At 66.9% G+C, this 57045-nt stretch carries 52 protein-coding genes and 3 pseudogenes (2 of these 55 cut by a window edge); 34 read left to right on the top strand and 21 right to left on the bottom strand.

The window, feature by feature from the left end:
- Positions 1–1068, bottom strand: partial view of a catalase/peroxidase HPI gene (gene katG, locus ACP7A3_RS13050; protein WP_426255884.1) — the 5' portion only. Its footprint begins 1206 nt before the window's first position; the window shows 1068 of its 2274 coding nt (coding positions 1–1068); the start codon lies at positions 1066–1068; the stop codon falls past the left edge of the window.
- A 252-nt stretch (positions 1069–1320) separates the two neighbouring features.
- Here katG and ACP7A3_RS13045 point away from each other — a divergent pair, with 252 nt between their 5' ends.
- From ACP7A3_RS13045 to fghA, 6 genes are all read left to right on the top strand, one after another.
- Complete coding sequence (locus tag ACP7A3_RS13045; protein WP_426255883.1) at positions 1321–2031, top strand: VIT1/CCC1 transporter family protein; 711 nt, start codon at positions 1321–1323, stop codon at positions 2029–2031.
- An 87-nt stretch (positions 2032–2118) separates the two neighbouring features.
- On the top strand, positions 2119–3363 hold the full coding sequence (locus ACP7A3_RS13040; RefSeq protein ID WP_426255882.1) for a CaiB/BaiF CoA transferase family protein: 1245 nt from the start codon (positions 2119–2121) through the stop codon (positions 3361–3363).
- Between the two features lie 78 nt (positions 3364–3441).
- Positions 3442–4554 carry an S-(hydroxymethyl)glutathione dehydrogenase/class III alcohol dehydrogenase gene (locus ACP7A3_RS13035; RefSeq protein ID WP_426255881.1) on the top strand — a complete coding sequence of 371 codons (1113 nt, stop codon included), beginning with the start codon at positions 3442–3444 and terminating at the stop codon, positions 4552–4554.
- 188 nt (positions 4555–4742) lie between these two features.
- Entirely contained in the window at positions 4743–5126 is a 384-nt protein-coding gene (locus ACP7A3_RS13030) for a VOC family protein (RefSeq protein WP_017979281.1), read from the top strand.
- Positions 5123–5992 (top strand): formyltetrahydrofolate deformylase, encoded by an 870-nt coding sequence (gene purU, locus ACP7A3_RS13025; RefSeq protein ID WP_426255880.1) that lies wholly within the window; start codon positions 5123–5125, stop codon positions 5990–5992. The genes ACP7A3_RS13030 and purU overlap by 4 nt, the downstream gene beginning before the upstream one ends.
- The gene (gene fghA / locus ACP7A3_RS13020) at positions 5989–6822 is read left to right on the top strand and encodes an S-formylglutathione hydrolase (RefSeq protein WP_426255879.1); all 834 of its coding nucleotides are present in this window, start codon (positions 5989–5991) and stop codon (positions 6820–6822) included. Before purU ends, fghA begins: the two co-directional genes overlap by 4 nt.
- A 133-nt stretch (positions 6823–6955) precedes the next feature.
- On the opposite strand, the gene ACP7A3_RS13015 is transcribed toward fghA, so the two are convergent.
- Positions 6956–7270: a polyhydroxyalkanoic acid system family protein gene (locus ACP7A3_RS13015; RefSeq protein ID WP_241891192.1), complete on the bottom strand. Its 315-nt coding sequence runs from the start codon at positions 7268–7270 to the stop codon at positions 6956–6958.
- A 19-nt stretch (positions 7271–7289) separates the two neighbouring features.
- Entirely contained in the window at positions 7290–9773 is a 2484-nt protein-coding gene (locus ACP7A3_RS13010) for a TIM-barrel domain-containing protein (protein WP_426255878.1), read from the bottom strand.
- Between the two features lie 277 nt (positions 9774–10050).
- Between ACP7A3_RS13010 and purL the strand changes: the two genes are divergently transcribed.
- The 3 genes from purL to bfr all read left to right on the top strand — a co-directional run bounded on the left by purL (position 10051) and on the right by bfr (position 13310).
- A complete protein-coding gene (gene purL, locus ACP7A3_RS13005; protein WP_426255877.1) occupies positions 10051–12270 on the top strand; it encodes a phosphoribosylformylglycinamidine synthase subunit PurL in 2220 nt (739 codons plus the stop codon).
- Between the two features lie 244 nt (positions 12271–12514).
- The gene (locus ACP7A3_RS13000; RefSeq protein WP_081609139.1) at positions 12515–12685 is read left to right on the top strand and encodes a (2Fe-2S)-binding protein; all 171 of its coding nucleotides are present in this window, start codon (positions 12515–12517) and stop codon (positions 12683–12685) included.
- A 112-nt stretch (positions 12686–12797) separates the two neighbouring features.
- On the top strand, positions 12798–13310 hold the full coding sequence (gene bfr, locus ACP7A3_RS12995; RefSeq protein WP_024310291.1) for a bacterioferritin: 513 nt from the start codon (positions 12798–12800) through the stop codon (positions 13308–13310).
- 42 nt (positions 13311–13352) lie between these two features.
- Here bfr and ACP7A3_RS12990 read toward each other — a convergent pair whose 3' ends face one another.
- Both ACP7A3_RS12990 and ACP7A3_RS12985 read right to left on the bottom strand, forming a co-directional pair.
- Positions 13353–13727 (bottom strand): glycine zipper 2TM domain-containing protein, encoded by a 375-nt coding sequence (locus ACP7A3_RS12990; protein WP_426255876.1) that lies wholly within the window; start codon positions 13725–13727, stop codon positions 13353–13355.
- A 63-nt stretch (positions 13728–13790) separates the two neighbouring features.
- Positions 13791–14444 carry a peptidylprolyl isomerase gene (locus ACP7A3_RS12985; protein ID WP_426255875.1) on the bottom strand — a complete coding sequence of 218 codons (654 nt, stop codon included), beginning with the start codon at positions 14442–14444 and terminating at the stop codon, positions 13791–13793.
- Between ACP7A3_RS12985 and ACP7A3_RS12980 the strand changes: the two genes are divergently transcribed.
- From ACP7A3_RS12980 to ACP7A3_RS12940, 9 genes are all read left to right on the top strand, one after another.
- Entirely contained in the window at positions 14443–14631 is a 189-nt protein-coding gene (locus ACP7A3_RS12980) for a hypothetical protein (protein WP_426255874.1), read from the top strand. The genes ACP7A3_RS12985 and ACP7A3_RS12980 overlap by 2 nt on opposite strands.
- Positions 14632–14836: 205 nt before the next feature.
- Positions 14837–15535 (top strand): type 1 glutamine amidotransferase, encoded by a 699-nt coding sequence (locus ACP7A3_RS12975; RefSeq protein ID WP_426255873.1) that lies wholly within the window; start codon positions 14837–14839, stop codon positions 15533–15535.
- Positions 15496–16113: a GNAT family N-acetyltransferase gene (locus tag ACP7A3_RS12970; RefSeq protein WP_426255872.1), complete on the top strand. Its 618-nt coding sequence runs from the start codon at positions 15496–15498 to the stop codon at positions 16111–16113. The genes ACP7A3_RS12975 and ACP7A3_RS12970 overlap by 40 nt, the downstream gene beginning before the upstream one ends.
- Before the next feature lie 59 nt (positions 16114–16172).
- Positions 16173–16520: an ArsC family reductase gene (locus ACP7A3_RS12965; RefSeq protein ID WP_426255871.1), complete on the top strand. Its 348-nt coding sequence runs from the start codon at positions 16173–16175 to the stop codon at positions 16518–16520.
- Positions 16521–16573: 53 nt separating this feature from the next.
- Positions 16574–17011, top strand: coding sequence for a hypothetical protein (locus ACP7A3_RS12960; RefSeq protein WP_426255870.1), 438 nt, complete (start codon positions 16574–16576; stop codon positions 17009–17011).
- Between the two features lie 25 nt (positions 17012–17036).
- A complete protein-coding gene (gene panB, locus ACP7A3_RS12955; protein WP_426255869.1) occupies positions 17037–17897 on the top strand; it encodes a 3-methyl-2-oxobutanoate hydroxymethyltransferase in 861 nt (286 codons plus the stop codon).
- 106 nt (positions 17898–18003) lie between these two features.
- Positions 18004–18726 carry a tetratricopeptide repeat protein gene (locus ACP7A3_RS12950; protein ID WP_426255868.1) on the top strand — a complete coding sequence of 241 codons (723 nt, stop codon included), beginning with the start codon at positions 18004–18006 and terminating at the stop codon, positions 18724–18726.
- A gap of 31 nt (positions 18727–18757) precedes the next feature.
- Positions 18758–20083 carry a PQQ-binding-like beta-propeller repeat protein gene (locus ACP7A3_RS12945; RefSeq protein ID WP_426255867.1) on the top strand — a complete coding sequence of 442 codons (1326 nt, stop codon included), beginning with the start codon at positions 18758–18760 and terminating at the stop codon, positions 20081–20083.
- A gap of 234 nt (positions 20084–20317) precedes the next feature.
- The gene (locus tag ACP7A3_RS12940; RefSeq protein WP_426255866.1) at positions 20318–21505 is read left to right on the top strand and encodes a DUF2252 family protein; all 1188 of its coding nucleotides are present in this window, start codon (positions 20318–20320) and stop codon (positions 21503–21505) included.
- 10 nt (positions 21506–21515) lie between these two features.
- Here the strand turns inward: ACP7A3_RS12940 and ACP7A3_RS12935 are convergent, their stop codons facing one another.
- Positions 21516–23987: a TonB-dependent receptor gene (locus tag ACP7A3_RS12935; RefSeq protein ID WP_426255865.1), complete on the bottom strand. Its 2472-nt coding sequence runs from the start codon at positions 23985–23987 to the stop codon at positions 21516–21518.
- Positions 23988–24109: 122 nt separating this feature from the next.
- On the opposite strand from ACP7A3_RS12935, the gene ACP7A3_RS12930 reads away from it, so the two are divergent.
- Both ACP7A3_RS12930 and ACP7A3_RS12925 read left to right on the top strand, forming a co-directional pair.
- On the top strand, positions 24110–24829 hold the full coding sequence (locus tag ACP7A3_RS12930; protein WP_426255864.1) for a response regulator: 720 nt from the start codon (positions 24110–24112) through the stop codon (positions 24827–24829).
- Positions 24826–26199, top strand: coding sequence for a sensor histidine kinase (locus ACP7A3_RS12925; protein WP_426255863.1), 1374 nt, complete (start codon positions 24826–24828; stop codon positions 26197–26199). Before ACP7A3_RS12930 ends, ACP7A3_RS12925 begins: the two co-directional genes overlap by 4 nt.
- A gap of 124 nt (positions 26200–26323) precedes the next feature.
- Here the strand turns inward: ACP7A3_RS12925 and ACP7A3_RS12920 are convergent, their stop codons facing one another.
- The 6 genes from ACP7A3_RS12920 to ACP7A3_RS12895 all read right to left on the bottom strand — a co-directional run bounded on the left by ACP7A3_RS12920 (position 26324) and on the right by ACP7A3_RS12895 (position 32239).
- Complete coding sequence (locus ACP7A3_RS12920) at positions 26324–26878, bottom strand: DUF4189 domain-containing protein (RefSeq protein ID WP_426255862.1); 555 nt, start codon at positions 26876–26878, stop codon at positions 26324–26326.
- A 3-nt stretch (positions 26879–26881) separates the two neighbouring features.
- Positions 26882–27751, bottom strand: a complete 870-nt coding sequence (locus ACP7A3_RS12915) for a hypothetical protein (RefSeq protein WP_426255861.1) — start codon at positions 27749–27751, stop codon at positions 26882–26884.
- A 121-nt stretch (positions 27752–27872) separates the two neighbouring features.
- On the bottom strand, positions 27873–28439 hold the full coding sequence (locus ACP7A3_RS12910) for an outer membrane protein (RefSeq protein WP_426255860.1): 567 nt from the start codon (positions 28437–28439) through the stop codon (positions 27873–27875).
- A gap of 85 nt (positions 28440–28524) precedes the next feature.
- A complete protein-coding gene (locus tag ACP7A3_RS12905; protein ID WP_426256046.1) occupies positions 28525–30798 on the bottom strand; it encodes a TonB-dependent receptor in 2274 nt (757 codons plus the stop codon).
- Entirely contained in the window at positions 30764–31723 is a 960-nt protein-coding gene (locus ACP7A3_RS12900) for a FecR family protein (protein WP_426255859.1), read from the bottom strand. The genes ACP7A3_RS12905 and ACP7A3_RS12900 overlap by 35 nt, the downstream gene beginning before the upstream one ends.
- 3 nt (positions 31724–31726) lie before the next feature.
- Entirely contained in the window at positions 31727–32239 is a 513-nt protein-coding gene (locus ACP7A3_RS12895) for an RNA polymerase sigma factor (protein ID WP_294314404.1), read from the bottom strand.
- 282 nt (positions 32240–32521) lie between these two features.
- Between ACP7A3_RS12895 and ACP7A3_RS12890 the strand changes: the two genes are divergently transcribed.
- Both ACP7A3_RS12890 and ACP7A3_RS12885 read left to right on the top strand, forming a co-directional pair.
- Positions 32522–33790: an MFS transporter gene (locus ACP7A3_RS12890; protein WP_295563712.1), complete on the top strand. Its 1269-nt coding sequence runs from the start codon at positions 32522–32524 to the stop codon at positions 33788–33790.
- 16 nt (positions 33791–33806) lie between these two features.
- Positions 33807–34931, top strand: a complete 1125-nt coding sequence (locus ACP7A3_RS12885) for a metallophosphoesterase (RefSeq protein ID WP_426255858.1) — start codon at positions 33807–33809, stop codon at positions 34929–34931.
- Between the two features lie 650 nt (positions 34932–35581).
- On the opposite strand, the pseudogene ACP7A3_RS12880 reads toward ACP7A3_RS12885, so the two are convergent.
- The 4 genes and pseudogenes from ACP7A3_RS12880 to ACP7A3_RS12865 all read right to left on the bottom strand — a co-directional run bounded on the left by ACP7A3_RS12880 (position 35582) and on the right by ACP7A3_RS12865 (position 39823).
- Positions 35582–36603, bottom strand: a pseudogene (locus ACP7A3_RS12880) (IS110 family transposase).
- A 135-nt stretch (positions 36604–36738) separates the two neighbouring features.
- On the bottom strand, positions 36739–39141 hold the full coding sequence (locus ACP7A3_RS12875) for a TonB-dependent receptor (RefSeq protein WP_426255857.1): 2403 nt from the start codon (positions 39139–39141) through the stop codon (positions 36739–36741).
- A gap of 102 nt (positions 39142–39243) precedes the next feature.
- The gene (locus ACP7A3_RS12870; protein WP_017979311.1) at positions 39244–39615 is read right to left on the bottom strand and encodes a winged helix-turn-helix domain-containing protein; all 372 of its coding nucleotides are present in this window, start codon (positions 39613–39615) and stop codon (positions 39244–39246) included.
- A 1-nt stretch (position 39616) separates the two neighbouring features.
- A complete protein-coding gene (locus tag ACP7A3_RS12865; RefSeq protein ID WP_043060051.1) occupies positions 39617–39823 on the bottom strand; it encodes a TOBE domain-containing protein in 207 nt (68 codons plus the stop codon).
- A gap of 395 nt (positions 39824–40218) precedes the next feature.
- On the opposite strand from ACP7A3_RS12865, the gene ACP7A3_RS12860 reads away from it, so the two are divergent.
- The 4 genes from ACP7A3_RS12860 to ACP7A3_RS12845 are packed head-to-tail and all read left to right on the top strand — an operon-like array spanning position 40219 to position 45347.
- The gene (locus tag ACP7A3_RS12860) at positions 40219–41268 is read left to right on the top strand and encodes a potassium channel family protein (protein WP_426255856.1); all 1050 of its coding nucleotides are present in this window, start codon (positions 40219–40221) and stop codon (positions 41266–41268) included.
- Positions 41265–42824 (top strand): DUF389 domain-containing protein, encoded by a 1560-nt coding sequence (locus ACP7A3_RS12855; protein WP_426255855.1) that lies wholly within the window; start codon positions 41265–41267, stop codon positions 42822–42824. The genes ACP7A3_RS12860 and ACP7A3_RS12855 overlap by 4 nt, the downstream gene beginning before the upstream one ends.
- 25 nt (positions 42825–42849) lie before the next feature.
- Positions 42850–44049, top strand: coding sequence for a cation:proton antiporter (locus ACP7A3_RS12850; protein WP_426255854.1), 1200 nt, complete (start codon positions 42850–42852; stop codon positions 44047–44049).
- 56 nt (positions 44050–44105) lie between these two features.
- Positions 44106–45347, top strand: coding sequence for a DUF2254 domain-containing protein (locus ACP7A3_RS12845; RefSeq protein WP_426255853.1), 1242 nt, complete (start codon positions 44106–44108; stop codon positions 45345–45347).
- Positions 45348–45784: 437 nt separating this feature from the next.
- Here ACP7A3_RS12845 and ACP7A3_RS12840 read toward each other — a convergent pair whose 3' ends face one another.
- On the bottom strand, positions 45785–46906 hold the full coding sequence (locus ACP7A3_RS12840; protein ID WP_426255852.1) for an MFS transporter: 1122 nt from the start codon (positions 46904–46906) through the stop codon (positions 45785–45787).
- A 6-nt stretch (positions 46907–46912) separates the two neighbouring features.
- Positions 46913–49726, bottom strand: coding sequence for a DUF2339 domain-containing protein (locus ACP7A3_RS12835; RefSeq protein ID WP_426255851.1), 2814 nt, complete (start codon positions 49724–49726; stop codon positions 46913–46915).
- Positions 49727–49801: 75 nt separating this feature from the next.
- Here ACP7A3_RS12835 and ACP7A3_RS12830 point away from each other — a divergent pair, with 75 nt between their 5' ends.
- The 8 genes and pseudogenes from ACP7A3_RS12830 to ACP7A3_RS12795 all read left to right on the top strand — a co-directional run bounded on the left by ACP7A3_RS12830 (position 49802) and on the right by ACP7A3_RS12795 (position 55427).
- Positions 49802–50425, top strand: coding sequence for a TetR/AcrR family transcriptional regulator (locus ACP7A3_RS12830; protein WP_426255850.1), 624 nt, complete (start codon positions 49802–49804; stop codon positions 50423–50425).
- A 481-nt stretch (positions 50426–50906) separates the two neighbouring features.
- Positions 50907–51091 (top strand): annotated as a pseudogene (locus ACP7A3_RS12825) (integrase core domain-containing protein); the annotation flags it as partial.
- 336 nt (positions 51092–51427) lie between these two features.
- Entirely contained in the window at positions 51428–52045 is a 618-nt protein-coding gene (locus tag ACP7A3_RS12820; protein WP_426255849.1) for an OB-fold-containig protein, read from the top strand.
- 30 nt (positions 52046–52075) lie between these two features.
- The gene (locus ACP7A3_RS12815; protein WP_426255848.1) at positions 52076–53809 is read left to right on the top strand and encodes a flotillin family protein; all 1734 of its coding nucleotides are present in this window, start codon (positions 52076–52078) and stop codon (positions 53807–53809) included.
- A 206-nt stretch (positions 53810–54015) separates the two neighbouring features.
- A pseudogene (locus tag ACP7A3_RS12810) lies at positions 54016–54273 on the top strand (SapC family protein); the annotation flags it as partial.
- A 50-nt stretch (positions 54274–54323) separates the two neighbouring features.
- Complete coding sequence (locus tag ACP7A3_RS12805) at positions 54324–54614, top strand: hypothetical protein (protein WP_426255847.1); 291 nt, start codon at positions 54324–54326, stop codon at positions 54612–54614.
- A gap of 301 nt (positions 54615–54915) precedes the next feature.
- Positions 54916–55083 carry a hypothetical protein gene (locus ACP7A3_RS12800; RefSeq protein WP_426255846.1) on the top strand — a complete coding sequence of 56 codons (168 nt, stop codon included), beginning with the start codon at positions 54916–54918 and terminating at the stop codon, positions 55081–55083.
- Positions 55084–55169: 86 nt separating this feature from the next.
- A complete protein-coding gene (locus ACP7A3_RS12795; protein ID WP_426255845.1) occupies positions 55170–55427 on the top strand; it encodes a hypothetical protein in 258 nt (85 codons plus the stop codon).
- An 85-nt stretch (positions 55428–55512) separates the two neighbouring features.
- Here the strand turns inward: ACP7A3_RS12795 and ACP7A3_RS12790 are convergent, their stop codons facing one another.
- The 3 genes from ACP7A3_RS12790 to ACP7A3_RS12780 form a co-directional block, all read right to left on the bottom strand.
- Entirely contained in the window at positions 55513–55698 is a 186-nt protein-coding gene (locus ACP7A3_RS12790) for an HAD family hydrolase (protein WP_426256045.1), read from the bottom strand.
- 104 nt (positions 55699–55802) lie between these two features.
- Positions 55803–56369 carry a DUF2306 domain-containing protein gene (locus ACP7A3_RS12785; RefSeq protein ID WP_426255844.1) on the bottom strand — a complete coding sequence of 189 codons (567 nt, stop codon included), beginning with the start codon at positions 56367–56369 and terminating at the stop codon, positions 55803–55805.
- 50 nt (positions 56370–56419) lie between these two features.
- Positions 56420–57045, bottom strand: the 3' portion of a protein-coding gene (locus ACP7A3_RS12780; protein ID WP_426255843.1) for an aspartyl protease family protein. The gene runs 151 nt beyond the window's last position; only the last 626 of its 777 coding nucleotides appear in the window; its start codon lies beyond the right edge, outside the window — the gene reads right to left on this strand; it ends in the stop codon at positions 56420–56422.

Genomic DNA, 57045 nt, shown 5'->3' with positions numbered 1-57045 from the left:
GCGCGTCTGTTCCCATTCGAACTTGAACAGATTTTCGAGGTAGCTGTTGTCCCACTTGGTCGGGTCGGGCGTCCAGCTCCCCTCGATGCCGTTGGTCATCGTGAACTCGCCCGCGCCGGTGCCTTCTGGATTGTGCCAGCCGAGGCCCATCTGCTCGATTGGCGCCATTTCCGGCGGCGCGCCGATACGGTCGGCCTTCACCATGCCGTGGCTCTTGCCGAAGGCGTGGCCGCCCGCGATCAGCGCCACCGTCTCCTCGTCGTTCATCGCCATGCGGGTGAACGTGACGCGAATGTCGTGCGCGGACGCCATCGGATCGCCGCTGGCATAGGGGCCCTCAGGATTCACGTAGATCAGCGACTGGTGCGACGCGGCCAGCGGCTGCTCCAGGTCGTAATCCGCGTCGCCGTTCTTGCCGCGCCACCGCTTGTCGCGGTTCACCATTTCGTCGAACGACTTCACCGTCGTCATGTCGACATGTTCGGGGCCCCAATAGGTCGCGTCATCGGCCTCCCACGCGTCATGCCGGCCGCCGGCGAAGCCATAGGTGGGGAAGCCCATGATCTCGAGCGCGCAATTGCCGGTCAGCACCATCAGGTCCGCCCAAGACAGTGCGGCCCCGTACTTCTGCTTGATCGGCCAGATCAGCCGGCGCGACTTGTCGGTGTTGCCATTGTCCCACCAGCTGTCGATCGGGGCGAAGCGCTGCATCGCCTCGCCCGCGCCGCCGCGCCCGTCGGCGATGCGATAGGTGCCGGCCGAATGCCAGGCCATGCGGATCATCTGCGGCCCGTAATTGCCGTAATCGGACGGCCACCAGGCGACCGAGCTGGTCAGGAACGCCTTGATCTCCGCCTTCAGCGCCTGAAGGTCGATCGCCTCGAATGCCGCCTTATAGTCGAAATCCTCGCCCAGCGGATTGGCGCGCGGCCCGTTGCGATGCAGCTGCTCGACGCGAAGGCGATTGGGATACCAATCCTGCAGCGTCGGCTTGCTGGTCTGCGCTCCGCCAATCCGATCCCCACCGAACGGGCACTTCCCGGCCAGGACGTCCTTATAGTCTTCCATGCACACGCGCTCCAGCATCCGCCATTGGGTGAAACAGGAGCGCAGCCGGGCGATGCGAGGGACCCGGCATGCGACAGGGCGAGCCTGATCCACATCAAGCCGAAACGAGGAAGTCGCCGCGCCGTTGCCTGAAATTTAATTTAGATTTGTGCGCCCCCGCCTCTGCTATCGGCTGATGTCTCAACAGATTGGCTCGACGCTGCGACGGCGCGGTCCGTATAGCCGTCGTCGTTCAACACAGGTGCCTGCCCGATGACCGACATGCCGCACGCCCCCGGCGAACATCACCTGGTCCACCGCACCGGCTGGCTGCGCGCGGCGGTGCTGGGCGCCAATGACGGCATCATCTCGGTATCGAGCCTAGTCGTCGGCGTCGCCGCCGCGCCGGGCGCCAGCGCCGCGACCATCCTGCTCGCCGGCGCGGCGGCGCTGGTCGGCGGGGCGTTGTCGATGGCGGCAGGCGAATATGTCTCGGTCAGCTCGCAGGCCGATACCGAACACGCCGACCTGACGCGCGAGGCAGCCGAGCTGCACCGCAATCCCGAGGCCGAAACCCGGGAGCTTGCCGCCATCTACGTCGGCCGCGGCGTCGCGCCCGCGCTGGCACAGACGGTCGCCGAACAGATGATGGCGCATGACGCGCTGGGCGCGCATCGCCGTGACGAACTGGGCCTTGCCGACGACGGCGGATCGCGCCCCGTGCAGGCCGCGGTTTTCTCCGCCGCCGCCTTTACCTCTGGCGCGATCCTGCCGGTGGGGATCGCCGCGCTCGCGCCGCGCCACCTGGCGGTCATGGTCGTGCCGCTGGTGGCAATCGTGCTGCTCGCCATCCTGGGGGCGATCGGCGCCAAGGCCGGCGGCGCGCCGCAGGTTCGCGCGGTGGTGCGCGTCACCGCGCTCGGCGCGCTGGCGATGGCCGCGACGGCATTGCTGGGGCATCTGCTCCCCGTGGGTGCGCTGTAGCCCTTTGCAGCACGGCGCGCGGTCGCTAGCGCTTCCCCGATACACCGCCGGCATCGATCCGACGGACGGACGCGAGAGGACCGCCACATGGGTGCGCTGACGGGATTGAGGGTGCTCGACATGAGCCGCGTGCTGGCGGGGCCGTGGTGCGCGCAGACATTGGCGGATCTTGGCGCGGAGGTCATCAAGATCGAACATCCCCGGCGCGGGGACGACACGCGCGAATGGGGGCCGCCCTGGATGGCGGATGCCGATGGCGCGCCGACGCGCGAAGCCTCCTATTTCCAGTCGGCCAACCGCGGCAAACAATCGGTCGCGATCGACATTGCCTCCACAGAAGGACAGGCGCTGATCCGCGCGATGGTGCCGCAGTGCGATGTGCTGATCGAGAATTACAAGGCGGGGTCGCTGGCGAAATACGGCCTCGACTATGACAGCCTGCGCGCGCTGCACCCCGGCCTGATCTATTGTTCAGTCACCGGCTTTGGCCAGACCGGGCCGCGTGCCGCCGAGCCGGGCTATGACTTCATCATTCAGGCACTCGGCGGGCTGATGAGCATCACCGGCGAGCGCGACGATCTGCCCGGCGGCGGCCCACAGAAGGTGGGCGTCGCGGTATCGGACCTGATGACCGGCCTCTATTCGGTCATCGCGATCCAGGCCGCGCTGCTGCACCGCGCGACAACGGGCCTCGGCCAGCATATCGATATGGCGCTGCTCGACGTGCAGGTCGCGATGCTGTGCAACCAGAGCCAGAATTACCTGACCACCGGCAAGGCCCCCGGTCGATACGGCAACGCTCACGCCAATATCGTGCCCTATCAGGTGTTCCGCGCCGCGGACCGCGACTTCGTGATCGCCTGCGGCAATGATTCGCAATTCGTCGCGCTGTGCGAGGCCATCGGCCTACCCGATCTCCCCCGCGATCCGCGCTTCGCCCGCAACCCCGATCGAGTCGCGAATCGGGAAGCGGTGATCGAACGGCTGGCCGCCCATTTCCTGACCGATACGGCCGATGCGTGGATCGCGCGCATCCATCCTCGCGGCGTGCCGGTCGGCGCGATCAACAGCATCGCGCAGGCCCTCGACGAACCGCAGGTCGCGGCGCGCGCCATGCGCGTCACCATCCCGCACCCGCGCAACCCCGACTTCGAAACGATCGGCAGCCCGATCAAATTGTCCGACACGCCAGTGACCTACGATACGCCGCCACCGATGCTGGGCGAGCACACCGCCGCGGTTCTGGAGCGGCTGGCCGGCGTCGATGCCGAAACCCTGACCGCGCTGGCCGCCGCGGGCATCGTCGCGATGCCGGCGGACCCGATGGCCTGAGCCCTGCCCTTTCGCTTGCTCCCGCCGCCCGTCCCGCGATAACCCCGCCGCGATCATTCCCTCCGGAGCAATAGCCCCATGAAGACCCGCGCCGCCGTCGCCTTCGAAGCGAAGAAACCCCTCGAGATCGTCGAGCTCGACCTCGAAGGCCCAAAGGCGGGCGAAGTCCTGGTCGAGATCATGGCGACCGGCATCTGCCACACCGACGCCTATACGCTCGACGGCCTCGACAGCGAGGGGCTGTTTCCCAGCGTGCTGGGCCATGAAGGCGCCGGCATCGTCCGCGAACTGGGCGCGGGCGTGACCAGCGTCGAGGTCGGCGACCATGTCATCCCGCTCTACACGCCCGAATGCCGCCAGTGTAAGTCATGCCTCAGCCAGAAGACCAACCTGTGTACCGCGATCCGCGCGACGCAGGGCAAGGGGCTGATGCCCGACGGCACGACGCGCTTCAGCTACAAGGGGCAGCCGATCTTCCATTACATGGGCTGTTCCACCTTCTCGAACTTCACCGTGCTGCCCGAGATTGCCGTCGCCAAGATCCGTAAGGACGCCCCGTTCGACACCAGCTGCTACGTCGGCTGCGGCGTGACGACGGGTGTGGGTGCGGTGGTCAACACGGCCAAGGTGCAGGTCGGCGACAATGTCGTCGTCTTCGGCCTCGGCGGTATCGGCCTCAACGTCATCCAGGGCGCGAAGCTGGCCGGCGCCAAGATGATCGTCGGCGTCGACATCAACCCGGATCGCGAAGAGTGGGGCCGCCGGTTCGGCATGACCCACTTCCTCAACACCAAGGGCATGAACCGGGAGGCGATCGTCGCAAAGGTGGCCGAGCTGACCGACGGCGGCGCCGACTATAGCTTCGACGCGACCGGCAATACGGAAGTGATGCGCACCGCGCTGGAATGCTGCCACCGCGGCTGGGGCACCAGCATCGTCATCGGCGTCGCCGAGGCGGGCAAGGAAATCAGCACGCGCCCATTCCAGCTGGTCACGGGCCGCAACTGGCGCGGCACCGCCTTCGGCGGCGCGCGCGGCCGGACCGACACGCCCAAGATCGTCGACTGGTATATGGACGGGATAATCCAGATCGATCCGATGATCACCCACCGCCTGACCCTCGACGAGATCAACAAGGGGTTCGACCTGATGCACGCCGGCGAAAGCATCCGCAGCGTGGTGATTTATTGAGCGCCACTGCCGCCAACACTCCGTCACCCCGGACTTGTTCCGGGGTCCACTCATCCGCGGGGGGTAGGCAGGAGGCGCAGGCCGCCCCCCTCGCCGCGGAGTGGATCCCGGAACAAGTCCGGGATGACGGGGAGGATGAAGGCCGCGGCACCAACCCCCACCAATCAAAAAGAGAGAGGAACACCATCATGTTCAGCCACGTCATGCTCGGCGCCAACGATATCGACGCCTCGAAGGCCTTCTACGACGCGACGCTCGGCGCGCTCGGTATCGCGCCCGGCCGGGTCGATCCCAAGGGTCGCGTGCTCTACATGCACCCGGGCGGCATGTTCCTGCTGACCAAGCCGATCGACGGCCAGCCCGCCTGCCACGCCAATGGCGGCACGATCGGTTTTGCCGCGAGCAGCCCCGAACAGGCCGATGCGTGGCACGCCGCGGGCGTCGCCAATGGCGGCACCGCAATCGAGGACGCGCCGGGCGTACGCGAGGCGCCGTTCGGCAAGCTCTACCTCGCCTATCTGCGCGATCCCGCCGGCAACAAGGTGTGCGCGCTGCACCGCGTCGCGGCATGACGGAGCGCCGCGCGGTCCAGATCCTCACCTTGGTGTGTCAGGACCGCGTCGGCATCGTCGCGGCGGTGTCGGGGGCGCTCGCCGGGATCGACGGCTTCATCCTCGACAGCCAGCAATATGCCGATCTGGAAACGGGCCGGTTCTTCATGCGCGTCGCCTTCGTCCGCGGCGGCGACCGCTACCCGGCAGAGGCCGAGGCACTGCGGGCGGCGATTGCGCCCGTGGCGGAGACGTTCGGCTTCGACTGGAGCCTGGATGCCGCCGAGGCACGCCCACGTGTGCTGATCGCGGTGTCGAAGGGCTCGCATTGCCTGAACGACCTGCTGCATCGCTGGCGCACGAAGACGCTGCCGGTGGATATCGCAGGCGTCGTCTCGAACCACGACAGCTTGCGCCCGCTGGCCGAATGGCACGGCCTGCCGTGGCACCATTTGCCTGTCGACGACACGAACCGCGACGCGCAGGAGGCCGCGATCCTGGCGCTGATGGCGGAGGCACGGGCGGATTATCTGATCCTCGCCCGCTATATGCAGGTACTCGGCCCCCGCCTCGTCGAGGGACTGGCGGGACGCTGCATCAACATCCACCACAGCTTCCTGCCCGGCTTCAAGGGCGCGCAGCCCTATCACCGCGCGCATGCCCGCGGCGTCAAGCTGATCGGCGCGACCGCGCATTTCGTGACGGCCGATCTCGACGAAGGGCCGATCATCGAACAGGCGGTCGAGCGCGTCGATCATCGCGCCAGCGTCGACGACCTCATCCGCATCGGCCGCGATATCGAGGCACAGGTGCTCGCACGCGCGGTCGCCTCAGTGGGCGAGCGGCGCGTCTTCCTCAACGGCAACAGGACGGTGATCTTCCGATGACTTTACAGACGGTGTCGACCGCAAAGGCGTTCGGCGGCACGCAGGGCGTCTATACGCACACGTCCGCCACGACGGGCACGCCGATGACCTTTTCCGTGTACGTGCCCCCGCATGACGATGGCGCGATGCTGCCCGTCGTCTGGTATCTGTCGGGCCTGACCTGCACGCACGCGAACGTCACCGACAAGGGCGAGTATCGCCGCGCCTGCGCCGAACTGGGCCTGATCTTCGTGGCGCCTGACACCAGCCCTCGCGGCGACGATGTCGCGGACGACGAGGCCTATGATTTCGGCAAGGGCGCAGGCTTTTACGTCGATGCGACCGAAGCGCCCTGGGCCCCGCATTTCCGCATGTGGTCCTATGTCACCGAAGAACTGCCGGCGCTGATCGGCGCGCATTTTCCCGCCGACATGGCGCGCCAGTCGATCATGGGCCATTCAATGGGCGGCCATGGCGCGCTGACGATCGGGCTGACCTTTGCTGATCGCTTCAAGGCGGTATCGGCGTTCGCGCCAATCGTCGCGCCGTCGCAGGTGCCGTGGGGCGAGAAGGCGCTGGGCGGCTATCTGGGCGCGGACCGGTCGCGCTGGCGCGCGCATGACACGGTCGCGTTGATCGAGGATGGTGCGCGGGTGCCCGCGCTGCTGGTCGATCAGGGCGATGCGGACCAGTTTCTTGCCGAGCAGCTGAAGCCGGAGCTGCTGGCAGAGGCTTGCGCGAAGGCGGGGATCGACCTGACGCTGCGGATGCAGCCGGGGTACGACCACAGTTATTACTTCATCTCGACCTTCATGGCCGATCATCTCGCCTGGCACGCGGCGCGGCTGTAGGCCGGAGCTGCCTCAAAACACCCCGTCACCCCGGACTTGATCCGGGGTCCCGCTTTTTCAACGGCCCGCGAAAGAAGCGGGACCCCGGCTCAAGGCCGGGGTGACGGGGTTCTGGGGGAAATGGCCCGCGACGTTACGCCGCAGGCTTCGCCAGCATCTTCTCCGCGCTGGTCTTCACGAATTCCGCGATCGGGCCGGACATCATGCTGAGCATCATCGGCACCTTCACCGTGCCGGCGATCCGCGCGTCCTCGATATCCATCTTCGCCTCGACGCTCTGGCCCATGGCGATGATCGTGAGCGTCAGCGCGTCGGTGCCGGTCCAGTGATCGGATACGGTGCCGCCGCCCGGGATATGCTCCGCGAGCTTGGGCAGGCCCGCCTGGATGCGCGCGCGCGCCTCGTCGCGGCCGAGGCTGTGGGGTACGTCGAAGGGGATGGTGGCCATGGATAGTCTCTCGTGATCGTCAGCGGCGGGCGATCGTCACCTCGGCCGCCCGACGCTGATCGGGCAGGACGAAGCTGAGCGTACCCGCCGTCGCGTCCGACTGCGCTGCAACGGCCTTGCGCGCAAGCGAAACCGCGCCATCGCCCTGCCAGCCATGGACGACGACGCGCAACTGCTTCCACCAGGGCGCATAGCGACCCTGCCGCGCGCCGAAGCCGAGCGTCAGGCCATTGGGCGTCATGGTGCAGGTCATGCCCTGCCGCAGGAACACGCCGCGGGTGAAGGCCATCGAATGGCCGTCGTCGGCGTACAGGTCACCGCGGCAATCCTCGCCCGGATAGACGTCGAGCTGCAGCGGGCCGGACGGCGTTTCGGCGGTGCTTTGCACGAGGGGCTGGCGTGGCAGGATGGTGCCGGCGCGCACGAAGACGGGCAGCGTGTCGATCCGCGGCGTCACGCGCACCTTGTCGCCATGTTCGGTCGCCTGCCCCGTCGCCTGCGTCGCCGACTGGATCGGGCCGTTGTCCGCGGCTTCCGGCGTGCCCGCCCGCTGGCCCGTCCAATAATCGTACCAGCCGCCCGCGGGGAGGCAGACGTCATAGGCCTGCGGCTGGTCGGGGTGCGGCGCGGGCGCCACGAGCAGCGAGCGCCCCACGGTGAACGTCCACGACTGGTCGCACGACATGCGCATGGCGGACGGGTAATCGTAGAACACCGGGCGCAGGATGGGATCGCCCGCGCGCGCATTCTGTTCGGCGAGCGCGTACAGATAGGGCATCAGCCGATAGCGTTCCTCGACGAAGCGGCGCCGGATCGCGAGGTGATCGAGCCCGTCGACCCACGGCTCGGCACGCGGCGTGCCCTTGGCGCTGTGATCGCGGAACACGGGGTAGAAGGCGCCGATCTGGAACCAACGAGTCAGCAGCTCGGGGCTAGGGCCGCCCGCGAAGCCGCCGACGTCGGCCGCGCCGTAGGAAAAGCCCGACAGGCCTAGGTTGATGATCTGCTGGATCGACAGCTTGAGGTGGTCCCAGGTCGCGAGATTGTCGCCCGTCCATGTCACCGCATAGCGCTGCCCCCCGGCGTAGCTCGCCCGCGTCATCACGAAGGCGCGCTCGTCGGGCAGCAGCTTGCGCAGCCCATCATAGGTCGCGCGCGTGTTCTGCATGCCGTAGACGTTGTGGATCTCGGCATGCGTCGCGGTGCGGGGCATGAAGCCGTCGCTGTCGATGCGGTGCATGACGTCCGCTGGCATCGTCTTGGTCGGCGTGTTGAAGATCGCCGGTTCGTTCATGTCGTTCCACGCGCCCGCGACGCCCATCTTTACCTGGTCGGCGAACAGCGTGCCGTACCAGTCGCGCACCTTGGTCTCGGTGAAATCCGGGAACACCGACGGACCCGGCCACACCGGCCCGACATAGACCGAGCCGTCGGCACGGTGGACGAAGGCGTCGCGCTTGATGCCCTCGTCATAGGGGCGGTAGCCTTGGTCGGGCGCTTGAGCGACATGCAGGTCGGTGATCGTCACGACCTTGAACCCGTCGCGCTTCAGGTCGGACAGCAGGCCCTTCATGTCCGGGAACGCCTTGGTATCGACCGTGAAGGGTCGGTTGCGGTCCTGCCAATCGATGTCGAGCCATAGCACGTCGGTGGGCACGCGCTCCTGCCGCAGCCGGGCAGCGACGCCGCGCAATTCGTCCGCCGTCATGTAGCTGTAGCGCGACTGCTGATAGCCCAGCGCCCATTGCGGCACGAGCGGCGCCTTGCCGGTCAAGTCAGTGTAGCGGCGCACCACTTCTGCCATGGTCGGGCCGGCGATCAGATAATAGTCGATGGGACCATCCGGCGCGCCAAAGGCCAGTCGCGTGTCGTCGCGATGGCCGAAATCGAACCAGGCGCGCGTCGTATTGTCGAGGAACAGGCCATAGCTGCCCCCCACTCCGCCAACGCCGATGAAGAACGGGATCGACTTGTAGATGGGGTCGTCGCCGCTGCCGAAGCCGAACGCATCGGTATTCCAGTCGACGAAGCTCTTGCCGCGGCGATCGAGCCCGCCGGTCTTGTCGCCCATCCCGAAATAATGCTCGGCCTGCGGCATCGTCTTGGCGAGCGCGAAGCCCTTGCCGTCGAAGGCGACGGGTGCGGCGTCTTCGGAGATGAGGTTGCCGGCGAGATCCTCGACGCGCAGGCGGCCGTCGGCACGGAAACGGACGCGCAGCGCCTTGGTGGCGAAGCCGTCCGCGGCGGGGGTGACGGCGACATGCTGCGCGCGCGTCTTCGCATCGACGGCCCAGCTCGCATCCTCGGGCATTGCACCGCCGCGACCGATGCGGATGCGCAGGATCGAATCGGTCAGCGCGACGACGCGGATCGTCGCGCCGGCGGTGGCGATCTCGGCACCGTCTGAGCGCGCGTTTACGGCAGGCTCCGCCTGCGCGGAAGCGAGAGACGGCACCGTCGCGGTCGCAAGGGCGGTCAGGGCCAGCAGCATCGTGGCGCGCATCGTTCAGGTCTCTCCCGGTGTTATGCGACAGGCTGTGCGCAGTGGGTTGCCACAAGGTCAACCGCGCTGCCCAAGGCATACGTATGCAGCCAAACATCCTACGTCACGCCGGACTTGTTCCGGGGTCCACCGGGCCGCAAGGGCGAGGCAAGAGGCCCAGGCCAATCCCCTCGCCGCAGAGTGGACCCCGGAACAAGTCCGGGGTGACGTAGGGATTTGGAGGCTTCCCCGCCACAGGAGGTGACGAACCTCCCCCATCCCGCTAAGGGCGCGGGCCATGACCGAGATCACGCCCCAGATCGTCGCCGACCATGGCTTGTCCGAGGAAGAATATGCGCGCGTCCTGCATGCGCTGGGCCGCGAGCCCAACCTCGTCGAGCTCGGCATCTTTTCGGTCATGTGGTCCGAGCATTGCAGCTACAAATCGAGCCGCATCCACCTGAAGAAGCTGCCGACCGAAGGCCCGCAGGTGATATGCGGCCCCGGCGAGAATGCCGGCGTGATCGACATCGGCGACGGTCAGGCCGCCATCTTCAAGATGGAATCGCACAACCACCCGTCGTACATCGAGCCGTATCAGGGCGCGGCGACGGGCGTCGGCGGCATTCTGCGCGACGTGTTCACGATGGGCGCACGCCCCGTTGCCAATATGAACGCGCTGCGCTTCGGCCGGCCCGATCACCCCAAGATGCGCCACCTGATCAGCGGCGTCGTCCACGGCATCGGCGGCTACGGCAATTGCGTCGGCGTGCCCACGGTTGGCGGCGAGGTAAACTTCCACCCCGCCTATGACGGCAACATCCTGGTCAACGCGATGACCGTCGGCATCGCCGATCAGGACAAGATCTTTTATTCGGCCGCCAGCGGCGTCGGCAACCCGATCGTCTATGTCGGGTCGAAGACCGGCCGCGACGGCATCCATGGCGCGACCATGGCCAGCGCGGACTTCGGCGAGGATGCCGATGCCAAGCGCCCGACCGTGCAGGTCGGCGATCCCTTCACCGAAAAGCTGCTGATCGAGGCGTGCCTGGAACTGATGGCGACCGATGTGATCGTCGCGATCCAGGACATGGGCGCGGCCGGCCTCACCTCGTCGTCGGTCGAAATGGCGTCGAAGGGCGGCGTCGGCATCGAACTCGTAATGGACGACGTGCCGCAGCGCGAGACGGGGATGACCCCGTACGAGATGATGCTCTCCGAATCGCAGGAGCGCATGCTGATGGTGCTAAAGCCCGGCCGCGAGGCTGAGGCCGAGACGATCTTCCGCAAGTGGGAGCTGGACTTCGCGGTCATCGGTCACGTCACCGACACCGAGCGCATGGTGCTGAAATTCAAGGGCGAGACGGTCTGCGATATCCCGCTGGGTCCGCTCGCCGACGAAGCGCCGCTGTACGATCGCCCGCACGTACCGACGCCCAAGCCGGCTCCGCTTGCCGATGCCCCCGAAAGCGACGACATCGCGCGCGACCTGCTGACGCTGATGGCCTCGCCGGACATCGCTAGCCGCCGCTGGATCTGGGAACAGTACGACCACATGGTCGGCGCCGACACGGTGCAGGCGCCGGGCGGCGATTCGGCCGTCGTCCGCGTGCATGGCACCGACAAGGCGTTGGCGATCACCACCGATTGCACGCCGCGCTATTGCTTCGCCGACCCGGTCGAGGGCGGTAAGCAGGCGGTCGCCGAGGCGTGGCGCAACCTGACCGCGGTGGGCGCGACGCCGCTCGCAATCACCAACTGCCTGAACTTCGCCAACCCGCAGCGGCCCGAGATCATGGGCCAGATCGTCGGTTGCCTTCAGGGCATGGGCGACGCCTGTCGCGCGCTCGATTTCCCGATCGTGTCGGGCAACGTCTCGCTCTACAACGAATCGAAGGCGACCGGCGGCGGCTCGGCGATCCTGCCGACCCCGGCGATCGGCGGCGTCGGCCTGCTGAAGGACTGGACGAAGAACGCGACGATCGCCTTCAAGGGTATCGGCGACGTCATCCTCGTCATCGGCACGCGCGGCGGGCATCTCGGCCAGTCGGTGTGGCTGCGCGAATGCCATGGCCGCGAGGAGGGCCCGCCCCCGCCCGTCGATCTCGCCGCCGAGCGCAAGACCGGCGACCTGATCCGCGACGCCATCGCCAACGGCCAGCTGAGCGCCGTTCACGACGTGTCCGACGGCGGCATTGCCGTGACGCTTGCCGAAATGGCGCTGGCCGGCAACATCGGCGCGATGATCGACCGCAAGCAGCCGTTCGGCTGCGCGGCGTCCTTCTTCGCCGAAGATCAGGGCGTCTATGTCGTCACCGTCCACGACCATGCGCTGCTCGACTTCCTCGGCGCGGCGCACGCCGCCGGCGTCGAGGCGGAGCCGCTGGGCCGAACCGGCGGCAAGCGCCTGATCTTCGAACGCCCGGATCGCGACGACGTGGTGGCGATCGACGATCTGCGCCAAGCACATGAAGGGTTCTTCCCCAAGCTGATGGGCGTCGACGCCGCGCTGGCGTAACTCCTCTTCACACCGTCATTGCGAGCGCAGCGAAGCAATCCAGAGCCGGACAAGACGCCCTGGATTTCTTCGCTTCGCTCGCGTTGGCATCCAGGCGGGCGCCGACGATGATGCTCGCCACGTAGCGCACCCTCCCGTTCCGCAATTGCGACGAATGGAGGCCCGGCGACTGCGAATCACTCGCAGACTGACTTGCGACCGTTTCGCATTAGCCCTATCCAGGGGGTGAAGCGAAGGAGCGTCCATGGTCGTCTGCGTTTGCAATGCCATACGGGAATCCCAGGTCCGCGACGCGGCCCGCAATGGATGCCGTACCGCGTGCCAGGCCTATCGATCGCTCGGCTGCCAGGCGAAATGCGGACAATGCGTTATGGTAGCGCGAGCCATTATCGACACCGAACGCGCTGCTGCCTGACGTTCGCAGCGGTAAAAAACCGCAGATTTCCGCCATTTTTTGCCTTGCCGTAGCCGCCATACGGCGCCTACACCCCCGCCCACGACGTTAGCGGAAGGCGAAGGATATGGCAGTGAAGGGCGACCCCAAGGTCATCGAATTTCTGAACGAGGCGCTCAAGAACGAGCTGACCGCGATCAACCAATATTGGCTCCACTACCGGATGCTCGACCATTGGGGCGTCTATAAGCTCGCCCAGTACGAGCGGATGGAGTCGATCGATGAGATGAAGCACGCCGACTGGCTGTCGGAGCGCATCCTGTTCCTCGATGGGCTGCCGAACTTCCAGCTGCTGGGTCGGCTACGTATCGGCGAGACCGTGGAAGAGGTTCTGAAGTCCGACCTCGCCATGGAAATGGAAGCGGTCGAGCAGCTCAAAGGCGCGATCGCCTATTGCGAGCAGGTCAAGGATTACGTCAGCCGCGATCTCTTCACGCGTATTCTTGCCAGCGAAGAAGAGCATGTCGATACGCTGGAGCGGCAGTTCGACATGATCGAGCGGATGGGCATTCACAATTACGTGCAGCTGAATTCGATAAGCGAGCATGATTCGCCCAAATCGGGCGCGGCGCCGCACCTCGCCTGACCGCGTTCGGGGCGGGCATCGCGCCCGCCCCGTATCGTTACCTTAGCGGCACTTCACGTTGCCGCGGTCGATCGAGCGGCCGAGCACCGCGCCGCCACCGGCGCCGAGCAGCGTGCCGAGCGTACCGCCGCCGACCAGATTGCCGAGCACGCCGCCACCGACCGCGCCGACCACCAGACCGGTCGTGCCGTCGCTGCGCCGGCAATAGGCGCGACCGTCACGCCCGCGATAGATACGGTCGTTGCGGCCCAGCCGCCGCTCGCGATAGCGGCCTTCGCGATAATGATCGGCGGGCTCCCACCGGCCGTCACGATCGCCGTTCCAGCGATAGTCGCCGCGCTGCGCGATCGCCGCGCCCGTCGTGATCGGCGCCACCATCGTCACCGCGGCCAGTGCCGCAAGCCATGCCGTCTTCATCGTCAACCTCCTGCAAGACAAGGCGGACCAAGCGCTCGGGCGGACGGATGGTTGCGGGCCCGGCTATTTGCGGCGGGCGGGATCGGCCTGCGTCTTCACCAGCCACGGCTTCACGATACCGGTCGGATGCGGCGTGCCGGTCAGGCGCACCGCGCGGACCAGCTTGACCGGGCGCAGCAGCAACTGCCCGCCCATGCCGCCGCCGGTGGGCTGCGCCAGGATCCGCTTCAACACAGGCATGCCCGACACGACATGGCCGAAGGCGGCATAGCCCTGATAGCTGCCCTTGGCGTCCATGCTGGGCATCGCGCCGATCGTGATGAAGAAATTACCGCCCGCCGACCCGGCATCGGCACGCCGCGCCATTGAGATCGTGCCGTCGGTGTGCTTGATCCCCGTCATCGCGGTCGTTTCGAGCGGAAACGGCGGCAAGATGCGGCGCGCATCGGTGCGGATGCCGCCTTGGACGAAGCCATAGGTCGGCGCCTGCCGGTTTCGTGCCGACCGATAGAAGGTCATGCCGTCGAATCGCCCGTCGTCGACATAGCCCATGAAATTGGCGACCGTGCGGGGCGCGTGCCGGGCGTCGAGCGCCAGCACGACCGGGCCATAGGCCGTGTCCAGCCGGACGCGCACGATCGCCGGTTCGCGCGGCGGTGCAGCGGAGCCAGCCGGCGCGAACGCTGCGACTGCGAGAAGAGCATGGAAAAAGCGCATGATGAACCCTGGTTTGCAATGGTCGGCCGAGGCGGGATCAGACACCATCGCCTATGTGATACCGATAACGATTGCGCGACACAAAAGCGCGATTGCACGTTTTGCACTTGCGACAATCCGTGCTGCGATGCACAAAGACCGCGCCTTTCAGGCATCCTCTCCTAAAAACTTTCCGGCCGGTCTCTGACCGGCCTTTTTTTTGACCGCGATCCGGCGTACGGGTGCTGCGCCTCAACCGCGCCGTCAATGAGATATACGGAGCGGAGCCTGCCGGTAAAACCGGCACCGGTGTGGTCGGGGTGCGGGGGATCGAGTCCAACCGGCGTATCCGGACTCTCCCCCGCCCTTCCTTTTCCCAGCGAGCGATGCGCCCTGTTGCGGGAGCGCCTGTCATGCATATCGGCATCCTCGAAACCGGCGCACCGCCGGGCGATCTTGCTGAAAAGCATGGCACTTACGCCATGATGATGGCCGCGCTGCTGGGGCCGACCCACCGCTACACACGCTACGACGTTCGCATCGGCGAATTGCCCGACTCGCCGGACGCGTGCGATGCCTATGTCGTCACCGGATCGGCGGCGGGGGTGAATGACGGCCATGGCTGGTTCGAATCGCTTGCCCACTTCCTGCGCACGGCGCGCGGCACGGCACGGTTGATCGGTATCTGTTTCGGGCATCAGGCGATCGCGCATGCCTTCGGTGGTCGGGTGGTCAAGGCGCCGCAAGGCTGGGGCCTGGGCCTGACCCGCTATGACCTCCTAACCCCGATTGCGGACCTGGGAGACAGCGTGACCGCCATGGCCTCGCATCAGGATCAGGTCGTGACACCACCGGAGGGCGCCGAGGTTCTCGCCCGCACGCCGTTCACGCCGTGCGCCGCGCTATCCTATGCCGACGGCAATGCTCTGACGCTACAATTCCACCCCGAATTCGACGCCGCTTACGCCCGCGCGCTGATCGCCGCCCATACCGCGCCCGATATCGATGCGACCTTGCGCGATCGGGCGACACGCTCGCTGGACGGCCCCAGTGACAATGCTGCGATCGGCGCATGGCTGAACCGCTATCTGGCGAGCGGACGCGCCGCCTGACGGCTAGGCTGGCCGCACCGTTGAAAGGATCGTACGCCCCGACGATGGACGCACGCCCCCTTCCCGATCGGCCCCCGCTCGTCACTGAACGCCTGGTCCTGCGCCACCCGCAGCACTGCGACGCGGATGCGATCGTCGCGGCGATTGGCGATCGGGACGTCGCGCGACGACTGGCGCGCGTGCCGCATCCTTATGGGCCTGAGGATGCCGCCTTTTTCCTGGACCGGATCGTCCCGCACGAATGGGTGTGGGCGATCACGCGCAGGCACGATGACACGCTGATCGGCGCCATCGGCCTGACGCCGTCCCCGACGCCGGATGTCGCCGAACTGGGCTATTGGCTCGGCCGGCCGCATTGGGGATCGGGACTGGCGACCGAGGCCGCGCGGGCGGTGCTGGCGTTCGGGTTCGACACGCTGGCACTGCGGACGATCACATCGGGATATTTCCTGTCGAACCCCGCCTCCGGCCGCGTTCTGGATAAGCTGGGGTTCGTCGAGACGGGCCCGGCCATGCGCCCGTGCCTCGTTGAGGGCGGCGACGTGCCATCGATGGAGGTGCGGCTGTCATCCCGCTGACCGCTTTCGCTCCGCCCCTGACACTGGCAAAGGCCGGGCCGACCACGATGGAGACGACGGTGCCCCTTACCCTCTACGGCATCCCCAATTGCGACACGGTGAAGAAGGCGCGCGTCTGGCTGGATCAGACGGGCGTGTCGTATCGATTCCACAATTACAAAAGCGACGGAGTCGATGAGGGGCGACTGCGGCACTGGGTCGATACGCTCGGCTGGGAGGTCCTGCTGAATCGCGCGGGCACGACGTTCCGCAAGCTGCCCGACGCCGACCGCGCCGCCCTGGATGCGGACAAGGCGATCGCGCTGATGATCGCGCAACCCTCCATGATCAAACGCCCGGTGCTGGAGGGCGACGGCGTGCTGCTGGTCGGCTTCAAGCCCGATGCGTGGGCTGCCGCGCTGGGCTGACGTTGCGACGCGGGGCGTAGCGCGGCATCCTGTTTCCAAAAGAGGGGGAAGCGATGACGCGCGGCAGACGGGCGACACCTATGTGGTTCGCCATCGTTGTGATGGTTCTGGCCGTCTGGGGCGCAGTGGGCGTGTTCGCCTGCGTCCAGCAGATCCGCCTGGGCGCGGAGGCGATGGGGCCGGCGGACGCTTATTACCGACGGCTCTATGCGAGCTTCCCGATCTGGTACAATGGCGTCTATGCCCTCGCGACCGGCAGCGGCCTTGCTGCCGCACTCGCGCTGGTGCTGCGGTCGGCGCTGGCCCGGCCACTGTTCCTCGTGTCGCTAATCGCCGTGATCGCGCAGTTCGGCTGGTTGTTCGTCGCGACCGACATCATTGCGGTGCGCGGCGCGGCGCAGGTCGTCCCCTTCCCCGTTTTCATCGCCGCCGTGGCGCTGTTCGGCGTCTGGCTGTCGGGCCATGCGCGTCGGCGGGGATGGATCGGTTGAGACAAGGCGCGTAAGGCCTGCTGCCATGTCCACGACCTATACAATCGACACCGCGACCAGCCGTGCGAATCCGACGCCGGCGCTGCGCAAGCGCCTGACCGTCCCCGCGATCCGCCAGCGCAAGGGGGCTGAGCCGCTGGTGATGCTGACCGCCTATACGGTACGCACCGCGCAGTTGCTCGACGCGCATTGCGACATGCTGCTGGTCGGCGACAGCCTGGGCCAGGTGATCTACGGCTTGCCCTCCACCGTGCCCGTCACGCTGGAGATGATGGCGGCGCACGGCGCGGCGGTGGTGCGCGGCAGTGCGCATGCGGTGGTGGTCATCGACATGCCCTTCGGCAGCTACGAAGCCTCACCCGAAAAGGCATTCGAAAGCGCCGCGTGGCTGCTGAAGCAGACCGGCGCGGCGGCCGTGAAGCTGGAAGGCGGCGCGGCGATGGCGTCCACCGTCCGCTTCCTCTCCGAACGCGGCATTCCCGTCATGGGCCATGTCGGGCTGACGCCGCAGGCGGTGAACGTGCTGGGCGGTTATGGCGCGCGCGGGCGGACCGAGGCGGAGGCGGAGAAGATCGTCGGCGATGCCGTCGCCGTCGCCGAAGCGGGCGCCTTTGCCGTCGTGATCGAGGGCGTGATGGAGCCGATCGCGATTCGCATCACGCAAGACATCGCCTGTCCGACGATCGGCATCGGCGCATCGGCGCAGTGCGACGGGCAGGTGCTGGTCGCCGAGGACATGCTGGGCCTGTTCGAACGAACCGCGCGCTTCGTGAAGCGCTACGACGACATGGCCGGCCGCATTTCCGCCGCAGCCGAAGCCTATGCCGGCGAGGTACGGGCGCGCAGCTTCCCCGGCCCTGAGCAGATCTATCCCGCCAAGGGATGATCGACGCGCAGGCCGACAGCCTGCATGACCTTTTGTTTCCCGGCGGGCGTCGCTAAGAGTGCGCGCCAGTCTTTTATCGTCCGCCCTTTATCGTCCGGAGCCCTCCTTGGCCCTTACGCCGCAAAACAACGATGCGTTCCTTCGCGAAGTCGACGACGAACTGCGCCGCGATCAACTGCTGACCTTCTGGGAACGCTATGGCCGCTGGACCATCGTAGGAATCGTCGCCGCGCTCGCGGCGTTCGGCGGATTCCTGTATTGGCAACACCGTCAGACCGAAGCGGCGGGCGTGCAGGGCGAACAATTGCAGGCCGCCTACGACCAGCTCGGCAACGGCCAGCCCGATGCCGCCGCCAAGGCGCTGGCGCCGATCGCGCAGACCGGCCGCCCCGGCTATCGCGCGCTCGCCCAGATGACCGACGCGGACATCCTGTTGTCGAAGAAGCAGGACAAGGCCGCCGCCGCCAAATTCGCTGCCATCGCCGCCGACAGCAGCGTCGCGCAGCCGTTCCGCGATCTCGCGCTGATCCGCCAGACCGTCGCCGAATATGACACGCTGAAGCCGCAGGTGGTGATCGAGCGGCTGCGGCCGATCGCCGTCCCGGCCAACGCCTATTTCGGCAGCGCGGGCGAACTGGTCGCGATGGCCTATCTCGACAGTGGGCGCCGCGATCTTGCCGGCCAGATGTTCAGCCAGCTCGGCAGCACCGAGAGCGTGCCCGAGACGATCCGTCAACGCGCGGTTCAGATGGCCGGATCGATGGGGGTGGATACATCCGCCGCCAAGGTTCGCGTCGTTACCCCCGCCAGCGCCGCGACCGCGCAATAACCCGCCGCACGATAGAGAAGGCCTCGCGTAGATGAAGACCACCATTCGTGCCTCGGTTGGCATTGCGGCCCTGATGGCCTTGTCCGCCTGCGGCGTGTTCAAGGGCGCACCCAAGAAGACGCCGACCGTCGGCCAGCGCGTGCCGATCCTGACGTCGGAAAACGGCATCGAGGCCGATCCGTCGATCGCCGACATCCAGGTGACGCTGCCCGCCCCCGCCGCCAACGCGAGCTGGTCGCAGCCGGGCGGCAATGCGGCCAAGTCGATGGGCCAGCTCGCGCTTGCCGAAACCCCGTCGCGCCTCTGGGAAAGCCGGATCGACGGCGGCTCGGTGCGTGAACGGCTCGCCGCCGCGCCGGTGATCGTCGATAACAAGCTGTATATCGTCGACGTGCAGGCCCAGCTGCATGCCTTTGCCGCCGATACGGGTGCCAAGCTGTGGAGCGCCAGCGTCGCGAGCGGCGATGCCAACCGCCCCGCGCGCTTCGGCGGCGGTGCCAGCGTCGAGGGTGGCCGCGTCTTCGCGACCGACGGCCTGGGCGACGTGGTCGCGTTCAACGCTGCGGACGGCAAGGAAATCTGGCGCGCCAAGCCCGGCGGCCCGCTGCGCGGCGCGCCGACGCTGGCCAATGGTTCGGTCTATGTGCTGAGCCAGGACAATCAGATCTTCGCGATCGACCAGAACGACGGCAAGGTGCAGTGGGCGCAGTCCGGCACGCTGGAGACGCAGGGCGTGTTCGGCGTCGCGGCACCGGCCGCCAGCCAGGGCACGATCGTCGCCGGCTTCTCGAGCGGCGAGCTCAACGCCTATCGCTACGAAAACGGCCGCGTCCTGTGGGGCGATGCGCTGTCGCGCACCTCGATCACCACGTCGGTGTCGAGCCTGTCGGACATCGACGCCGATCCGGTGATCGACAACGGCCGTATCTTCGCGGTCGGCCAGGGCGGCCGTATGGTCAGCCTCGATCTCGCGACCGGCCAGCGGTTGTGGGAACAGAATTTCGCCGGCATCTCGACGCCGTGGATCGCAGGCGACTGGCTGTTCGTCGTCACCGACACCGGCCGCCTCGTCTGCCTCGCCCGCTCGAACGGCAAGGCGCGCTGGATCGCGCAATTGCAGCGGTTCAAGAACACCAAGAAGCAGAAGGGCCCGCAGGTCATCTGGTTCGGCCCGGTCCTGGCCGGCAACCGCCTGATCCTGACCAACTCGCTGGGCCAGATCGTCTTCACCTCGCCGACCGACGGCAGCATCGTGAACACGATCGACACGAAGGACAGCTTCGCGCTGCCGCCGGTGGTGGCGAACGGCACGCTCTACACGGTCGGCCAGTCGGGCAAGGTGACGGCGTTCAAATAAGCCGCGCCTCCCCGGCGACGGGAGCATGGAACGACAGGGACGCTGCGGCCGCCACAGGCCCGGCGTCCTTTGTGTGTCTAGCGAAACCAGATCGGATGCGCCGGAACGTCGCCATCAGCGCGGCATGCACCTCCGAACCTACTAAAAGTACCATATCGGGCGAGCAATCTTTCGTCACTTTCGGGCGCGCCCGGCGTTGTGATGGGGTCTTTCCTGTTGAGGTCCTGTCCGTCCATGCCGCATCCCTCTGATCGTCTTGCCGTTCTCGAATCCCGACGGACGTTGAAGATGGCGCGATCGGCCCATGCCTATGTGCGGGGCAATACGGCAAAATTCTACGAATGGCTGGCAGCGTCCGATGCGGCACGGCGTGTGCCGGTGGGGCCGGCGGTGTGGATTTGCGGCGACTGCCACCTCGGCAATCTGGGGCCGATCGCCAGCGGCAACGGAGCCGTCGCCATCCAGATCCGCGATCTCGACCAGGCGGTCATCGGCAACCCCGCGCACGACCTCATCCGGCTAGGCCTGTCGCTGGCCACGGCCGCCCGCGGCTCCGACCTGCCGGGTGTCGTCACGATGCGGATGATGGAAGCGATGGTCGATGGCTATGCCGCAGCGATCCACGATCCGACCAGCGGCGACCCCGGCGTCGAATCCGACACCGTCCGCAGCGTCGAACGCGAGGCGCTGGGCCGGCGCTGGCGGCATCTGGCCAAGGAACGGCTGGATGCAGTGGAGCCGCGCATCCCGCTCGGCAAGAAGTTCTGGGAGCTGGCGCCTGAGGAACGCGAGGCGCTGACCGCGCTGTTTGCGGACGAGCGCGTCGCGGCGATGATCCTGTCACTCAAGGGCAAGCCGAAGGATCGCGAGGTCCGGCTGGTCGATGCCGCCTATTGGATGAAGGGGTGCAGTTCGCTGGGCCTGCTGCGCTATGCGGCGATCGTCGCGCTCAGGACGCGCAAGGGCAATTGGTCCTATGCGCTGGTCGACCTGAAGGAAGCGACCGCCCCCGTCGCGCCGGCGGCTCGCGGTGCGGCCATGCCGCGCGACCCGGGCGAGCGGGTCGCCACAGCCGCCCGTCACCTGTCGCCCTATCTCGGCGCGCGGATGATGCCGGTCCGGATGCTCGACCGGTCGCTGTTCATCCGCGAACTGACTCCACACGACCTGAAGCTGGAGGTCGAGCAGTTCAGCCGCGGCGAGGCAATCCGCGCCGCCCGCCACCTCGCCTTCGTCGTCGGCACAGCGCACGCCCGCCAGATGGACGCCGCCGCGCGCGCGGACTGGATCGACCAGCTTGAATCGGGCCGGCACGGGCAGCTCGATGCGCCCTCATGGCTGTGGGAAAGCGTCGTCTCGCTCTCCGGTAGCCATGAGGCGGGCTATCTCGATCACTGCCGGCGGTACGCGCTGGCGGCGTAAGCGATCGTGGCTACACCGTCTTGCGCAGCGCGAAGCTGATCGTCCGCCCCAGCGGATCGAGATAGGCGGGCTGGTAGCTGAGCGGCGTCACGCCCAGCCGGTCGCGAACTTGTGGCCGGGTGTTGAACAGGTTCGTCACACCCAGCGAGGCGCGCGTCCCCTTCAACCACGCGGGCGCAGTCTTCCCACCGAACCGATCGGCGAGATTGGCGAACAGATTGACGTTCACCGTAGCGAAGCTCGGGAACCGCAGGTCTCCCGCGCTGCCCGCCCCCTGCAATGTCGTGCCGCTTTGCCACGTCGTCGTGACCCGCACGCCAAGCCCCCGCTTGAACACCCCCGCCTGTGCCTCGATCTCGTGGCGGCGGCGCCCGCCGCGCAGGTCGATCGCGCCACCATCCAGCAGGTCGAGCGTCGGCAGCCGGTCGTTCAGCACGATCGCGTCCTTCAAATACCAATTGTGATAGAGGCTGACGAACAGCCGGCTGCGGAGATTGTCCCCCGCGCGCGCCATGGCGCTGCCCGGATCCGCCCGCGCCATGATGGCGCCCGGGTTCGCCCGCATCGCCTCCGCCTCGCTGCTGTACACCCGCATCCGGGCCGCCTGGAATCCGGGGGGCACCGCGCCGAGCGGGCGTGTGAAATTGATCCCCCAGCGCAACTGCCGTTGGCGGGATTCGGCGAAATTGAGCGGCCGCCCGTCGATCCCGGTCAGCCGGCCACGATCGTCGCGGATGAACCGGCCGGGAAAGGCCGCCTCGATCTCGGGCGTCACGATCGGAAAGGCGGCGATGGGGCGATCGATCCGCGTCGCGACATAATCCACGCTGAGGGTCAGGTCCTTCTGCGCCAGCGGGCGGACGTTGACGCCCAGCCGAACGACATGGCGGTCGTCGCTAAGCAGGGCAGGATTGCCGCCCGACACGCGGGTGACGTCCACCACCTCCCGCCGCGCGAGGTCGAACGTCCGGACGTTGGGCGTGACGAGCGTGGGGCCACCGAGTTGTTCCAGCGTCGGCGCGCCCTCCTCATGCGTGGCGGATGCGATCACGTTGACCGCAGGCACGGGTGACCAAGCGAGGCCGTAACCGAAGGTCCGCAGCGTCCCGACGTCAGACAGGCGCTCCAGCGCGACATTGGCGTTGAGGCTGAGTGTGCCGAAGGGCGACGGCGAACCCGGCTTGCGGCTGAGGATCGGCAAAGCGATGTCGATCTGTGCCGCCCCCCGGTTGCGCGCGAGGTCGCCGATCTGTGTGACACCACCGATCGATGACTGGCTGTCGAGCCCCCGGAATGCGACGCCCGCCTGCACGCTGGCCGACAGCGGCCCGGCCGGCAATTCTGCGATCGGACCGTTCAGCAGCAGGTCGGCCCCGGCGAGCGTATCGACGAACCGCGCCGAATCGCGCCGCCCCAGGCCGCTGGGGACATCGGTGCGGAGGATGCTGCCGATGCGATCATAGGTGCCGGTAACCGTCCATTGCCACTGCCCTTCGCGGCCACCGAGCGTCGTGCCGAGGTGCGCGACCGACCGCTCGCCATCCCGCCGCAGCACCTCGTCACCGACCCGTCCCAACAGGCTGTGGCTCTGGTTCGATTCGAAACGGCCGTTCAGCGTCGCGGTCGAATCGCCCGACATCCGGCCACTGATCAGGCCGTTGACCGCGATCTGTTTGGTTTGGGGCAGCAGCGTTCGCAGCCGACCCAGATCGGATGCGCCACCGATCTGGACGATGCCCCGATCGCTTTCACGCAGCACCGCCGCGCGACTGTACGTCGCCCCCAGGCTGACGCGCGTATCGCCGCGCAGCGCGAGATAGTCGGCACTGCCGATCGTGCTATCCCGGCCGCCCTCGGTCGGCGCGACATAGCCGAGTTGCCCCACGCGCGACCGGAAGTTCGCGAAGGTTACTATGTTCACGACCTTCTGGTCAGCGCGATAGCCATATTGCAGCGCGAGCTCCTCGGGGAACACCTCCATGCGCTCGATCGCCTCGGTGGGAATGCGCGCGATTTCCGAAAAGTCGGAGATGCGCCGGCCGTTGAGCAGCGTCACCGGCGTGCCGTCGCCACGCCCGCGGTTGCTCGTAACCTGCGGCCCCAGCGCCTCGAGCAGCGCACCGATCGAGTCGGCGCCATAGGCCCGCAGGTCGACTGGACTGAACACGCGCTCGGGTGGCAAATCGCCGACCACGGCCCCCCGCGGCTTTTGCGCGGCAACGACGATATCGTCCGGCGCGTGCGCCGGCGCTTTGCCGAACCCGGGCGGCGGGTTTTTGCGAAACCGTTCCTCCAACTCCCGCTGGATTTCCGGCGGAAGCGGCTTGCCGTCCGCGCCGCGAAACTCGATCCGCGGCGCCGCCTTGGCCGCCGGCTTCGCCTCTTGCGCGGGCGTGGGCGGCGTCGGCGCCTCCTGTGCCGCGACACCGCTTGCCGCACCCCCCGTCAGCAGCATCGCCGCCCATCCATGCCGAACCGTCACACCGTTCCTCCCTCGCTGGTGTCGTGGAGCGGCATGGAAGCGGAGGTGGGTAGCGTGGCGATGGCGCGCCGGTAGCCGTGGCTGATACGCAAATGCTACAGAGCGCTGCTAGGACGGTCGGCATGGAGTCCGCGGCCATCGCCCCCAGTACGATCCTCGTCGTCGATGACGACGCCAGCATTCGCGATGCGATCGCCGACTTTCTGGGCGGCCACGGCTATGCGGTGCGCACCGCACGCAATGCCGCGGCCTGCGATCACGAACTGGCCCAGGCGCCCGTCGACCTGATCGTGCTCGACGTGATGATGCCGGGCGAGGACGGCCTGTCGCTCTGCCGCCGCCTTGCCCCGGCGGGAACGGCGATCCTGATGCTCAGCGCGCTGGATGCGGTCACCGACCGGATCGTCGGGCTTGAGGTGGGCGCGTGGGACTATCTGACCAAGCCGTTCGAGCCGCGCGAACTGCTGGCGCGGGTGCGCGCGCTGTTGCGCCGCCCCGGCGCGGAGCGCGCCGATCCCGGTACGAATGACGGTGTCAGCTTCGCCGGCTGGTGGCTCGACATGGAGCAGCGGCGACTGCGCGATCCGGCCGGACGCCCACTGGCGCTCAGCGAGGGCGAGCATGCCTTGCTGGCGGCCTTCGTCCGCCGTCCCGGCCGCATCCTGACGCGTGATACCCTGCTGGATCTGGCCCGCGGTCTCGACGCTGCATCCTACGATCGCGCGATCGACATTGCGGTCAGCCGCTTGCGCCGCAAGCTGGGGGACGCCGATCCCGCACCCCTGATCGAAACGGTACGCGGCGTCGGCTACCGCTTTCTGCCCGCCGTGCGGCCGGCATGAGGCGACCGCTCAGCGCGCTCGTCGCGATCGGCGGGTTCGGCGTCGCCGTGGCGACGCTGAGCGTCGCGACGACCGCGGCGATCGTCATCCTGGCACCGCAACCGCCCACACCGCGGTTCAGCGCGGCCGAGGCGGTCGCCGCCTTGCGCCAACCGATGCCCGGCTTCGACCGTCGCTGGCGTGCCGATCCGCCATCGGGCACGCGCGTGCCGATGCTGGAAGGGCTGATCGCCGGCGCACTCGGCCGGTCGCCGGGCGATGTCCGGGTGACCTGGCCCGATGGGACGCGCCGGTCGAACATCATGGTCCAGCGCACGACGGTGACGCATGTCCCCCGGACCGGCGCGACGACGATACCGCCGTCCATCGTCCTGCTGCGGCGGGGCGGCACGCGGTTCGACATGGTGAGGCCCGAGGCGGCCGGCGGAGCGATCCGCGCCGCGCTGATCGGCGTGCCGATGACGGCCTTTGCGGCGAGCGTGCGCCAGCCCGACGGACGCTGGCTGACCGTATCGGCGACGCAGCCGCTGCTGGGTGGCTGGCAGCGGAACATCCTGATCGCGTTGGGCGTCAGCCTGCTGCTGCTCGCCCCCCTCGCCTGGATTTTTGCCCGGCGAATGACCCGCCCATTCCGGATATTGGCCCGTGCGATCGATCGCGACGATACGGTCGCAGCCCTGTCCGGCGGCCCCCGCGAGTTGCGCGAGGCGGCGGCGGCGATCACCTCGATGCGCAACCGGCTTGCCATCGAAGCGGCCGAGCGCGCACGGATGCTGACCGCGATCGCGCACGACCTGCGGACACCCCTCACGGGCCTGCGCCTGCGTGTCGAGACCGCGCCCGAGCCGCAGCGATCGCGCATGGTCGCGGATGTCGACCGCATGCAGGCGATGATCGGCGAGGTGCTGGCCTTCGCCCGCGACGCCGCCGCCCCCGCCGCGATCGTAGAGGTGCGCTCGCTGGTCGCCGCGATCGTTGCGGATGCGCATGACGCCGGGGCGAGCATCCGCCTGCTGCCCGGTGAGGATGCGTGGGTGCGGCTACCCGAACCGGCCTTTCGCCGCGCGGTCGAAAATCTGGTGCGCAACGCGGCCGATTATGCGGGCGGCGGCGACGTCGCGGTGCGGCAGGATGGCGCCGCCGTGATCGTGTCGGTCGCGGACACAGGCCCCGGCATTCCCGCCGCGGATCGCGAGCGCCTGCTGCTGCCCTTCGAACGCGGCGAGGCCTCGCGCAATCGCGGCACCGGCGGGGCGGGACTCGGCCTCAGCATCGTCCACGACTTCGCCGCGCAGCACCGCGGCACCTTTACGCTGGACGCGGGCCCCGACGGCGGCACGATCGCGACGCTGCGACTGCCGTCCGCCTGAACGGCGCGGGGAACCACCCGCGCGCAACACCCTGATCGCAGCGGAAGAGGCCGCCATACGGGGCATCAGACGTCGTATAGCGCTCGCCCGACGCCCCTAGCCTGCAGCGGTCACGCGACCGCGCTCAATCGTCGTAGACCCACTCGGACCATTTGACGACATTGTGGTGGCTGCAATTGACCAGCTGGACCGTGCATTGCTTGGTGTTCCAGTCGCTTTCGCACGAATGGCGAACATGGGCGATCGCTTCGTCCTGCGTGCTGCCGGTATCGACGCTGTCATGCCCCACCACCGCCCGGCCGCCCTCCACGGCGCGGGCGACCGCCGCGCATTGGTTGGTGTAGGACAGCATCAGCTGACACGCCGTCCCGCCATTCTGTCGGCAATTGGTCAACACACCGTCCTGCGCCTCGCGCTTCGAGGGATATTGATAGCTGCCGAACCAGACGCCCTTGCCCCTGTCATAGGCGATGGCACCGAACGCCCGCTCGATCCGGTGGAAGCCTTGCAGGCGCGGCACGGGCGGTCCGCAGTTCGGACTGCCCTGGGGGACACCGTTGCAGATGAAGGGCGGCCGCACCTGCGCGTCGACCCGCGATATCCGCGACAGACCGAGGGCGATCGCCGGCACCGCCAAGGCCATCGTCCCCCAGAGCACAGCACGGCGTTTGGGCAGCATTTCCTACAGCCCCAGCGCGTTGCGCAGGCCGCCGAGGCTCCGCTTCTTCGGCTTCTCGGGCGGCGTGTCGGTGGCGGCGTTGCTTTCGATCTGGGCGCCGGGGCCGCAGCGGTGCTGCTTGTCCAGCTCGGCCCCCACGGCGCCACCGGCGGCGCTGGCGGCCACGGCCCCCTGCCCGCCGCCGCCGATCTTGCTGCCGAGCAGCCCGCCCAGAGCCATGCCATAGGCCGCTTTCATGCCGCCGTTGACCGTCTTGGAACAGTCGGTGACGTCGCGCGCCTTGGAGGTGTGGACCTTGGGTCCCGTCCCGCCCGCGGCGGACGCGGTCGCCTCGCCCGTCGTGGCCCCGGCCGCGCTCTTGTCCACGGTCACTTCGTAGATCGTCGTGCGATCCGGCCCCTCGAACAGATGGAGCATCACCCAATCGTCCCCGCGCTGCGCGACGATGACCCGCATCCGGTTGCCGAACAGCCCATCGGCAAACCCATCCGGCGCGACGCGATCGGTCAGGAAGATCAGCCGCCCCATGTCCTTGCCGCACGCCACGGTGCCCGTGCAGTCGAACACGGTGCGATAGCCGGCGCGCTGCAACAGCCCGGTATAGTAGCGGCCCACGGCCAGCGTCGGAACCGCCGTGGGCGTCGCATAGTCGATATGCGTGACCCGCCCCTCGAGCGTCCGCACAGCCCGCGTCGTCGTCGCATCGTCGATTCGGGCGATCGGTAGGACCACCTGATCCTCCGCCGGCGGCCGGTAGTTCTTGATCGCGGCACCGGCATAACGCGGCAACAGCGGATGATCCTCACCGGGCCGATCGGCCCAGGCAGTGGAGGCCGTTGCGGCCAGAACGAGCGCGATGGGAATGAACCGCATTGTGATCTCCTGCGTCAGGAATGGACCAAATGGCTGTGTTGCCCGTATAGGACAGATTGATGCAGATCAACCCGCAATGTCAGGTCCTGCTCGGCGCGTCCGCGCGCCGGACGGAACTGCATCAGAACCGGAAGCCGAGGCCGACCACCGCCTGATGTCGGTCGTAGCTGCCCGCATAGTTGGCGTAGCGATATTCGGCCTTCAGCGTCGTGCGATCGCTGATGTGATGTTCGACCCCTGCGCCAAGACGAAACCCGTCGACCGTACCGCTGGTCGTCTGGCGCGCGGCGAACGTCTGCTCGACATTGGTATAGCCCGCCTTGCCATACAGCAGCGTCGCGCCGCCGATCGGTGTTCCGAGACGGCCCCCGACATAAGCGTCTCGCCCCGTCGTCACGCACAGGCTGCTATTGCCGCCGCTCGTCGAATAGCGGACGCTGCACTGGCGGTTCGACGAGCCGGTCAATTCGCCTTCGACGCCGACGACCAGACCGTTCCTCTGCCAGTCATAGCCGATCTGCCCGCCATAGGTCGCGCCGGCACTCCAGTCGCTGAAGCGGTTGGCGCCGTCGACGCCGACGATCAGCGTGACGCGGCCCCCCTCAAAAGGCCGGGCCACGTGATCCTGCGCGGCGGCAGGCGTCGCGCCGATCAGGGCCAGAATCGAAAGGGCGGCAGTCCATCGCATCGTCATTCCTTCGTGTTGATCGTCTCGCACGGTCGCATCGACGTGCTGACACGGAGGAACCGCAGTCCGGGCCGCGAACTTTTTTCTAGAAACGCCGGGTGGCCGAGAGGGTCAGGGTGCGCGGACGATATGGCGTGTAGTAACGGGCGTTCGTCGCAGCGAAGGGATTGCCGAAGGCCAGGGTATCGGCACGTACCCCGGTCAGGTTGTCGACATCGAGCGCCAACGTCAGTTGGCGAGACTGGCCGACCACACCGAACCGCCCGATGACGCGGGGCGGCATCCGCCGATCGGCGGGGCCATCCAGCCCCAGACGCGTGGCGCCGGTCAGCTCTACGGACAGGCGCGGCACGACCTGCCACCCGCCCAGCGTCTGTGCCCGAGACACCGCCAGCCGCGCCGACAGATCGGGGACCAGCGGCAAATAGCGTGAAGGCCCTTCGCGACGCCGCGGGCGCTGCGCCACTCCGCCCGCCGCGATCCGCCAACCCTCCGCAGCCTGCCAGTCGACGCTCGCGTCCAAGCCGACGATGCTGGCGTGCCCCGCATTGCGCGTGCCGATCCAGCCTTCGGGACGCAGATAGTCGGACTGGATATCGCTCCACCGGGTGAGGAACAGATTGCCGTCGATGCCCAGCCGCCCGCCGAGCAGTCGCATCCGGCCGCCGAGGTCGATCGCGCGCACCCGATCGGACGCGTAGCGCCTTGTCACGCCGTCGTCGGTGTTCAATCCGCCAGGGCGATAGGCCGTGGCGATCCGGGCATAGACGATCCGGCCCGGATCGGGGGTGTAGGATAAAGAGACGTTGGGCGTCACCCCGATCTCAGCCGGCGCGCGGCCGACCGCGCGATCGATCCCAAAGCTGTCGTTGCGTGTTCCCGCGCGAAAGACCCGGAGGCCAAGCCCTAATCGCCAATGCGCCGTCAGCGGCGCCGACCCGTCGGCGAACACCGCCGCCTCCGTCACCGCGCGACTGGCGGCCCCACGGCGCGTGACGATTCCGTTGCGCGCCAGCCCGACCAGATCGCCCTCGGTCCGCGTCGACAGGAACGCGGCACCCGCCACCCAGACGAGCCCCCCGCCCTCCGCCGAATTGACGCGGATTTCCTGGTCCACCACGCGCAACATCCGGTCGTTGTAGATGGCGATCGGCACACCGGGGGTAAGGACGCCGCCGTCGTAGCGCTGGCTTTGGCTCTGCGTCGTCAGCCCGGTCGCGACGGTCAGCCGCAGCGCCCCGATCGGACCCGTGATGGATCCCTGATAATGCGACAGGCGCGCCTGATACGGCTCCGCGGTCGGAACGCTGCGGCGATAGGCGTCGGCGCGATCGACATAGGACGTATCGCGGGCAGCGATCGCCTGCCGCACCGCACTGACGTCGACCAACCATGACCCGATGGGTGCGGCGCGAAGCGCGATCCGCGCGCCGCGGGTCACCGTCCGGTTGAGATTGCGGCGACCATCGTCGTCGTCGATCCAGCCGGGATCGACCGCGCCATAGCCGACGATGCGCAGCCCCAGCCGATCGTGGATCAGCGGCACGTTGACGACGCCTTGCCCGAACGGCCCGATGCCGCCGCCCGCGACGCCGGACAGGCCGGCGCCCACGTCCGCCTCTACCCTATCCAGCACCGGACGGTTCGTGACGATCCGATACACGCCGCCCAGCGCGCCCGTTCCATATAAAGGCCCCTGCGGTCCCTTCAGTATCTCGACACGCGCGATATCGACCAGCCGCAGGGCGGGATCGGCGCCATCGAAGGCGATGCGCGCATCGTTGAGCTGGACGCTGACCGGCGACTGGCTGAAGCCGTTGAAGACGCTGTCGGCGATACCGCGCAGGAACAGCCGGTCCGCGCCCGGCCCCGCCCCGGTCAGCGTAAGGCCGTCCACCGCCCGCGCGACGTCACGCGTCGTGCCGATCGCTCCGCCCCCCACCATGCCCGGGCGCAGGATCGCGACCGGGGCCGGAATGGTGGACATGACCTCGTCGCGCTTGCGGCCGGTGACGACGATGTCGGGCGGCGGCGCTTCCTCGACGGGCGCCGTCGCGACCGGCACTGCCCGGGGGCGCAACCGATAGGCCTGCGGCGCCACGCGCACCGCTTCCCACCCGAGCGGATCGAGCAACCGCGCCAACGCGTCCTCTGCGGTCATCCGCCCGCGCACCCGCACCGGCGCCAGCCGTGGCAAGGCGCCATCCCGCGCGATCGAGATATGCGCCTGCGCCGACAGCTGCGCCAGCGCGCCGGTCAGATCACGTGCGTCGATATCGAGGCGATAGCGTCCGCTCTCCGCCGCTACCGGCGCTGCGGCGAGGCTAACGAGCGGTGCGATCAGCCAGATGTATCGCATCACCGTCCACCCGCAGTTCCAGCCCGCTCAGCGCCGCAAGAGATCGCGCCATCCTCCGCCCATCGCCTTGTGCGATCATTCCCGAAAAGCGGCGCTCCGCTACGGCGTGATCGACCGTCACCGCCGTTCCGCTCGCCCGCGCGATATCCGCGACGACGAGGCCCAGCGGAACGTCGTCATACACCAGCGACCCGCTCCGCCATCCGCCGACCGTGCTTATGTCGATCGATCGTAGCACGCCGCGATCCTGACCCTGCATCGTCAGCGCGCGGCCCGCCACCACCGCCATCGCGTCGCCGCGATCGGGCGACGAGACCGTCACTTCTCCCTCGGCCACCGCGACCCGCACCATTCCCTCGCCCATCGCGATATCGAACCGCGTGCCGACGTCGCGGATCGTGTAGCGGCCGGCTTGGACGATCAGCGGCCGGCCGGCATCGTGGCGCACATCGAAGAACGCGCTCCCGTCCAGCGTCAGCGCCTGTTCGCGCGATGCCGGTACGCGAAGCACGCTGCCGGGCGCCAGGATGGCGCGCGACCCATCGGCCAAATGGATCGTCCGCACCTGTCCGGGACCGGTGCGATAAGCGATGATCGCCGGTTCGCCGGTTCGCCGCCCCTGATACAGCAGGCCCAGCACCGCTGCGATCACGACGGCGGCGATCGCGCTCCAGGCGCCCCAGCGCGGACTACGCCGCTCAGGCGTCAGATCCGCGGCTCGAGGATGCAGCGCCGGTCCCGCCGCGTCGATGCGATCGTCCAGCAGGGCCATGGCGTTATAGGCATCGCGATGGCACGGATCGGCCTCCAGCCAGTCGGTGAAGGTCGCCCAGTCCATATCGTCATCGGCCTGCGCCAGATGCCAGCGCGCCGCCGCTTCGTCGATGTCCGCGCTCATGTCGTTCAGACGCCGCCCGTCCACCATTCCTCAGTCCTTCAGGGCGCGGCGCAGATGCACCATCGCCACCGCAATGTGTTTTTCGACCCCGCTCCGGCTGATTCCCAGCCGCGCGGCGATCTCCGCATGGCTCAGCCCGTCGAACTTGTGCATCCGAAAGGCCCGCCCCGCCGCCTCGGGCAGCGCGGCGATCGCCGCAGCGAGCCGCGCCGTCTCTTCCCGCTCGACGATCTGCTGGTCCGCGCCGGGGGTCGGGTCCACCGGCTCGTCGCCCGCGCCGCCCCGCTCGACCGCCCACGCACCATCGCGCACGACGCGCCGCCGCCGTGTGCGGATCATGTCGAGCGCGACGTTCTGGGCTGCGCGGTACAGATAGGCGCGGGGATTGGCGATGGGGCCGGTCGCGCCACTCTCCAGTCGCAACCACAATTCCTGCATCGCGTCCTCCGCCAGCGCCGGTTCGCCCAGGCGAGCCGTCAGGAAACGCAGCACCTCGGGCCGAAGCGACGTATAGACGTGGAGTAGCCCGGAATTGGGAAGCAAGCCGATACCATCTTCGTTGCGATTGTGCCGCGACGGGCATGGACCACCGTGATCCGCAGCAATGGCGCCGTTCTTCGCCGCACCAGCGACGCTATGCAACCCTGTGGCTCGGTGGCGTGCCGCTTCACGCGGCACCGCGACAGCCGATGGGATCATGACAACGCGGCATCCCGCAGCCTTTACCGCCGCCCCTCTTTCGTCGGGCTTATTTGATCGAAATCATGTCCGACGCGGATATTTCAAAGTGTTGCTGTGTTGGGGCCGTTCGATCTGGAGGCGGCGATGGCAACGACGGCAGGTACGATCACGACGCCCTCCACTGACGGCGCAGCCGATCGCAAACGCGCGACCGGCGCGCTGGCGGCCCTCAATTTCTTCATGGCGGACATGCAGGCGGGCATCGGCCCGTTCCTCGGCGTCTTCCTGCAACAGCGTGGCTGGCAGTCTGGGCCGATCGGCACCGTCATGACCGCTGGCGGTGTCGCCGGCATGCTATTCACCGCACCGGCGGGCGCGTTCATCGATCACACGACGAAGAAGCGGCTGGTCGTCGTCGTCACCGGCATCTGTACCGTGCTCGCGTCCTTTCTCATCCTGTGGTCGCAGGCCTGGGCGGTGGTGACGGTCAGCCAGGTGGCGACCGCGATCGCCGGCGCCGCGATCGGCCCGGCGGTGGCGGGGATGACGCTGGGCGTCGTCCGGCAGAAAGGGTTCAACGCGCAGAACGGCCGCAACCAGGCGTTCAACCACGCCGGCAACATGATCGGCGCCGGCCTGTCGGGGTGGTTGGGGTGGAAGTTCGGCATGCCCGCGATCTTCTATCTCTCGGCAGCCTTCGGCGTACTTGCGATCATCTCCGTCCTCTCGATCCCCGAACGGGCGATCGACCATCAGGCGGCACGTGGCCTGGAAAAGGGCGACGAAGGGCAGGACGGCGGCAAGGCCGAGGGCTTCAAGGTGCTGATGCGCAACAAGCCGATGCTGATCCTGGCACTGGCGCTCGCCTGCTTCCACCTCGGGAACGGTGGAATGCTGCCGCTGTATACGCTGGCGGTCGTTGGCGCGGGCCAGGGCAATCCGGCACTCTTCACCGCGACCACCGTCGTCGTCGCGCAGGCGGTGATGATCGCCGCCAGCATCGTCGCGATGAAGGTCGCGGCGGGCCGCGGCTATTGGCTCGTCCTGCTGATCTCGTTCGCGGCGCTGCCGCTGCGCGGGTTCCTCGCGGGCACGATCATCCAGCATTGGGGCGTCTGGCCCGTGCAGGCGCTCGACGGCATCGGCGCAGGGCTGCAGAGCGTGGCGGTGCCGGGCCTCGTCGCCTGCCTGCTCAAAGGCACGGGACGCGTCAACGTCGGCCAGGGCGCGGTGATGACCGTGCAGGGCGTCGGCGCCAGCCTGTCGCCCGCGATCGGCGGGTGGATCGCGCAGGCCTTCGGCTATCGGGCCTGCTTCTTCATTCTCGGCAGCTTCGCGATCGCCAGCCTTGCGCTGTGGATCGGCTTTGCCGCCACGCTGCGCCCGGCCTGCGCCGGCACCGATCAGGACTAGGCGAAAGGACGATCCGATGGGCACTTCAATCTGCTGGGCGCATATCGGTGACCTGCACCTCGATGAGGCCGACGACTGGCAGGGCCTCAGTCGGCTCGAATCGATCGTCGATCAGGTCAATCGCGTCGCCGACGGGATCGACTTCGTCTTCGTCCCCGGTGACAACGCCAACCACGGTACACCCGACCAATATGCGCGGATGATGGCCGCGCTGGCCCCGCTCCAGACACCGTGGCGGATCATTCCGGGCGACCATGATTTCGAGCCCGGGGATCTGGCCCATTACGACGCCGCCATCCCCGCCGCCAACCGCCCGGAGGCGGAGACGATCGCGGGCTATCGCTGCCTGTTCCTCGACATCATATCGGCGGGGGCGGGCGGCCCCGACTTCCGCGTGACCATGCACCACCGCAACCGGCTGGCCGAAGAGCTCGCGCGGGCCGAGGCGGCCGATCAGGTGCCGCTGGTGTTCATGCACGCCTATCCCGGCGACCTTGCCGCCGACGGCGATAGCATCGCCCGCACCTTCGCCGACGCGCGCGTCGCCTTCGTCGATACCGGCCACACGCATTACAACGAACTGCTGAACGACGGCCGCGTTGTATACGGCGCGACCCGTTCAACCGCGCAGATCGAGGAAGACACCGGCCGCGCCGGCTTTGCGATCGTGTGCATCCATGGCCGCGTGCCCAGCTGGCGCTTCCGTCGTCTCGACGCCGCTTGGCCGCATGTGCAGATCGTCAGCCCCTGCGATGCCCGTCTGGTGACGCGCCCCGCCGATCAGCATCAGGTGCCGCGCCCCGGCGCCGTCACCATCGTCGCGCGCATACTGGGCGCAACGGGGGATGCGACGGTCGAGGTGCGCATCGACGACGGTGCCCCCGCCCCCATGCATCGCGCCGACGACGGACTGTGGCAGGCGACCGTTTCGATCGAACAGGCCGGCGCGCATGCCGTCACCGTGACGTGCGGCGACGCTCACGACCGGATCGACCTTCTCGTCCGCGGCGAACAGGACATCCCCAAACGCCGTCTCCACGCAGGCCTCGGTACCGACGCCCACGCCATCGGCGCCTGGCCGATCGCCGGCATCGACGGATTGCAACTCGGCCCGAACAAGAACGGCGGGCCGCCGGACTGAGGTGGCTCTCTACCGAGACGCCACGAAAGGCGATCGGACATTACTGGCGAGATCAGGAAGTAATGGCGGAGAGGGAGGGAAGCGTGTTTGCCCTAGAAGCCATTGTCGCTTTGAGTGTTTTGGAACCATTCCCTCGTTCTGGCCATCCGGCTGGCCCACGGGGCTAGTTGCTCACTGAACTAATCGACCGAGGCAGAGACTGATTTGGTGTCCGAGCGGCATCACCCAGAGGGAATATAATTGCCGTCATTCATCGCGGGCTGGTAGGTGCCCTTTCTCTGCTATTCGTTCGCATCGCAGACGTTAGCTGACCCAGACCACTTCCCCTTGAGGATTGTCCGGCATTGAGCGTAAGCGGCTACCCTGCTCTTCAGTCATGACGACCCACGTGTGGACGGCCCTCCGTTGGCAAGTACGACTTTCGCCTAGTATTGCTGGTTGGTGCGGCCATGTGTCCGACCTGTTGGTGCGGCGCATCGTGCCGCTGGCCGTAATGCCGTTCGCGCGTCTCGGGTCCCGATCACATTCACGCGCTTGATGCGCTTGGGTCATTGTGGGTTTTCCCAATCCGGCGGTTCAACCGGCTTGCTGCATTAGCTCCTGATCGTCGTTTCCAACCTCGTCAGGCGCGGTCGCCCGCGCCGTGTTCCTTATGCCGCTAACGGCTCACGGTACCGCTCACCGCTGGCCATCATCGCCCAAATCATGCGCGCGTTCGTGTTGGCGAGCGCAACCCCGGCGACCTTGGCCTTGCGGCGGGCCAGCAGCTGAATAAGCCACGGCCGCTTGGCCCCGTTACGTTCGGCAAAGCGCACGACCGCCATGGCGCCGACGATCAGCATCTGGCGCAGGTACTGATGCCCGGCCTTGGTGATGCAACCGAGCCGCTCCTTGCCACCGCTCGAGCTTTGCCGCGGCACCAGGCCGATCCACGCGGCGAGGTTGCGACCTGAGCGGAAGATCGCAGGATCGGGAACGGTGGCAACGATGGCGCTGGCGAGCAGCGGCCCCACGCCGGGTATCTCCATCAGCCGACGGCCAAGCTCGGTCTCGCATGCGCTCGCCAGGATGCGGCGGTCGTTCTCCAGGATCTGCTCCTTCACGATGCGCCGCTGATCCGCCAGCATCTCGGAGCAGAACCGCGCATCGGCCGGCACCCGCTCGTCAGTCGGGTCGGCGATGACGTCGAGGAGCTGCTCAATGCCGTTCCTGCTGATCGGTGCCGCGATTCCGAACTCGGCCAGGTGCGCCCGCATCGCGTTTGACAGCTGCGTCCGTTGGCGATTCAGGATCAGGCGAACACGATGCAGCATCATCGCGCTCTGCTGCTCGGGCGACTTAATGCCGCCGAAGCGCTCGTCGGCCGGGTCACCACCTCGCAGATCGCCTCCGCATCGGCCGCGTCGTTCTTGCCCCGCTTGACGTACGGCTTCACGTACTGCGCCGGCATCAGCTTCACGTCATGCCCGAGCACTACCAGCTCGCGTGTCCAGTAATGCGAGGTCGCACACGCCTCGATCCCGACCAGACACGGCGGTAGCTTGGCAAAGAACTTCAGCATGCGCCCGCGCGTCAGCCGCTGGCGGATCACCGCCACGCCCTCCGCATCGACGCCATGCACCTGGAACGCATTCTTCGCGAGATCTAGACCTATCGTAATGACGCTGCCAATCGCGAATTTCCTTCCGACTCTCCGCAGGTTATCCTGCTGGAGGATTGGAGTGCCGTCCACGCCATCACTTTCAAACGTTTTCGACCCGCTTTCCGATTTCCCACCTCTGCGGTTCGTCCATCAGCCCGGCAAAACTTACATCCGGAAGCGGATCGTCCCGCCGACTGTGCGCGGGTCGCTCGGCGTCCCGACGATCAGGCCGGAGTTGCCCGCCTGGATCGTCAGGTTCTGGATGTAGTCGGCGTCGAGCAGGTTGCGTGCCCAGACGATCAGCTCCAGCCCGTCCGCGAAGCGGTAGCCGATATTGGCGTTGGTCAGGTTGTAGCCGCGAATGTAGGTGAAGCGCGACAGGCTGGGGTCGCCGTTGAAGTCGCTGCGGGAGGCGGTATCGACATGGACGAAGACCTGTCCGTCACCTACGGGTCGCTGATAATCCAGCCCCGCGGTAATCGCGAAGCGCGGTAGCGACGCGAGGCGACGGCCGGTCAAGCTGCACCGCGTGGTGGAAGCGGTTTGCACCTCCAGCGGACATGGGCCGGCGGGATAGTCAGTGTATTTCCCGTCCGAATAGGCGAAGCTGGTGCGTGCGCTAAGGCCCGGTAGGATGAGCGCGGTCACGTCCGCCTCGATCCCCTTCACCGTCACCTGCGGGATGTTCGACAGGTAGCCGCGCAACTGCACCGTCTGCGTCAGCGAGTTCTCGACGACGGTCGCCTGGAAGTCGCGGACCTTGGTGTAGAAGCCGTCGACGTTGTAGATCAGGCGGTCGTCGAACAGCGTGTTTTTCAGGCCGATCTCGTATGTCTCGTTGCGGTCGGGCCGCACCACGGCCGTCGCCAGCACCGGCCGGTTGTTGCTGTCGAGCGGCAGGCCCGACATGTTGATCCCGCCCGACTTGAAGCCGCGCGCATAGCTCGCATAGGCCATCGTCGTGTCGGTCACCTGCCACGCCACGTTGCCGCGTCCCGACAGGCTGCCGTCGCTGTCATGCGCCTCATAGCTTTGCGGGCGCAGCACGCCGAGGCGGGCGTTGATGAGCGCGGTGTTCGTGGTCGAAGGACCGCCCGACACGGTGGTTGTGTAATAGCCGTCCTTCTCCTCCTGCGTGTAGCGCAGGCCGACCGTCGCGGTCAGGCGGTCGAAGACGCGGTAATTGACCTCGCCGAACGCGGCGTAGCTCAGGCTGCGGAAGTCCGTGCGACCGTCCTGTCCGTAACCGTCGAGCAGGTTGGACGGCACCGGCGTTACCACGGCGGCTGCGCCCGTGCCGGTCGTGACGGTCGTCCCGATCAGATAGCGGGCGGCGGCCGGACCATAGATGCTGATCGGCCGCCCGGTCAGGCGCTGGCGGAAGCCGTAGAGGCCGACGACATAGGACAGCGATCCGGTGCCGTTCGAGGCAAGGCGCAGTTCCTGGCTATACTGGTCCTGCCGCGACGGAATGTGCTGCGAGAGCTGGACGGGCAAGCCGGTATAGTCGCGGTCGTTCTCCGCATCCCAGTTCCAGAAGCGCCATGCGCTGACCGAGGTCAGCGTGACCGGACCTAGGTTCCAGTCGGTGATCGCGCTCACGCCGCCTTCGTTGGTGTCGACACCCAGCGGGCCGTCGATGTCGGTCTTCCGATCGTAGACATTGGTGCTCGGCGGCGCATAGCCGAACTGCGCGGCCAGTCCGTTCGGCCCGCCGAACTGGCGATTGGCGGCGCGCAAGCTGCTGCCGGTGCGCAGATACACCTGCCCGCAGCAATAGGCCTGGAAGTTGGTGACGTCGGCGATGACGCGCATCTGGATGGTGTCGGCGGGCTTGAATAGCAGCTGCCCGCGCACCGCCTGCGTGCCGATCGTGTTGGCGGCGCGGCCGGTGCGAACATTGTCGAGCACGCCGTCGCGCCGGGTCGACACGCCCGAGATCCGATAGGCGATCGTGTCGGTGATCGGCCCCGACGCCCACCCCTTGGCCTGCACGAAATTATAGTTGCCATAGGACAGTTCGGCGAACCCCTCGCGGGTGAAGGTCGGCGCGTGCGTGGTGATGTTCAGTGCACCAGCGGTCGTGTTCTTGCCGAACAGCGTGCCCTGCGGCCCGCGCAGCTCCTCGACCTGCTCGATGTCGGCAAAGTCGAACGCGGCGGTGGCTGGCCGGGCGTGGTAAACCTGATCGACATAGAAGCCGACGCCCGGCTCCAGCCCGTCATTCGCCTGGCTGACAGCGACGACGCTCGATCCCAGCCCGCGGATGGTGAAAGCGGTGTTGCGCGGGTTGGCCGAGCTGTAGTTCAGCGTTGGGATCAGCGTCGTCAGACCCTGCGTATTGACCGTGTAGCTCTGGTCGATGAGGTCACCGCCCACCACCGACAAGGCTGCAGGCACGCGCTGCGCATCCTCCGTCCGGCGGCGCGCCGTGACGATGACGTCGGGCAGTCCCTCTCCCCGATCCCGGTCGCTCGCGGTCGTGCCTTGGGTCGTTTGCGCCAAGGCGGGTGCGCTAAACGCCGGCATGACCGTCGCACACAGAAGACCCGCGAGCCGCTTCGACATCGACAATACCCCGTTTAGAGCGGCCGTTTCCGCCGCTTTATATCCGGTCGTATATCGATGGTGTATTCAGCCGTATACAGAGATTTACTGGGCCCAAAGCGATCAATCGGGCGCTACCGGCTCCTGCCGCAAATATTGGCGAAGCTGCGCATAGGCCGGGCGGTCGGCGATGGCTGAGGCCTCCCGCTCCATGTCGCGATAGGCTTCGAGGACGGCGATGCCCGTCGGCGACACCCGCGCGCCCCGCTCGCGTCCGCCGCCCTTGATCGTCTCGACCACGACGGGGTCGAAACAGCGGTTCATCTCGTCGACCAACAGCCAGGCGCGACGATAGCTCATGCCAAGCGCCCGCCCGGCCGCGCTGATCGAGCCATGTTCGATGATCGCCTCCAGCAGGTCGGCCTTGCCCGGCCCCATGGCCAGTGCGTCGCCGCAGGCGATCTGGATCTTCAGCCAGAGGGGCCCGAGCTTCATCTTACTTGCCGATCATCACGTCGCTGGCCTTGATGATCACCGTGACGGCGTCACCCTCCGCCAGACCGAGTTCGGCAATCGCTTCTTCGGTGATGCTGGCGGTGACGACATTCCCGCCGCCGATGTCGACCTTGATCGAACCGTTCACGGCGCCCGGCGCAATCGAGACGATCGTGCCGGAGATCTGGTTGCGTGCGCTGAGCTTCATGATGACCCTCCGTTGGATGACCATCGGTTCTAACCGCACTGGTCGCCATAGCCTATATCGTCCCGAGAACGGGACGAGAGCACATCCGCCGGCAGGAAGGCCGACGGTACACGTGGCCATGAGGCATGACGGATCGCGCGTCGGGATATCCGCGGGACTGTTACTCCGCCGCACCGGCGAATGCCGCACCTGTCTTGTCCAAAAGAGCCGTGGCTGCGATAGCCCTGCGTGGGTGCGTCTTTACCAGGGGTGCAGGCATGTTGCGCTGGTCGGGCCGCCAGCGCCGATGACCGTGACGGAAGGCCGGACATGACCGATCGCGCGCGTCCTCCCGCGCCTGCCCTTTGCACCTCACCGCATCGATGCCGCCGTGCGGGTCTGCGCACGGGGGCTGCATGATAGGACGCGACCATCGCTCGACACGCGGCGACGCCACCACCACCGGTGCGTTGCGACGGCGACGGCGCACGCCGGTCTGGCTGTCGCTGCTGTGGAGGGTCGGGCTGGTCCTCGCGCTGCTCGGGATCGCGCTGGCGGGCCATTGGCTCGATCGTGCCGGCCTGCGCGACAATATCGACGGCCACATCAGCTTCGCCGATGTTCTGTACTTCACGATGATCACCGTCACGACCGTGGGTTACGGCGATATCGTGCCGGTGACGCAGCAGGCCCGGCTGTTCGATACGTTCGTGGTCACGCCGATCCGGCTCTTCGTGTGGCTCATCTTTTTGGGAACCGCCTATGACTTTCTCCTTCGACGTGTGTGGGACGGGTGGCGGATGCGCGTGATCCAGCAGCGGCTCAGCGGCCATACAATCGTCACCGGCTTCGGCACATCGGGCAGCGAGGCCGTGGCGGAGCTGATCCGGCGAGGCGCGGATCCCGCGAGCATCGTCGTCATCGACGAACGTGCGGCCGCTATCGAGATGGCCGAGCGGCTGGGTGTCAACGTCATGCAGGGTGATGCCAGCCGCAACGCGACGCTGGATGCGGTGCAGGTCGCCCGCGCGAAGGCGGTGATCGTCTCAGCCGGACGCGACGATACGTCGATCCTGATCGTGCTGACCGCGCGCGGGCTGGCGCCCGGCGTACCGCTAAGCGTGGTGATCCGGTCGGAGGACAACGAACCACTCGCCCGGCAGGCCGGCGCGACGACGGTCATCAACCCGGCCAGCTTTGCCGGTCTGCTGCTCGCCGGCTCGACGCATGGCGAGCATCTGGCCGATTACATCGCCGATCTCGCCGCGCACGGCGGCCGCGTCGCGCTGCACGAACGCGACGTCGCACCGGCGGAGGTGGGCCGGCCGCTGTCCACCCTCACCACCGGGCTCGGTGTTCGCCTGCATCGGGGCGGGACCGCGATCGGCTTCTGGGAACCGGAGGCGCAGCGGCTGGAGATCGGCGACCGGATCGTCGAGATCGTCCCCACGGAGCGCCTGTCATGACCGTCGCCGCATCGGATCGCCCCGACCCCGCCGGGCGCCTCGGCCGGATCGCGCTCTACCGCTGGTGGCGGCGGTCCGTGGTCGGGCGCGTCGATCACGAGGCGGTGCTGGCGCGCGTCATCGAGGAAAGCGGATGGAGCCCGCGCTTCGCCTTCATGACGATGATGTCGGCAGGGATTGCGGTGCTGGGGTTGCTGCTGTCGTCACCGGCAGTGGTGATCGGCGCGATGCTGATTTCGCCGCTGATGAACCCGATTCTGGGCTTCGGCTTCAGCCTGGCGCTGTTCGACTTTCGCGAGTTGCGGCGATCGCTGAAGGCGCTGGTGATCGGGTCGGTCGCGGCGATCGCCTTCACCGCGCTACTGGTGCTCGTATCGCCGTTGCAGGCACCAACCGCCGAGATCGTCGCGCGGACGCGGCCCAATCTGTTCGACCTGGCGGTCGCGCTGTTCGCCGCGCTCGCCGGCACCTTCGCGATCATCCGTGGGCGTGGCGACACGATCGTCGGCGTGGCCATCGCGACCGCATTGATGCCGCCGCTCGCGGTGGTCGGCTACGGCATCGCGACCCGCAATGCGCCGGTCGGCATGGGCGCCTTCGCGCTGTTCGCCACCAACTTCATCACCATCGCCCTGTCCGCCACGGTGATGGCGCGCTTCTACGGGTTCGGCCATCATCTGTCGCGACGGCAGAGCTGGGTGCAGACCGGCCTGCTGACATTGGTCTTCATCGTCATGGCGATCCCGCTGGGCATCTCGCTCAACCGGATCGGACGGGAAGCACTCGCCACCGCGCAGACGCGGTCACTGCTGTCCGATCGGTTCGGCGCGGACGCGCGCGTGACGCAACTCGACATCGATTTCGCCGCCCGGCCCATCGTGGTGCGTGCGGTCGTCATCACCCCGCGCCGTTCGATGCAGAAAACGCGCGCGATCCAGGCCGCGCTGGCGCAGCAGCTGGCCCGGCCGGTGCGGCTGAACCTCGACCAGATCCTGCTCGGCGCAGGCGCCGACGCGCTCGCCGCCCAGCGCGAAGAGCTGCGCCAGGCAGGGGAAGCGACCAACACGGCCGCGCAGCATGTTACCGATCTGGCAAACAGTATCGCGCTCATCACCGGCGTCGCGCCCGATGCAGTGACGATCGACCGGGACCACCATCGCGCCATCGCACCCGCCGCCCCGCTACCCGGCGCCACCGTCGCGACCTATCGCATGCTGGAGCGCCGCGTCGCGCAGCAGAGCGAGGATTGGGACGTGGCGATCGTGCCGCCGCAGGGGCCGTTGCCGGAGATCGTCTTCGCCGACGGCTCCGACACGCTCGACGCCGACGCCGGTGACGCCGTCGCGACTTCGGCTTGGGCGGCGCGACGCTGGAACGTATCGACCCTGGCCGTGCCGGGTCTGCCTGCCGGCGCACCGCCCGCCAATCCGAATCTCGATACGCGGCGGGCATTGTCGATCGCCGCCGCGTTGCGCCAGCAGGGCGTAGCCGCAACCCCTGCACCGGCTGCGGGTCGCCGGTTCGCCCTGACGCCCGCCGCAACACCCGCCCCATGATTCCCGGACGATCGAAGGACTATTGATGGCAGAGATCGGACTGACCGAATTGGGAACGATGCTGATCGTCGCCTCGCTGGTGGCGATGGTGTCGCGGCGGATCGGCCTGCCTTATACGGCGGGCCTCGTGCTGGCGGGCATCGGCCTTGCCTATTTCCCGGTCGGTGCCGACCTGCCTTTATCGCGCGAGCTGATCTTCAACGTCTTCCTGCCACCGCTGATCTTCGAGGCGGCGATGCAGCTGCGCTGGTCGCGCTTTCGGACGGAGATGCCGCTGACAATCGTGCTCGCCTTTCTGGGCGTTGCGATCAGCGCCGCTATCGTCGCGGGCGGCATGCATCTGCTGCTCGGCTGGAGCGTGCTGGGCGCAACGTTCTTCGGCGTCCTGATCGCCGCGACCGACCCGGTGTCGGTCATCGCCGCATTCAAGGAGATGCGGGCCGAACCCCGGTTGAGCATGGTCGTCGAATCCGAAAGCCTGCTCAACGACGGCGTCGCCGCCGTCGGCTTCGCGATCCTGATCGGCGTCGCGAATGGCGAGGCGCTCACGACCTCTGGCGCCGCGCTCGCCCTGTTATGGACGGTGGCGGGCGGCCTTGCCATCGGCGCTGTCATCGGCTTCATCGTGCTGACCGTCGCGGGCCGCACCGAGGATCATCTGGTCGAGGTGACGCTGACCACCGTCGTCGCCTGGGGATCGTTCCTGCTCGCCGAACACGTCCATGCCTCGGGCGTGTTCGCCGCGCTGGCAGCCGGGCTCATCGTCGGCAACCTCGGCCCGCGCGGGTCGATCTCGGTCGCCGGGCGACAGCATGTCCAGGATTTCTGGACCTATGCCGCCTTCCTCGCCAATTCGTGCCTGTTCCTGCTGATCGGCAGTCATGAGGCGCACCAGCCCATCGCGCTCGTGTCGCTGCCGCTGGGGATGGCCATCGTCCTGACGCTGATCGGTCGCGCGGCAGCGGTCTATCCGCTGGCGTTGCCCTTCGTGCGGTCGGGGCTGCGATTGCCGGCGACCTATCAGCATGTCCTCGTCTGGGGCGGGTTGCGGGGAGCGGTCGGGCTGGCGCTGGCCCTGGCGGTGCCGGCCACCGTTGCGGAGCGCGGGCAGATCGTCGTCGTCACGTTCGGCGTCGTCGCCTTCTCGATCTTTGCGCAAGGTCTGACGATGCCGTGGTTGCTGCGCCGCTGGCGCCTGACCGGATCGGCCGACGCGGACCATTGATGCCCCGGAACCCCGGATCGATCCCGGCGCTTGAACGCGCGAGGAAGGGGGCGACGTTGACCCGATGGCAGTGGCTTATCCGCCTGCTCAGCCGCAGGATGTGGTTCAGGGCGGCGCTGGTCTGCGCCTTCGGCGGCGCCCTTGCGCTGACGGGCGCGTTGGTGGGGCACACGATATCGTACGACTTCGCCGCGAAGATCGGCTCGAAGTCGGTCGACAACATCCTCACCATCCTGGCGTCCAGCATGCTCGCCGTGACGACCTTCTCGCTGACCGCGATGGTCTCGGCCTATTCGGGCGCGACCAGCACGCTCACCCCGCGTGCCGTGCAACTGCTGATCGACGACAGTACCGCGCAGAATACGCTGGCGACCTTCCTCGGCAGCTTCCTGTTCGCGATCGTCGGCATCATCGCGCTATCGACCGGGCTGTACGGCGAGACGGGGCGCGTGATCCTGTTCTTCGGCACGATCGTCGTCATCCTGTTCATCGTCTTCACGCTGCTGCGTTGGATCGAACATATCGCGCGGTTCGGCCGCGTCGCGGATACGATCGATCGGGTGGAGCGCGCGGCGCTGGCCGCGGTCGACACGATCGCCATGCCATTGGCCTTCGATACGAGGTCCGACAGCTCGCCCCCTCGCGACACGGTGGCGATTTACCCGGAGACGGTCGCGCGAGTGACCCATGTCGATCTCGCCGTGCTGGGCGAGATCGCTGAGGCCGTGGACGCCGACATTTACATTCTCGCCCTGCCCGGCAAGTTGGTGGAACCCGAACGGCCACTAGCGCTCATCGCCCGTGCGTGCGACGATGACCGTATTGCGCGTATTCGCTCGGCCTTCACCCTGTCGCATCACCGGGCCTTCGACCATGATCCGCGGTTCGGTCTGATCGTGCTGTCCGAAATCGCGTCGCGAGCGCTGTCCCCCGCGGTCAACGATCCGGGCACGGCGATTGCGGTGATAGAGGCGGGTTCCCGCGTCCTGCGGCGGATCGTCGATCATCGCGCCGATGTGCCGTCCTTGCCCGCTCGGGTGCATATTCCCGCCATCTACCTCGCCGACCTGCTCGACGATTGGTGCCGCCCGATCGCACGCGACGGTGCCGCCACGATCGAAGTCGGCATACGTCTGCAAAAGGCTCTTGGTGCGCTAGCCGGGCATGCCGAGGACGCCCGTCCCCTCATCCGACGCGAGGCGCAGGATGCCGTCGAGCGCGCAAAGGCGGCATTGACAAGCGGCGCTGACCGGGCGGCAATCGAGCGGGCCTATGCGTCCTGTTTCGGTCAGGGTTGACCCACAAACGGTCGTTTAGCGGCAATGTCCGTGTTCCCCAAGCGAGCCGCTCCTGGACGCTGAGGGCGGCCATTTCGGATGGATTAGTTCCCGCCTCGCTTCAGGTTGCTCTCCCCTGCGTCGGGTTTTACGACGGAGCAGTTCATATGGCTTACCCCGCAAGTCGCGGCCGCCATGAAAGCCGGGCTCTCGATGGAACTGGTTCGCGGATAAATAGAGATAGTCACCGGGACCGATCGACAGGGTATCGGGCCAGTTGATCGGGGATCGCTGCCCAGCGTCGATCGGTGACCGCGATCGAGCAAGCGGCTCGGTTTGTGTTCATAGTCACCGGCAAAGACAAGCCCTCGCAGGTGCCCCGTCGAGGCGGCGGACACTCGCCATGCCTACGCAATGGACCGAGACGTTTCTCCAGCTTGATCCGGGCGATCGCTCGATCAATACCGGACGCCTTCACGCAGTCGTCTCCGATCGTGAGCGTCGCGAACCCCAGCGCGCCAATGATCCCCGGAACGCCGCCCCCTAACGCCAGCAGCACCGTCACGACCACCACCATAAGGACCGTGGCGAAGGCGTTGGCGATGTTGTTGACCGCGATCGTCCGAGAACGTTCCGCCGGGTCGATGTCCGCTTGAAGGGAGGGCGTAGAGCGGCACGATGAATACGCCACCCGATAACGCTGGACCGATCAGCCCCGCCAGGATCGGCCAACCGCCCAAACTTACCAGAAACGCCGATATGTCGGCACCGGCCACCGCGATTGAGACGCTGCGCGTCACGATCCACAATGCGATCAGGGATGCAGCCATGCCCAGTGCGGCGATCGGCTCGTAGCCCGCGGTCACCTCGCCACCGAGCAGCTTGCTCACTGCCAGCGATCCGCCGGCGGCCAATATTGAGAAGACGAGCAGAGACAGGGTCACCGGACCGGCGCCGGCACCCAGCGTACCGCTGACCAGCGGCGCGAACTCCGACATCAGGATTGCAACGAAGGAGAAGAGCCAACTGATGCCAAGGATCGGCGGCCACACGCCGCGACGCGCCCGCGCTACCGACAGAATCGCAACCGTGCTGCGCGACACGTTGCGTTCAATAACAAGCCCCCGTGCCGCCGCCGGCGCGCTCGGCACCGTCAGACTGGCGACGAAGCCGACCGCCGCTACCGCCACGGCCACGAACGCGGCTTTCCGCCTCGGGATAAGGCCGCCGAGCAACTGCCCAGTCAACATCGCCAGAAACGTTCCTACTTCGATCAGCCCGGTGCCACCCATCAGCTCGTGGCGATCCAGATGCCGCGGCAGGATCGAATATTCGACCAGCCCGAACACTATCGAGTGCATGTCCATCACGAACGGACAGGCGAGCAGCACCGGCACCGATCCGAACAAGAACCCGCCCAGCACCAGCATCATAATGCCGATCTCGACAGCCTTTACCGCACGAACCTGCGCCGCCTTATCCCATTTATCGTCAAATTGACCGGCAAAGCCCAACAACAGGAAGTAGACAAAGATGAAAAGGCCTGTGGCGATCTTGCGTGGGCATGAACCGGACTTCAATTCGTTCTAGGCGATAGCGGTGAAAGTTTCATGGGTCTCGTCGGGCAGGTAGCGGCTGTAGAGCCAGCCGACGCCGATCATACTGAAGCCGAGCGCGGCGAAGGACGCGATGCGCGCCAGACCGTCGAGGCCGGCGGCATCAAACAGGAACACCTTCACGACCGCGACCAGCATCAGCGCCAAGCTGGCAAGGCGCCAGTCGCGGGCGCGGCGGACGATCCCGACGCATAGGAACGCACCCGCGAGCACCAGCGCGAGGATCGATCGCGCGATCTGCTCGCCTGCTCCGGTGCCGGTCGAAAGTAGCATCGGCGTGTGGCTGACCTGCCGGAGGAGCGTGAAGGCGGCGACGACGATCAGCAGCATCAGCGCGCCATCACGCTGGCGGATGGCAGCGGGCAGCAGGCGCGGAATCGCCCACAGCAGCCCGCCCATGATCGCATAGGACAGCGCCAGCCACGGCCCCGGCTGCTGCAGCGCGAGCAGCGGATTGAGGACGATCCCCGTAAACCACACGCCATGGCCAAGCACCGCCGTGCCGAGGGCAATGGCGGCATCGTCACGCCGCCATCTCCACGCGGCGACCGCGGCGATCGCCAGCATTCCCTCCCAAAGCGTCCGCTCCATCATCGACCGAGCGAGAAACGAGGCATGACTGTCGATCCCGACCACCCGCACCAGCACGACATGCGCCGCCACCACCAACAGCGCACCCGCGCCGATGGCGGCACCGCGCCGGACTACACGCGGAGACGAGAGGAGACGCAGCGCCACCAGCAGCGCCCCACCCGGCAGCGCGATCCGTAGGAAAGCGTTACCCAGACTCGGCCAGGCGTCGACGAGCACCACGGCCCCCGTAGCGGCAACCAATGCCGAGGAGCTCCAGGCCAGCAGCGGTACGATCGTCCAGCCCGTAGCGATGGCACCGGCCGCCAGCGTGGCGGGGAGAACGGTCGCGCGGCGCGAAACGGCGAGCACACACAGCATGACGACAGGTACGAGCGGCAACATGCTTCCCGACACGACCTGTGCCATTGCGCCATAGCCGATCAGCACCGCTGCCGGCTGCATCACCGCTGCGCGCGTGCCCGTCGAGCGGATCGCCAGACCCAGCCCCGCCATGGCGGGCACGATCCACGCGGCCACCTGTCCGCTCCCCGCCTCGCCGGACAACCGGCCGATACCTTCGCCGACACCCAGCAAAGCCATCGTCGCCGCGCCGAAGACCCAGCCCGCTCGCTCTATCCGCCGGTCATTCGCCAGGTCGGCGAGCGTCATCATCGCGGCGCACAGCAACGCCGACGCCGACGCCCACTCCGCGAAGGGCAGCATCTGCGCCGCGGCCAGCGCCAGCGACCCCGCCGCCGTGATTACTAGCGTCGCAAAGCGTGTGTCGTCAGCTCGACCGGCCGCGCGCCATCCGCGCGCCGCCACGCCCGCCGCCAGAGCGGCGCCGATCAAAGCCGCGAACCCGACATGATCGAAACGCAAGGCCGGCAGCACGCCGATGGCCACCGCGACGGCCACCACCATCGAGGCATCGACCGGCCGGGCATCTTCTCGCCACACGCGCAGGGCGGCGGGAACCGCATGGATGGCAACCAGTGCCGCCAGAAGCGCTCCCATCCCCGCAACGGTCGTTTCTGGCCACGCAACGCCGAGCAGGATCGCCACGCCCAGAGCCAGCGCAGGAACGTCTGCGAACAGCGGCTCTCGTCGCGACAGCCAAAGGATCGCCAGCGAGATCAACCCGAACAAGCCCCAGTCGAGCGGCGCGAACCCACCCAGCGCAACCAGCGCGGCCAGTTGCGCGCAACCGAGCACGGCTGCCGCGACGCGCAGAAGCGCGGCTCGGTCACCGGCCAGCAGGAGCGGCAACGCGATGGCGAGCACCAGCGTGTAGAGGCCGGCCGACAGCGCCGCCGCCAGATCGAGCGCACCGCCCAGGATCAGCAGCGCCCCCCAGCCGAAGCCGCCGGCCAGCGCCAACGCACCAAGCCACCACCAACGCTGCTGCCGTCCCAGCGCGCACAGCCCGCCGACCGTCAGCGCCAGATACAGTGTCAGCAGTGGCACGTTCGGCTCACCGGCACCGACCAGCGCCGGTGCCGCGAGCCCCCCCACCAACCCGAGCACCGCACTCGGCGCGCCGAAGCGCGACGCCAGCGCACCCGCCAGTACCGTCACCAGTGCCATCGCGACGAAGGCCGTGCCCGGCCCGATCAGATGGTAAAGATGCGTCGCCGCCAGCGTCACCGCATAGAGCGTGGCAATGCCGGCGCCCGCCAGCGACTGGCGCACGCGCGGATCGCGCACCACGGCTTCGCGACGCATCGCCACTTCCGCGCCACCGATCAGGCCAGCGCCGAAGATCAGCCCGAACATCACCCGCACCCAGGGCGAGAGAAGGCCCGCCTCGATCGAGTAGCGGACGACCAGCACCCCCGCGACCGCCAGCGTCAGCCCACCCGCCCAGATCGGCAGCCGCCGCCCGAACACATCCTCGAAGCGCGACGACGGCGGCGGAATCTCGATTGCTGCCAACTCCGCCAAGAATGACTGCTGCGGCAGTTCGGCGATTGGCGCCGGGGTCGAGACCACCGGTTCGGCGATCGGCTCCGCCGGGCGATCCTCGGCATCTACCAGATCGGGGAGCGGCTCAAGCGGGACATACACGGGCTGCGATGGCACCGCCGCTACCGGGGTCGCGGACGCAGCGAACCAGCCTTCCAATGTTTCGACGCGGTCACGCAGCCGCCGAACCTCTTGCCACAGAAACCCGATAGCTAAGCACCCGACGATCAACAGCAGCAGCGGCATCGCCGACCTCCTCGATTCGCCGCGAAAGTAGCACAAATAAAGCAGTGCTCAATATATGAATTGGACAATGCTCAATTGCTGATCTATCGCTTCTCCATGGGCCGCCGATCCGACCACAGCCGCGCCGAGCTCGAGGAGTTGATCCTGTCGACGGGATCCGCGCTGATCGCCGAGGCCGGATTGGGCGGCTTCTCTGCCCGCGAAGTGGCGCGACGGATCGGCTACTCAATCGGTACGATCCACAACGTCTTCGGCACGGCCGACCGCCTGATCGCGGCGATCAACACGCGCAGCTTCGCCGCCTGGGCAGAATCGTTGCGCCTGCGGCTAGATGAGGCTGGCTCCGACGGGGACCGGATCGCGGCGCTGGTCGACGGCTATTTTGGGTTCGCGCGTGAACATCCGTACCTCTGGACCGCCATCTTCGACCACCGCCTGCCCCCCGACAGCGGACTGACCGAGGCCGACGAAACCGGTCGCAGCCTGCTGACCCGTATCGTCGTCGAGGAGATAGCACATGCTGTCGATTGCGAGGCCGACGACGACCTCGCCACCCTCGCGCGATCGCTTATCGCGACGGTGCACGGTCACTGCGCCTTCGCAATCAGCGGCGCGTGGGCTTTGATGGGCGAAGCAGCGCCCGAGGCGGCGGCTCTGACACGCGTGCGGGAGGCGCTCGCCGCGAGATCAGCGCGCTGATCGATCTGCGTGACAGACGAAGACGATACCACGATCGATCTGCGTGACAGACGAAGACGATACCACGGCGAGCCGCTCTTAGTCATCCATGGCCCATCGCAGCACCCGGACGCAGCCCGTTCGGGCATCGTCAAGCGGAAGCTTCACGCCCTCGAAATATCGCTCATCGACGAGGGCAACGCCCTCCTCTCGCTCCAAATGGCATGCGACCAAGAAAGTGTAGCCAAGCTCGCATCGCGTTCTGATCCACGCTCTCCGGATGGACGCCAATCTTCGGGCCCAGAAAGTCCTTGATGTGGTTCTCGACGCCGGACCGCCTGCGAGGCGGTGGATTCAGAGCGACGTCGGAGAACTGTTCATCCCGCTTCCAGAGTGCCACCCAATTGTGTGCAAAGGGGAGCGGCATTGCCCGCATCGCCTAGTATTCCGAGGGTGTGGCCTCACGGTCATTGCATCGGCAATCGACAGTCCCATAATATGGGAGCCGCAGCATAATGGCTTCGTGGAATCGCTCCATGGTCGCTTGCGCGACGAGTGCTTGAACGAGCGCCTATTTTCATCGCTGGCTGCAGCGAGATGAATCATCAGGGCATGGTGGACGGATACGACACCGTGCGTCCGCACGGCAGCCTCGGCGACATGACACCCGCCGAGTTCACGAACCGTCCCAGCCACGGGCTAAGGACACGCAAGATAATTTATCAGCGGCCTGAAAACGGGGAACAGGTCATTCGGGAAGGCATATCCTGCAATATCAATCATCGCTGGCAGACTACCGGCTTACGCGATGTCCGCTAGTGAGCGACACCTGCCAAAGGCAGGACCTCAAAACGGCCATTCACAGGCCGGTTCGATGTCTTCCACTTCTGCCGTTCGTTCACCTCAAAAGGATAAGCAGCGGAGCCAGCTGGCGGCTTCAGAGGTCATCGACGGCGATCCGCAGCTGGGTAATACAGCCACGTACCGGGTGGTATCGGTACGCCATCATGATAGTCTCGACGGATGCTAGCCAACTTTCTGACGCCGGCCTATCTACCGTTCGCGATAGCGTTCTTTATCATGATCGGGATTGGCCTGATCGAAGCTGTCGGTCTGGGGCTTGGCCATCTCGACCTGAGTGCTGACGTCGGTGTCGATGGACATCACGGTGTGCTAGACTGGCTGGGACTGAGCAGCGAGTTGCCAGTCCTGATCTGGCTGACCTCTCTACTCGGATGCTTCACCCTGACCGGGGTTGCCATTCAGCAGGGGGTCTCCTCTTTTTCTGGCGCACCGCTGCCATGGCCGCTGGCTTGTATCGGTGCGCTGATCGGCGGTGGCCTCCTCAACATCGGCGCTGCTCATGGCCTTGCCCGGATCATGCCGGGCTTTGAAAGCAGCGTGATCTCGACGAACGATCTGTTGAGACGGCGTAGCACCATTCTTGAAGGCGCCGCGCGGCGCGGGGCCCCTGCCCGGGCCAAAGTCGTCGACCAGCACGGACAGGCCCATATCATCATGGTTGAGCCGCACGACGATGCGGCCGTCATTGGGACGGGTGAGCGCGCGTTGCTAGTCCGCCGCGAGGGGCAGATATTTTTCGCCCTGGCCGAAGATGATTCTCTTCTTCGATCGATCTGATACATGTGACGACTAAAAGGGGGGGAACACATGCCTGCATCGCTACTGAACGTCCTGATCTATGCAGGCATCGTGTTGTTTGCCTTCATGGTCATCGGCATCATCCTGACCCGGCTTTACCGCCGTGCGACCAAAGATGTCGCGTTAATTCGAACGGGTTTTGGCGGCGAAAAGGTGGTGCTGAACGGCGGCATCATGGTCATCCCCGTTCTTCACGAGCTGATGCAGGTCCGCCTGACGACGGTGAAGCTGGAGGTGTCGCGGCTCAACAAGGATGCCCTGATCACGCTCGACAAGCTGCGGGTCGATGTCGTTGGCCTGTTCCATATCCAGGTCAAGCCCGACGCGGAGTCAATCGCCGCTGCCGCACAGACGCTGGGCGATTCGGTGAACAATCCGGATGCGGTCAAGTCACTGCTCGATGGCAAGCTGGTCTCGGCGTTACGGTCGGTAGCCGCAACGATGACGATGGAGCACCTCCACGCCAATCGCGCAGACTTCATCCAGAAGGTGCAGGAGGCGCTACTCACCGATCTCGATATGAACGGATTCCACTTGGAGTCGGTGTCGATCACGCATTTCGACCAGACTGCCTTTGAGCATTTCAACGAAAACAACGCTTTCGATGCCGAAGGTTTGACGGTGCTGACGCGCACCATTGAGGAGCGCAAGAAGACCCGCAACGATATCGTCGCGACCAACCGAGTGGCGATCGAGCAACGAAACCTGGAAGCCAACAACCAGTCGCTGGAGATCGCTCAGGCTGCCGAACAGGCACGGTTGCTTCAGGAACAGACGCTTTCCGCGCGCCGCGCCGAACAGGCCACCGCGATCGCGACCGCCGAAGCGGAACAGACCCGCCTCGCCGAAATTGCCCGGATCACGGCCAACCAGGCACAGACCGTGGCGCAGACCGAGGCGGACAAGGTGATCAAGACCGCCACGATCGCGCGCGATGGCGCGATCCAGACGGCGACGATCGAGCGCGACCGTACCATCGAGATCGCGCGCATCACGACCGCCGTGCAGACCGCGCAAAAGTCCGAGGAAGAGTCCACCGCGACGGCCGCCGCCAACGAGGCGCGCGCGCTCGCAGTCCGCGCCGAGGAAAGTGTCGCTACCGCCAAAGCAACGGAAATCGCCAATCGCAACAAGAACGTAGCAGTGATCGCAGCGACACAGCGTGCGCAGGAAGAGGCCGTTCAGATTACCGTCGCCGCCACTGCTGAGAAAGAGGCTGCGGAAGCCCGCGCAAGTGCGCTTCGCACGGAGGCCGTAGCCGAAGCCGATGCCGAAAAGGCACGCGCCGAAGGGCGTGAGGCCGCTTTCAAGGTCGATGCGGCCGGCCAGGCTTCGCTGAACGAAGCCACCAACATCCTCAGCGATGCACAGACCGCACTCCTGATCCGCAAGGCTATGCTAGAGGCCCTGCCCGCGATCATAGCCGCTGCCAGCAAGCCTATGGAGAACATCGATCGGATTAGCATCGTCGATGCTCGCGGCCTTCACGGCGAGGCGCCGGCCGGCGAGCCAGGCGGCAACGGCGGTCAGGTCAATTTGGCAGATGCGGCAGTCTCCGCAGCGATGCGATACCGGGTGGGCGGTCCGTTGATCGATGGATTGATGGCGGAGCTCGGCATCGCTGGAGGCTCTCTCAATGGGATGCTCTCGGGGACAAGCGCAGCCGTTGAACCTTCACAGAGGTCAATGCCGCTCAACGGCGTGGGCCCGACAAAGAATGATCCTGCTTCAAGACCAGCCTGACCCAGTTGCGGTCATTCGCGGCGGACTGTCGCCTCTCCACATTTAGCCGTTCATCCATCTTTGCGGCGGCAGGCGATCAAGGCGGGCAGTGGGCTTGGGGCACGTTGCCGCCTTCTCGAAGACGATGGCAGACCGTGCGGAAAGTCGCTGACGAATTCCATCGGTTTGCGGACAGGCGTATGCTGCGGTAAAGCTACCAAAACGCACAGATCCGTACCGAACACTGGGTTCGCCTGTTGGACGATCTCGACCTGATGGAGCCTCGCCAGGCCGGGTATCAGCCCCACGAGGACGCCGAACCGGTGCTGCTGCTGGATTATGTCGCGATCAACCGCGACCGGCTCGAAGCGCTGGATAGCGCGGCGGTGGCGCAGTTGCAGGCGCTTGGCGGCTGGGGGCCTGCCTATGCCCATCTGCTCTCCGCCGGCAATTGGGAACGCCTGACGCTCGCCGCGGAACGCTAAGGCCGGTCTTTACTAAAAGCCGCTAGACGCACCGGCGAACCGCTTACGCCTTGCCGCTGGCGATCGCGACAGGCGCCGTCGTGATCTGGACCTGTCTTGCGCTCGACGCCCTGATCCGGCGCCGCGCCCGGCCCGACCGGGCGGACATCGCGAACGTTCGCGACCTTCAGCACGAAAACCGCGCGACAATGGACGATCAGGCCCACCGTCTGGATCGGCTGGAAACCATCGTGACGTTCCTGGCCGCCCAACCCGCCCTCGACACCGCCGAGCGCGAACTGGCGAGGGCGGCAGCGGCGGTCGAACAGTGGGATTCCCTGTCAGAAACCCTGCCGATCTAATATGAAGCCCGGCGGACTTGGGCGGAATTGGCAGAACGCTTTGTTCCCGGCTGCACCAGCGATGCCGACATGCCAACGCCCGACCAGCTGAGCAATGCACGCGACCAGCTCCCGATTACAAAGAACTTTTCCAGTGGAGATCTGAAAGCCGCAACGCACTATCTGGTACGGGCTGATCAAACACATCAGGCTTTACGCTCACTTCGATGGTACGGATCATCTTTGACTAAAGATCAGCTATGGCCCAACCTCGATCGACATCCTGAGGAGTGACCAGCCGGACGAGGTCGGCAGGTGGACGATGCCGGCCGCACGCCGCGCCCTGAGTCGAAGCGGCTGTTCGTCACCGGCGATGCGTGAGAATGCCGCCGTCGGGAACCGGCATCTGGTTCATGGCATGGAACTGCCGACCACGTCGTTCTCGCTCGGCGCGTTAGCCGGCAAGGTCACCGAGATGGCGGCGCGCTGAACACGAGCGGTCAAGGGCCGCGACAGGTCGGCCTTGCCACAGGCCGGGCGCGTAGCCACCGTTGCGAGATGACGAAGAAATCGGTGATGTCCGACGACTATGCCCGTGGGCGGCGGGACGGGCTGCGCCTGGCGATATCGATCCTGGCGGCAGAAGAGGCCAAATGGGACGCGCTGCTGGGTGAAAGCCCATCCTGGCGCACCAACGCGACGCGCACGATCCGCCACAAGGCCTATCAGGTCGCGCGAACGCGCGTGCAGACCGCGCTGAACCGCTTCCTGCCGAGGCTCGGGTCCGAGCTACCGGTCGAGGTCGCATCGATGATCGATCACGCCGGATTGTAGGCTGGTGCCGTTGGTGAGGTCTCGTCTTCGGACAGATGCCGCACGGACATCGCCGCTGCGCCGAACGTCCGCCCGGCAAACCACCTCAATCGGTTAACGGCGAAGGCTCGAAACCGGCCAGCAGGGCGGCGACATCGTCGTACAATGCCACCGCGCCGCCGTCCCGCAGCGTTTCGTCGCTAAACTTGCCTGATCGGACGCCGACGGCTGCGATGCCGCATTTGGCGGCGGCTTCGATGTCATATGGCGTGTCACCGCGCGGCCGAGACAGATGAACGGCTTCGGATTGGTCGAAAGCGGAATGTCTTTTCTTGGGCTTGAGCGAACGAGAAGCTGAACCAGGCTTCCGGCGATGGCCCGCGCCGACTCGTTACATCATCGCTCGCGGGGGCCGGAACGGAGATACCATTCGACGACCGCCATGTTCGGCACCCAGCAAAGCCATGCAACCACGGGATATGAGGCGGCGAAGCCGATCCCCAGGACATCGGATAGCGGCAGGTAGATCCGCAAGGTGACAGCCGCGAGCGTAAGCGCGAAGGACCGGACCATCCAGCGTCGGTGGGACGCGATGCGGCCGGAAAGAACTGCACGCAGCGCGACGCCCGTCGTTAGCAGCCATGCGATGCCGAGCGTGCCGAAGCCGATCCCCGTAACCGGCCCCGTCGATACGCCGGTCGCCAGGATCAGCGCCGACACCCCGCCGATCAGGCAACCCGCGACATAGATGCGGCCGAGAATCCGGTGGAGGAAGGGCTTGTCCTGTCGGAGATTCGGCAGGAATTGCACCGGCCCTACGAGCAATGCGGTTGCAGCCCCGGCGGCATGAATGACGATCCAGGGGCCGAAACGGCTGTTGGCCGCGATGACAGGTGGCATGGACCCCGCGGCGAAAAGGTAGCGGTAGGAAAAGATCGCAATCCCGACGCTCAGAATCGTCATACCGGCCCACGCGACCTTCTGCCCCCACGTCTTTGGAGCCGATCGCGTCGTCACGAGCACACAGCGATCCGCCTGAATCGCTGATCGATCAGCAACGTGACATGTTGCAAGGCGTGTGCCCCAACCAGAAGTTCCGGATAACGATCCGACACCCGCACCTCCACGTCAGAAAGCGTGGCTGCGCCGATGCGGAACGGCCCTTTCACCATCGCCTTGCCGGTGCTGACCGTCGTGTTGGTCAGCTTGCCTTGGCCGGCCGGCTGGAGGGCACCACCGCCGACACGATCGAACAGCGCTTTCGGCAGCACGAACGACACGTTGGCGCCTGTGTCGAGATTGCCCTCCGTCAGGGTATCGCCAATCGTCACCGGCACGCGAAAGGCCCGCTCGTACGACATGACGCCATTGCCCTCACCGGAAAGCGCGACGGCGCGCGTGAAGGTGAGGCGACGCGCCGGATAGTCGATGACCAACAGGCCATCGCCGAAGAACGCGCGCCCCAGGATGCCGGAGAACGCCGCTTCGGGGCTGAGCTTGCTGCTATAGTCCCGGGTGACGACCTCGAGATCGCGTCGGACCAAGCCGCCGAGTGCGCCGGATGCCAAGCGAACGGTCCTGACTTGCGCCGTTGCCACGCCATCAGACGTATGGCCCGATCCGGTCGGGGGAATAGCCA

The sequence above is a fragment of the Sphingomonas sp. DC5200-1 genome, assembly GCF_049897245.1.
Taxonomy (GTDB): Bacteria; Pseudomonadota; Alphaproteobacteria; order Sphingomonadales; family Sphingomonadaceae; genus Sphingomonas; species Sphingomonas aquatilis.
Note: the sequence above shows the minus strand (reverse complement) of the source record. Positions and strands in the feature narration are given on the sequence as shown.

What these genes read in the sequence shown, in the direction of transcription:
- ACP7A3_RS13045 (WP_426255883.1), top strand. Translation starts at nt 1,321, where the DNA reads ATGACCGACATGCCGCACGCCCCCGGCGAACATCACCTGGTCCACCGC.
- ACP7A3_RS13040 (WP_426255882.1), top strand. Translation starts at nt 2,119, where the DNA reads ATGGGTGCGCTGACGGGATTGAGGGTGCTCGACATGAGCCGCGTGCTG.
- ACP7A3_RS13035 (WP_426255881.1), top strand. Translation starts at nt 3,442, where the DNA reads ATGAAGACCCGCGCCGCCGTCGCCTTCGAAGCGAAGAAACCCCTCGAG.
- ACP7A3_RS13030 (WP_017979281.1), top strand. Translation starts at nt 4,743, where the DNA reads ATGTTCAGCCACGTCATGCTCGGCGCCAACGATATCGACGCCTCGAAG.
- purU (WP_426255880.1), top strand. Translation starts at nt 5,123, where the DNA reads ATGACGGAGCGCCGCGCGGTCCAGATCCTCACCTTGGTGTGTCAGGAC.
- fghA (WP_426255879.1), top strand. Translation starts at nt 5,989, where the DNA reads ATGACTTTACAGACGGTGTCGACCGCAAAGGCGTTCGGCGGCACGCAG.
- ACP7A3_RS13015 (WP_241891192.1), bottom strand. Translation starts at nt 7,270, where the DNA reads ATGGCCACCATCCCCTTCGACGTACCCCACAGCCTCGGCCGCGACGAG.
- ACP7A3_RS13010 (WP_426255878.1), bottom strand. Translation starts at nt 9,773, where the DNA reads ATGCGCGCCACGATGCTGCTGGCCCTGACCGCCCTTGCGACCGCGACG.
- purL (WP_426255877.1), top strand. Translation starts at nt 10,051, where the DNA reads ATGACCGAGATCACGCCCCAGATCGTCGCCGACCATGGCTTGTCCGAG.
- ACP7A3_RS13000 (WP_081609139.1), top strand. Translation starts at nt 12,515, where the DNA reads ATGGTCGTCTGCGTTTGCAATGCCATACGGGAATCCCAGGTCCGCGAC.
- ACP7A3_RS12990 (WP_426255876.1), bottom strand. Translation starts at nt 13,727, where the DNA reads ATGAAGACGGCATGGCTTGCGGCACTGGCCGCGGTGACGATGGTGGCG.
- ACP7A3_RS12980 (WP_426255874.1), top strand. Translation starts at nt 14,443, where the DNA reads ATGATGAACCCTGGTTTGCAATGGTCGGCCGAGGCGGGATCAGACACC.
- ACP7A3_RS12985 (WP_426255875.1), bottom strand. Translation starts at nt 14,444, where the DNA reads ATGCGCTTTTTCCATGCTCTTCTCGCAGTCGCAGCGTTCGCGCCGGCT.
- ACP7A3_RS12975 (WP_426255873.1), top strand. Translation starts at nt 14,837, where the DNA reads ATGCATATCGGCATCCTCGAAACCGGCGCACCGCCGGGCGATCTTGCT.
- ACP7A3_RS12970 (WP_426255872.1), top strand. Translation starts at nt 15,496, where the DNA reads ATGGCTGAACCGCTATCTGGCGAGCGGACGCGCCGCCTGACGGCTAGG.
- ACP7A3_RS12960 (WP_426255870.1), top strand. Translation starts at nt 16,574, where the DNA reads ATGACGCGCGGCAGACGGGCGACACCTATGTGGTTCGCCATCGTTGTG.
- panB (WP_426255869.1), top strand. Translation starts at nt 17,037, where the DNA reads ATGTCCACGACCTATACAATCGACACCGCGACCAGCCGTGCGAATCCG.
- ACP7A3_RS12945 (WP_426255867.1), top strand. Translation starts at nt 18,758, where the DNA reads ATGAAGACCACCATTCGTGCCTCGGTTGGCATTGCGGCCCTGATGGCC.
- ACP7A3_RS12940 (WP_426255866.1), top strand. Translation starts at nt 20,318, where the DNA reads ATGCCGCATCCCTCTGATCGTCTTGCCGTTCTCGAATCCCGACGGACG.
- ACP7A3_RS12930 (WP_426255864.1), top strand. Translation starts at nt 24,110, where the DNA reads ATGGAGTCCGCGGCCATCGCCCCCAGTACGATCCTCGTCGTCGATGAC.
- ACP7A3_RS12925 (WP_426255863.1), top strand. Translation starts at nt 24,826, where the DNA reads ATGAGGCGACCGCTCAGCGCGCTCGTCGCGATCGGCGGGTTCGGCGTC.
- ACP7A3_RS12920 (WP_426255862.1), bottom strand. Translation starts at nt 26,878, where the DNA reads ATGCTGCCCAAACGCCGTGCTGTGCTCTGGGGGACGATGGCCTTGGCG.
- ACP7A3_RS12915 (WP_426255861.1), bottom strand. Translation starts at nt 27,751, where the DNA reads ATGCGGTTCATTCCCATCGCGCTCGTTCTGGCCGCAACGGCCTCCACT.
- ACP7A3_RS12910 (WP_426255860.1), bottom strand. Translation starts at nt 28,439, where the DNA reads ATGCGATGGACTGCCGCCCTTTCGATTCTGGCCCTGATCGGCGCGACG.
- ACP7A3_RS12905 (WP_426256046.1), bottom strand. Translation starts at nt 30,798, where the DNA reads ATGCGATACATCTGGCTGATCGCACCGCTCGTTAGCCTCGCCGCAGCG.
- ACP7A3_RS12900 (WP_426255859.1), bottom strand. Translation starts at nt 31,723, where the DNA reads ATGGTGGACGGGCGGCGTCTGAACGACATGAGCGCGGACATCGACGAA.
- ACP7A3_RS12890 (WP_295563712.1), top strand. Translation starts at nt 32,522, where the DNA reads ATGGCAACGACGGCAGGTACGATCACGACGCCCTCCACTGACGGCGCA.
- ACP7A3_RS12885 (WP_426255858.1), top strand. Translation starts at nt 33,807, where the DNA reads ATGGGCACTTCAATCTGCTGGGCGCATATCGGTGACCTGCACCTCGAT.
- ACP7A3_RS12875 (WP_426255857.1), bottom strand. Translation starts at nt 39,141, where the DNA reads ATGTCGAAGCGGCTCGCGGGTCTTCTGTGTGCGACGGTCATGCCGGCG.
- ACP7A3_RS12870 (WP_017979311.1), bottom strand. Translation starts at nt 39,615, where the DNA reads ATGAAGCTCGGGCCCCTCTGGCTGAAGATCCAGATCGCCTGCGGCGAC.
- ACP7A3_RS12865 (WP_043060051.1), bottom strand. Translation starts at nt 39,823, where the DNA reads ATGAAGCTCAGCGCACGCAACCAGATCTCCGGCACGATCGTCTCGATT.
- ACP7A3_RS12860 (WP_426255856.1), top strand. Translation starts at nt 40,219, where the DNA reads ATGATAGGACGCGACCATCGCTCGACACGCGGCGACGCCACCACCACC.
- ACP7A3_RS12855 (WP_426255855.1), top strand. Translation starts at nt 41,265, where the DNA reads ATGACCGTCGCCGCATCGGATCGCCCCGACCCCGCCGGGCGCCTCGGC.
- ACP7A3_RS12850 (WP_426255854.1), top strand. Translation starts at nt 42,850, where the DNA reads ATGGCAGAGATCGGACTGACCGAATTGGGAACGATGCTGATCGTCGCC.
- ACP7A3_RS12835 (WP_426255851.1), bottom strand. Translation starts at nt 49,726, where the DNA reads ATGCCGCTGCTGCTGTTGATCGTCGGGTGCTTAGCTATCGGGTTTCTG.
- ACP7A3_RS12820 (WP_426255849.1), top strand. Translation starts at nt 51,428, where the DNA reads ATGCTAGCCAACTTTCTGACGCCGGCCTATCTACCGTTCGCGATAGCG.
- ACP7A3_RS12815 (WP_426255848.1), top strand. Translation starts at nt 52,076, where the DNA reads ATGCCTGCATCGCTACTGAACGTCCTGATCTATGCAGGCATCGTGTTG.
- ACP7A3_RS12800 (WP_426255846.1), top strand. Translation starts at nt 54,916, where the DNA reads ATGCCGGCCGCACGCCGCGCCCTGAGTCGAAGCGGCTGTTCGTCACCG.
- ACP7A3_RS12795 (WP_426255845.1), top strand. Translation starts at nt 55,170, where the DNA reads ATGTCCGACGACTATGCCCGTGGGCGGCGGGACGGGCTGCGCCTGGCG.
- ACP7A3_RS12785 (WP_426255844.1), bottom strand. Translation starts at nt 56,369, where the DNA reads ATGACGATTCTGAGCGTCGGGATTGCGATCTTTTCCTACCGCTACCTT.